The organism is Pseudacidovorax sp. NFM-22, from assembly GCF_021401245.1.
Lineage (GTDB): Bacteria > Pseudomonadota > Gammaproteobacteria > Burkholderiales > Burkholderiaceae_C > Xenophilus.
Genome location: NZ_JACBFY010000002.1, coordinates 728,732 through 784,443, shown reverse-complemented (window position 1 = coordinate 784,443; position 55,712 = coordinate 728,732). Strand labels below are relative to the sequence as shown.

The 55,712-nt window shown below is 70.5% G+C and carries 51 protein-coding genes (2 of these 51 running past the window's edge); 13 read left to right on the top strand and 38 right to left on the bottom strand.

Annotation, left to right across the window (positions count from 1 at the left end; translation table 11 throughout):
• The 11 genes from mnmA to sucC all read right to left on the bottom strand — a co-directional run.
• A protein-coding gene (gene mnmA / locus L0984_RS09190; RefSeq protein ID WP_234193387.1) for a tRNA 2-thiouridine(34) synthase MnmA crosses the window boundary here: on the bottom strand, positions 1–757 show its 5' portion. 404 nt of this gene lie to the left of the window's left edge; 757 of the gene's 1,161 nt are visible here — the first part of the coding sequence; its start codon is at positions 755–757; its stop codon lies off the left edge, out of view.
• A 154-nt stretch (positions 758–911) separates the two neighbouring features.
• Entirely contained in the window at positions 912–2,453 is a 1,542-nt protein-coding gene (locus L0984_RS09185) for a PglL family O-oligosaccharyltransferase (RefSeq protein WP_234193386.1), read from the bottom strand.
• Positions 2,454–2,717: 264 nt separating this feature from the next.
• A complete protein-coding gene (locus L0984_RS09180) occupies positions 2,718–4,703 on the bottom strand; it encodes a glycosyltransferase family 39 protein (protein ID WP_234193385.1) in 1,986 nt (661 codons plus the stop codon).
• An 88-nt stretch (positions 4,704–4,791) separates the two neighbouring features.
• Positions 4,792–5,250 (bottom strand): pilin, encoded by a 459-nt coding sequence (locus L0984_RS09175; protein WP_304306737.1) that lies wholly within the window; start codon positions 5,248–5,250, stop codon positions 4,792–4,794.
• 235 nt (positions 5,251–5,485) lie between these two features.
• Complete coding sequence (locus L0984_RS09165) at positions 5,486–6,310, bottom strand: MBL fold metallo-hydrolase (RefSeq protein ID WP_043118027.1); 825 nt, start codon at positions 6,308–6,310, stop codon at positions 5,486–5,488.
• 181 nt (positions 6,311–6,491) lie between these two features.
• Positions 6,492–8,630: a CHASE2 domain-containing protein gene (locus tag L0984_RS09160; protein ID WP_234193384.1), complete on the bottom strand. Its 2,139-nt coding sequence runs from the start codon at positions 8,628–8,630 to the stop codon at positions 6,492–6,494.
• Between the two features lie 49 nt (positions 8,631–8,679).
• Positions 8,680–9,339: an FHA domain-containing protein gene (locus tag L0984_RS09155; protein WP_017761549.1), complete on the bottom strand. Its 660-nt coding sequence runs from the start codon at positions 9,337–9,339 to the stop codon at positions 8,680–8,682.
• Positions 9,340–9,436: 97 nt separating this feature from the next.
• Positions 9,437–10,222: a Stp1/IreP family PP2C-type Ser/Thr phosphatase gene (locus L0984_RS09150; protein ID WP_234193383.1), complete on the bottom strand. Its 786-nt coding sequence runs from the start codon at positions 10,220–10,222 to the stop codon at positions 9,437–9,439.
• Between the two features lie 5 nt (positions 10,223–10,227).
• Complete coding sequence (locus L0984_RS09145) at positions 10,228–10,920, bottom strand: TerC family protein (RefSeq protein WP_234193382.1); 693 nt, start codon at positions 10,918–10,920, stop codon at positions 10,228–10,230.
• 185 nt (positions 10,921–11,105) lie between these two features.
• Positions 11,106–11,999 carry a succinate--CoA ligase subunit alpha gene (sucD, locus tag L0984_RS09140; RefSeq protein ID WP_017761552.1) on the bottom strand — a complete coding sequence of 298 codons (894 nt, stop codon included), beginning with the start codon at positions 11,997–11,999 and terminating at the stop codon, positions 11,106–11,108.
• A 13-nt stretch (positions 12,000–12,012) separates the two neighbouring features.
• The gene (sucC, locus tag L0984_RS09135; protein WP_114801612.1) at positions 12,013–13,173 is read right to left on the bottom strand and encodes an ADP-forming succinate--CoA ligase subunit beta; all 1,161 of its coding nucleotides are present in this window, start codon (positions 13,171–13,173) and stop codon (positions 12,013–12,015) included.
• 191 nt (positions 13,174–13,364) lie between these two features.
• Here sucC and argC point away from each other — a divergent pair, with 191 nt between their 5' ends.
• On the top strand, positions 13,365–14,288 hold the full coding sequence (gene argC, locus L0984_RS09130; protein ID WP_234193381.1) for an N-acetyl-gamma-glutamyl-phosphate reductase: 924 nt from the start codon (positions 13,365–13,367) through the stop codon (positions 14,286–14,288).
• 5 nt (positions 14,289–14,293) lie between these two features.
• Here argC and L0984_RS09125 read toward each other — a convergent pair whose 3' ends face one another.
• The 8 genes from L0984_RS09125 to L0984_RS09090 form a co-directional block, all read right to left on the bottom strand.
• Positions 14,294–15,127 carry a M55 family metallopeptidase gene (locus L0984_RS09125; RefSeq protein WP_234193380.1) on the bottom strand — a complete coding sequence of 278 codons (834 nt, stop codon included), beginning with the start codon at positions 15,125–15,127 and terminating at the stop codon, positions 14,294–14,296.
• A 76-nt stretch (positions 15,128–15,203) separates the two neighbouring features.
• Positions 15,204–16,280 carry a DmpA family aminopeptidase gene (locus tag L0984_RS09120; RefSeq protein ID WP_234193733.1) on the bottom strand — a complete coding sequence of 359 codons (1,077 nt, stop codon included), beginning with the start codon at positions 16,278–16,280 and terminating at the stop codon, positions 15,204–15,206.
• Positions 16,281–16,348: 68 nt separating this feature from the next.
• Positions 16,349–17,272, bottom strand: coding sequence for a glutathione ABC transporter permease GsiD (gsiD, locus tag L0984_RS09115; RefSeq protein ID WP_234193379.1), 924 nt, complete (start codon positions 17,270–17,272; stop codon positions 16,349–16,351).
• Between the two features lie 38 nt (positions 17,273–17,310).
• Positions 17,311–18,234, bottom strand: coding sequence for a glutathione ABC transporter permease GsiC (gene gsiC, locus L0984_RS09110; protein ID WP_076507042.1), 924 nt, complete (start codon positions 18,232–18,234; stop codon positions 17,311–17,313).
• Positions 18,235–18,492: 258 nt separating this feature from the next.
• On the bottom strand, positions 18,493–20,040 hold the full coding sequence (gene gsiB / locus L0984_RS09105) for a glutathione ABC transporter substrate-binding protein GsiB (protein ID WP_234193378.1): 1,548 nt from the start codon (positions 20,038–20,040) through the stop codon (positions 18,493–18,495).
• A gap of 54 nt (positions 20,041–20,094) precedes the next feature.
• Entirely contained in the window at positions 20,095–21,984 is a 1,890-nt protein-coding gene (locus tag L0984_RS09100; RefSeq protein WP_234193377.1) for a dipeptide ABC transporter ATP-binding protein, read from the bottom strand.
• Between the two features lie 7 nt (positions 21,985–21,991).
• A complete protein-coding gene (locus tag L0984_RS09095) occupies positions 21,992–22,966 on the bottom strand; it encodes an isoaspartyl peptidase/L-asparaginase family protein (RefSeq protein WP_234193376.1) in 975 nt (324 codons plus the stop codon).
• Positions 22,963–23,901: a MurR/RpiR family transcriptional regulator gene (locus L0984_RS09090; protein ID WP_234193375.1), complete on the bottom strand. Its 939-nt coding sequence runs from the start codon at positions 23,899–23,901 to the stop codon at positions 22,963–22,965. Before L0984_RS09090 ends, L0984_RS09095 begins: the two co-directional genes overlap by 4 nt.
• A gap of 356 nt (positions 23,902–24,257) precedes the next feature.
• Here L0984_RS09090 and L0984_RS09085 point away from each other — a divergent pair, with 356 nt between their 5' ends.
• Positions 24,258–26,369, top strand: coding sequence for a carboxypeptidase regulatory-like domain-containing protein (locus tag L0984_RS09085; protein ID WP_234193374.1), 2,112 nt, complete (start codon positions 24,258–24,260; stop codon positions 26,367–26,369).
• A 96-nt stretch (positions 26,370–26,465) separates the two neighbouring features.
• On the opposite strand, the gene recX is transcribed toward L0984_RS09085, so the two are convergent.
• Both recX and recA read right to left on the bottom strand, forming a co-directional pair.
• Complete coding sequence (recX, locus tag L0984_RS09080) at positions 26,466–27,074, bottom strand: recombination regulator RecX (RefSeq protein ID WP_370645917.1); 609 nt, start codon at positions 27,072–27,074, stop codon at positions 26,466–26,468.
• A gap of 6 nt (positions 27,075–27,080) precedes the next feature.
• A complete protein-coding gene (gene recA / locus L0984_RS09075; RefSeq protein WP_017760563.1) occupies positions 27,081–28,136 on the bottom strand; it encodes a recombinase RecA in 1,056 nt (351 codons plus the stop codon).
• Positions 28,137–28,261: 125 nt separating this feature from the next.
• Here recA and L0984_RS09070 point away from each other — a divergent pair, with 125 nt between their 5' ends.
• From L0984_RS09070 to L0984_RS09060, 3 genes are all read left to right on the top strand, one after another.
• A complete protein-coding gene (locus tag L0984_RS09070) occupies positions 28,262–28,741 on the top strand; it encodes a MarR family winged helix-turn-helix transcriptional regulator (RefSeq protein ID WP_234193373.1) in 480 nt (159 codons plus the stop codon).
• Positions 28,742–28,767: 26 nt separating this feature from the next.
• The gene (locus tag L0984_RS09065; protein ID WP_076507056.1) at positions 28,768–29,442 is read left to right on the top strand and encodes a response regulator transcription factor; all 675 of its coding nucleotides are present in this window, start codon (positions 28,768–28,770) and stop codon (positions 29,440–29,442) included.
• 103 nt (positions 29,443–29,545) lie between these two features.
• Positions 29,546–31,081, top strand: coding sequence for a sensor histidine kinase (locus L0984_RS09060; RefSeq protein WP_234193372.1), 1,536 nt, complete (start codon positions 29,546–29,548; stop codon positions 31,079–31,081).
• 11 nt (positions 31,082–31,092) lie between these two features.
• Here the strand turns inward: L0984_RS09060 and L0984_RS09055 are convergent, their stop codons facing one another.
• The 3 genes from L0984_RS09055 to L0984_RS09045 are packed head-to-tail and all read right to left on the bottom strand — an operon-like array spanning position 31,093 to position 32,805.
• On the bottom strand, positions 31,093–31,323 hold the full coding sequence (locus L0984_RS09055; RefSeq protein ID WP_234193371.1) for a sporulation protein: 231 nt from the start codon (positions 31,321–31,323) through the stop codon (positions 31,093–31,095).
• A 7-nt stretch (positions 31,324–31,330) separates the two neighbouring features.
• Positions 31,331–32,140, bottom strand: a complete 810-nt coding sequence (locus tag L0984_RS09050; RefSeq protein WP_234193370.1) for a biotin--[acetyl-CoA-carboxylase] ligase — start codon at positions 32,138–32,140, stop codon at positions 31,331–31,333.
• Positions 32,140–32,805, bottom strand: coding sequence for an SET domain-containing protein (locus tag L0984_RS09045; RefSeq protein ID WP_234193369.1), 666 nt, complete (start codon positions 32,803–32,805; stop codon positions 32,140–32,142). Before L0984_RS09045 ends, L0984_RS09050 begins: the two co-directional genes overlap by 1 nt.
• A 188-nt stretch (positions 32,806–32,993) precedes the next feature.
• Here L0984_RS09045 and L0984_RS09040 point away from each other — a divergent pair, with 188 nt between their 5' ends.
• Complete coding sequence (locus tag L0984_RS09040; protein ID WP_234193368.1) at positions 32,994–35,960, top strand: DNA topoisomerase III; 2,967 nt, start codon at positions 32,994–32,996, stop codon at positions 35,958–35,960.
• A 1,025-nt stretch (positions 35,961–36,985) separates the two neighbouring features.
• On the opposite strand, the gene L0984_RS09035 is transcribed toward L0984_RS09040, so the two are convergent.
• The gene (locus L0984_RS09035) at positions 36,986–37,912 is read right to left on the bottom strand and encodes a gamma-glutamyl-gamma-aminobutyrate hydrolase family protein (RefSeq protein ID WP_234193367.1); all 927 of its coding nucleotides are present in this window, start codon (positions 37,910–37,912) and stop codon (positions 36,986–36,988) included.
• Between the two features lie 286 nt (positions 37,913–38,198).
• Between L0984_RS09035 and infA the strand changes: the two genes are divergently transcribed.
• The 3 genes from infA to L0984_RS09020 all read left to right on the top strand — a co-directional run bounded on the left by infA (position 38,199) and on the right by L0984_RS09020 (position 40,440).
• Positions 38,199–38,453 (top strand): translation initiation factor IF-1, encoded by a 255-nt coding sequence (gene infA / locus L0984_RS09030; RefSeq protein WP_017757760.1) that lies wholly within the window; start codon positions 38,199–38,201, stop codon positions 38,451–38,453.
• Positions 38,454–38,643: 190 nt separating this feature from the next.
• Positions 38,644–38,973: a hypothetical protein gene (locus L0984_RS09025; protein WP_370645938.1), complete on the top strand. Its 330-nt coding sequence runs from the start codon at positions 38,644–38,646 to the stop codon at positions 38,971–38,973.
• A 201-nt stretch (positions 38,974–39,174) separates the two neighbouring features.
• Positions 39,175–40,440: an MFS transporter gene (locus L0984_RS09020; protein ID WP_370645916.1), complete on the top strand. Its 1,266-nt coding sequence runs from the start codon at positions 39,175–39,177 to the stop codon at positions 40,438–40,440.
• Positions 40,441–40,542: 102 nt separating this feature from the next.
• Here L0984_RS09020 and L0984_RS09015 read toward each other — a convergent pair whose 3' ends face one another.
• Positions 40,543–42,054, bottom strand: coding sequence for a CYTH and CHAD domain-containing protein (locus L0984_RS09015; protein WP_234193366.1), 1,512 nt, complete (start codon positions 42,052–42,054; stop codon positions 40,543–40,545).
• A 158-nt stretch (positions 42,055–42,212) separates the two neighbouring features.
• Here L0984_RS09015 and L0984_RS09010 point away from each other — a divergent pair, with 158 nt between their 5' ends.
• On the top strand, positions 42,213–42,992 hold the full coding sequence (locus tag L0984_RS09010; protein WP_234193364.1) for a transglutaminase family protein: 780 nt from the start codon (positions 42,213–42,215) through the stop codon (positions 42,990–42,992).
• A 54-nt stretch (positions 42,993–43,046) separates the two neighbouring features.
• Here L0984_RS09010 and L0984_RS09005 read toward each other — a convergent pair whose 3' ends face one another.
• The 4 genes from L0984_RS09005 to L0984_RS08990 form a co-directional block, all read right to left on the bottom strand.
• A complete protein-coding gene (locus tag L0984_RS09005; RefSeq protein ID WP_017761788.1) occupies positions 43,047–43,328 on the bottom strand; it encodes a hypothetical protein in 282 nt (93 codons plus the stop codon).
• 148 nt (positions 43,329–43,476) lie between these two features.
• Positions 43,477–44,637 (bottom strand): YihY/virulence factor BrkB family protein, encoded by a 1,161-nt coding sequence (locus L0984_RS09000; protein WP_234193362.1) that lies wholly within the window; start codon positions 44,635–44,637, stop codon positions 43,477–43,479.
• 124 nt (positions 44,638–44,761) lie between these two features.
• The gene (locus L0984_RS08995) at positions 44,762–44,980 is read right to left on the bottom strand and encodes a DUF3606 domain-containing protein (RefSeq protein ID WP_234193361.1); all 219 of its coding nucleotides are present in this window, start codon (positions 44,978–44,980) and stop codon (positions 44,762–44,764) included.
• Between the two features lie 35 nt (positions 44,981–45,015).
• On the bottom strand, positions 45,016–45,732 hold the full coding sequence (locus L0984_RS08990) for a sensor histidine kinase (protein WP_234193360.1): 717 nt from the start codon (positions 45,730–45,732) through the stop codon (positions 45,016–45,018).
• A 287-nt stretch (positions 45,733–46,019) separates the two neighbouring features.
• Between L0984_RS08990 and L0984_RS08985 the strand changes: the two genes are divergently transcribed.
• Positions 46,020–46,499 carry an FKBP-type peptidyl-prolyl cis-trans isomerase gene (locus tag L0984_RS08985; protein WP_234193359.1) on the top strand — a complete coding sequence of 160 codons (480 nt, stop codon included), beginning with the start codon at positions 46,020–46,022 and terminating at the stop codon, positions 46,497–46,499.
• Between the two features lie 78 nt (positions 46,500–46,577).
• Here the strand turns inward: L0984_RS08985 and L0984_RS08980 are convergent, their stop codons facing one another.
• The 3 genes from L0984_RS08980 to L0984_RS08970 all read right to left on the bottom strand — a co-directional run bounded on the left by L0984_RS08980 (position 46,578) and on the right by L0984_RS08970 (position 48,904).
• The gene (locus L0984_RS08980; protein WP_234193358.1) at positions 46,578–48,038 is read right to left on the bottom strand and encodes an amidase family protein; all 1,461 of its coding nucleotides are present in this window, start codon (positions 48,036–48,038) and stop codon (positions 46,578–46,580) included.
• Positions 48,039–48,130: 92 nt separating this feature from the next.
• On the bottom strand, positions 48,131–48,511 hold the full coding sequence (locus L0984_RS08975) for a response regulator transcription factor (protein WP_234193357.1): 381 nt from the start codon (positions 48,509–48,511) through the stop codon (positions 48,131–48,133).
• A 105-nt stretch (positions 48,512–48,616) separates the two neighbouring features.
• On the bottom strand, positions 48,617–48,904 hold the full coding sequence (locus L0984_RS08970) for a hypothetical protein (protein WP_234193356.1): 288 nt from the start codon (positions 48,902–48,904) through the stop codon (positions 48,617–48,619).
• A gap of 216 nt (positions 48,905–49,120) precedes the next feature.
• On the opposite strand from L0984_RS08970, the gene L0984_RS08965 reads away from it, so the two are divergent.
• A complete protein-coding gene (locus tag L0984_RS08965; protein WP_234193355.1) occupies positions 49,121–50,152 on the top strand; it encodes a pirin family protein in 1,032 nt (343 codons plus the stop codon).
• 129 nt (positions 50,153–50,281) lie between these two features.
• Here the strand turns inward: L0984_RS08965 and L0984_RS08960 are convergent, their stop codons facing one another.
• The 4 genes from L0984_RS08960 to L0984_RS08945 all read right to left on the bottom strand — a co-directional run bounded on the left by L0984_RS08960 (position 50,282) and on the right by L0984_RS08945 (position 53,966).
• The gene (locus tag L0984_RS08960) at positions 50,282–51,199 is read right to left on the bottom strand and encodes a hypothetical protein (RefSeq protein WP_234193354.1); all 918 of its coding nucleotides are present in this window, start codon (positions 51,197–51,199) and stop codon (positions 50,282–50,284) included.
• Complete coding sequence (locus tag L0984_RS08955; RefSeq protein WP_234193353.1) at positions 51,196–51,486, bottom strand: YciI family protein; 291 nt, start codon at positions 51,484–51,486, stop codon at positions 51,196–51,198. Before L0984_RS08955 ends, L0984_RS08960 begins: the two co-directional genes overlap by 4 nt.
• 143 nt (positions 51,487–51,629) lie before the next feature.
• Positions 51,630–52,952, bottom strand: coding sequence for an Nramp family divalent metal transporter (locus L0984_RS08950; RefSeq protein ID WP_234193352.1), 1,323 nt, complete (start codon positions 52,950–52,952; stop codon positions 51,630–51,632).
• 93 nt (positions 52,953–53,045) lie between these two features.
• Positions 53,046–53,966, bottom strand: coding sequence for a LysR family transcriptional regulator (locus L0984_RS08945; protein WP_234193351.1), 921 nt, complete (start codon positions 53,964–53,966; stop codon positions 53,046–53,048).
• Positions 53,967–54,094: 128 nt separating this feature from the next.
• Here L0984_RS08945 and L0984_RS08940 point away from each other — a divergent pair, with 128 nt between their 5' ends.
• Positions 54,095–55,312: an MFS transporter gene (locus tag L0984_RS08940; RefSeq protein WP_234193350.1), complete on the top strand. Its 1,218-nt coding sequence runs from the start codon at positions 54,095–54,097 to the stop codon at positions 55,310–55,312.
• A gap of 189 nt (positions 55,313–55,501) precedes the next feature.
• On the opposite strand, the gene L0984_RS08935 is transcribed toward L0984_RS08940, so the two are convergent.
• Positions 55,502–55,712, bottom strand: the final stretch of a protein-coding gene (locus L0984_RS08935) for a DNA-3-methyladenine glycosylase (protein ID WP_234193348.1). 377 nt of this gene lie beyond the right edge of the window; 211 of the gene's 588 nt are visible here — the last part of the coding sequence; its start codon lies off the right edge, out of view; its stop codon occupies positions 55,502–55,504.

Sequence of the window (55,712 nt, the reverse complement as noted above, 5' to 3'; positions counted from 1 at the left end):
GCGTGTAGAAGGACAGCCCGTGGTGCTCGCCCAGCTTGCGGCCGCGTTCGTCCTTGATCGGCCCCGGCGCCTTGCTGATGTAGCGGTTGAGGAACTCGCGGAAGGGGCGCTCGCCGATGAAGCAGATGCCGGTCGAGTCCTTCTTGGCCGCCACGGGCAGGCCGATGTCGGTGGCGATCTGGCGCACCTGCGTCTTGTGCAGCTCGCCCACGGGGAACAGCGCCTTCGACAGCTGGGCCTGGTTCAGGCGGTGCAGGAAGTAGCTCTGGTCCTTGGCCGGGTCCAGGCCCTTGAGCAGCTCGTAGCGGGCCGAGTCCGACACCGGCTCGGCGGGGGCGAAGGGTTGGCCCGTGGCGGCATCGACGGCGCGTACGCGGGCATAGTGGCCGGTCGCGATCTTCTCGGCGCCCAGGCGCATCGCGTGGTCGAGGAAGGCCTTGAACTTGATCTCGGCGTTGCACAGCACGTCGGGGTTGGGCGTGCGGCCGGCCTGGTATTCGCGCAGGAACTCGGCGAAGACGCGGTCCTTGTAGTCGGCGGCGAAGTTGACGTGCTCGATCTCGATGCCCAGCACGTCGGCCACGCTGGCGGCGTCCACGAAATCCACGTTCGACGAGCAGTATTCGCTGTCGTCGTCGTCGTCCCAGTTCTTCATGAAGATGCCGACGACCTCGTGGCCCTGCTGCTTGAGCAGGTGCGCCGTCACGGCCGAGTCCACGCCGCCCGACAGCCCGACGACGATCCGATGTTTGGTCATCCGGCGATTGTCCCTTGGCCGCGGTGGGCGCTGCCCGGGCGGGGACTCGGGTGGAGGTGGTCGCCGGAGGGGCGACGGCCGGCCGAGCTGACCGGCCGCCTGGCCCTGGCAGCACGCCGGGCTGCCGCGCCGCGCCATACCGCACCGCGCCCGGTTAGGTGGGCGGCTTTCCGGCCAGCCAACGCGCGTAGGCCTCGGGGTAGACCACGCGCAGGCGCTCCAGGTGGAACTGCGCCTCCTGCTCCAGCCCCAGCAGGCGCGCGCTGTCGATCAGCTTGACCACCACGCGCGGCTCCGGCGAGAAGGCCAGCGTGGCCCGGGCGAGTGCATGCACGCGCGCGGCCGTCTGGGGTGTCAGGGGCGTCAGCGCCAGTTCCGCAAAGCGCGCCTGCCGGGCGAAGAGCCAGTCCCGGCCGTCCGGATCCAGCGGCGCGAGTGGATCGTCACGCCAGCCGGCGAGCCGCTCTGCCGCCGGAAGGAAGGGCTGGCTGACGCGCACGTAGCTCCAGCCCGCGTAGGCGACGACGGCGAGCAGGGCCGCCGCCGTCAGGCGGGCGGCCCACCGCGCGCGGGCTGCCTGGCGCTGCAGGACGGCGATCGACGCGGTGCCGGCGTCGTGCGGCACGTCACAGGCGCGCCTGCGGCCGGGCCAGAGCATTCCCAGGCACAGCCCGAACACGAGCTGGAAGGGCCCGTACCACAGCGGATATTCGACCAGGCTGTGCAGCACGATCATGGCCAGCACGCCCCAGGCCATCAGCCGGGCGGGATCGCGCTCCTGCCAGGGCCGGGCCGCCGCCACCATCCACAGGAAGCCGCCGCAGATCAGCACCGCGGCCGGAATGCCGAGCTCCACCGCCAGATGCAGCGGCAGGTTGTGGGCGTTGTCCAGGATCTCGACGAAGCGCGGGCCCGGGTATTCGGCCAGGTAGTGCGCGAGGCTGAGCTGGCCCCAGCCCCAGCCCGTCCAGGGCCGCTGGGCGATCAGCCACAGCACGTTGTGCCACAGCAGCCAGCGGCTGTGGCCGGGCGGCGCGCCTTCGCGCAGCCGGGTGAGCATGCCCTGGACGTCGGCCCCGGCGCTCCCGCCGCCTGCCAAGAACGACGCGACCATGACGGCCGACCAGGGCAGCGCCCAGGACAGCAGGGCGTAGAGCGCCAGGGCGCCCAGGAACCACCCCGGGTGCGGCAGCAATGGCTGCCGGGCGGCTCCTTGCGCCACGGCGCCGGGTTCGACCGGCCCGCGTTCGTGCCATGCCATCCACCCGCCCACGGCGGCGATGACGCCCAACTGCAGCAATCCGGTGCGGGACGTGGAAGCGGCCAGGCCCGCGACGAGCAAGGCGCCAGCCGCCATCAGCACGTGCCGTCCGCGGGGGCCCGCCCGGCCATGCGCCCAGAGCAGGGCCACGAGCCCCATGCTCAGCAGCGTGGCGAACTGGTTGCGCTGGCGCAGGTTGCCGTAGGCCATGCCGATGGGTTCGATGGGGACGGCGACCCACGGGCGCAGCGGGGTGGCGAGGCCGTGGTACTGGAGGAGGCCTGCGGCGGCGTTCAGGCAGGCTGCGAGGATCAGTCCGAAGGCGAGCCACTTTCGCGGTTCGTGGACGCCGGTCCGCTCGACCGAACGGGTCGAATTTGCACCGAGGAGGGCGGCAGCACCGGCGAAGGCCACGGCCAGCGTGGGCGGCAACAAGACCGGCCCTTCGCGCCCGGAGACGGCAATGAGCAGCAGGCCGACGGTGGCCAGCCATGCCCAAACCCGCTTCGGAATGGCGCGGGGTTGCTGAAGAAAAAGATGAACCCCGATCAACAGCCATGTTGCCAGCTGCTGCACGGCCGAAGTGGATGGGCCGAATCCGTACCCTGAGACCAGGCACAGAGTCAATGACGACGCGAGGAAGAGTGGTCGCCCGATCCCTTTCAATCCCAACGGTGGTTGCTCCTCACAGCACGGTGATCAATTCTCTGGCTCGGCGGGTGTCAACTTGAAATCCGCTTCCCGTACATGCTTCAGGATGTCGGGGCATTCCACCTTTTTGCCTGACCATTCGCTGAGTTTTCCCAAGGGAAACGTCAGCATCGACAGGTTGGGATGGACCAGGATCTCGTCATTCTTCACCATCAATACCGTGACCGTGTTGAAATAATTCCTGAACCATCCGGTCGATGAGCGAACGGTCTGTATGCGATGAGGATCCAGCGCCCGCCCGCAGGCGTCTTCGATGCTGTCGAACACCTTGTCGATCGTCCGATATTCCTGAAGTGCTTTCTCCAACTCGGGGGCAGGCAGTCGCTCGAGGTCACATACCCACATCACGGCAGATATGTTTTCGTCCCTCTTCTGCAATGTCGGAGGGACCCAGCCGACGCCAGACAACGTCTTTTCCAGCGGGCTGCCTTTCAGCAAGATCATCTTGCATTCCAGATTCTTGAGTCGGAACCCGTATCCCGAAAGAAAGCTGTTGATTTCCTTGTCCGAATTGGAATCCAATGTCAGTGCATTGACGCCCGGTGCGTAGTTGGCCTCGAACACCAGCCGCACCGGATGTTGGGTATCGCTCAGGAATGTGCGCATCTTCTCGCTCATGCCGGCCCCGAGGGGCTGGACGTACTGCCCGGTGAAGTTTGAAAAGCGGGAGTCCGGATGAAGGTAGGGCGCAATGAACGAGTTGCTTTGCACGCCGTGGAGAAGATAGGTGGCTGGCTCGTTCTTCAGGGATTCAGGTATTTCCAGGTCGAGCCATTTCCCGCTCCAGTAATGGGCGGACCAATACAGATTGCCGTTCAAAAATAGCACAACGACCTGGATGACCACGGCCACCCCCAGGGAGACTCTCGTCAGTGCCTGGGGCCAGTGCGCCGCCATGACGCCCACGAGCAGGGGCCCGACGAGAACCCAAAGCACATAGGCATACCGACCTATTCCACTCAAGGTGCCCCACAGGAGGTACGACACGGCGAAATAGACCAGGAAGATCTTGCGCGCCACCGGAGGCGGTTCGACACGACTTCCCTGGACCGGCGCTCGTGCCCTGATCTTCCGGAACAAGAAGACCGCCATGGCGCCAGCGAAGCTCAGCACCAGGAGAAAGAGCCTGAGATCAGGTGCTGAATTCTCCGAATAGATCATCGTGCCGCTGCGCAGCATTGAAAATGGCAGCACCAGCCACGTCCAAGCGCCATAGATCAGCATGCGGCGGTCGGAGAAATTGCTGTCGATGAAATCCGGAGATTTGAAAAGACTGTTGTACAGCGGAAAAATGGGATTCCCGAAGTAGGCGTAGAGCTTTGCGGCCCACCATCCATTCGTGATCAGAAAACCCAGCGCGCAACCGGCGGCAAGAACGAGCGAAAGCTTCAGTTTGGAGCCGCGAGGTCCCGGCAAAAAAAGCAAGGCGATGAAGGCCCCGGGAATCAGCACCAGATTGGTGAGCTTCAATCCTGCACCGACACCGAACATGACGCCCGCAAGCAGGACGACGCGGTGTCTGGTCTGCGTGGTCGATCGGAGCAGAAGATAAATTCCGGCGATTGTGAAGAGGCCGGCGGTCGGATCTGCAAAGGAGTTGCTGAGGGTCGTCAGCTGGATCGGAGAAAGAAATGCCAGGACAGTGGCGGCGACGCAGGCGTGAGCCTGATTGATCTTGCTGTCTACCGTGATCAGTTCCGCAATCTTCCAGACAAACAAAAAAACCGGAAAATGAGACAGCGCCAGGACGAGCGCGATGAGGCGGTCATCCCATCCTCCCATGATCATGGCATAGATCGGGACTTCGGCGAGAGGGTTGAGATAGCCGCTCACCGCGGCGGGAAAATAATCCGTCGCCAGCCGGTCGTGCAGGAATGCATAGGCGGAATAAAGGTGGTAGTTCCTGAAGTCGAAATTCAGATCCTTGCCAGCAATCAATGTCCAGATTACCGTCAGGAAAAGCAGGAACCCCATCGTTCCAGCGTAGATTTTTCTTGATACAGGGCGCATTGTGAAAAATAAAAAAGGCCGTCGAAACGGCCTTTGTTGCTGACTGAAATCGTCAGATGCGGCACTCTGACGGAACGTACTTGTTGTTGGTGTTGGTCGAGACGGCGCACTTCCACGTGATGGGCGTGGTGGGAAGGGTGCCTGCAGACAGGGCTGCAGTTCCAGAGGAGGGGGTGAGCGTCAGCGTCACACCGCCAGCGCGCGAGGTCGTAACGATGGAAATAACACCGCTCGAGCCCGAGACCGTCAGCGTGGAGACGTTGCTGGTTGCCGAACTGATGGTCGTGACGCCCAGATCCAGCGTCGTTGCGCCGTTGGCGGCATTTTCGGAAACGCCCGTCTTCGCAGCCGAGGCCATCACCAGCGCTTCCGACACCCGTGCACGCACGGTGTAGTCCTGGTAGGCGGGCAGCGCGACGGCGGCCAGGATGCCGATGATCGCCACGACGATCATCAGTTCGATAAGGGTGAAGCCCTTCTGGGCGGTGCGGGCGATGGTGCGACGGTTCATGGTCAGACTCCAGGTTGAAAGCGGTCCGGGTACTGCCCCGGTCGTGCCTTCTCTTTGCAGACCGCGTGCCATGCGGCTGCCGGCGTCGAATGTGCCCAAAAGTTCACACTTAGGCCACACGGTCTGACACTTCTTGTTTGTAAACAACTGTTTCCGAGTGACAAAAACGTCAGAGTCACCCGCGGTGACAGCTTTGGTCGCCCCGCACGCCCCCGCCCAGGCCGTCCTGCGGGCCTCAGCCGCGCGGATGCCCCGCGCCGTGCACCTCGATCGTCTGCCCCGCCTCCAGCCAACGCAGTTCGATCCGGTCCCACAGCCGCAACTGCCCGACCAGGGCGTTGACCTCGGCCATGATCTCGGTGGCCGCGGCGGGCTTGGTGTGCGTCACGTAGACGGGGTAGCGGGCCATGGGGGACATCTGTGCCAGCTCTTCCACCAAGGTGGGGGGCGACAGGTGCAGGCTGCGTTCGGCAAGCTGGCGCTCGCGCGTGCTGAAGGCGGTCTCGATCACGAGGGCGCCCACGTCCATCTGGTTGATCCGGCGCCAGAAGGGCTTGTTGCGTTCGGTGTCGCCGCTGTAGACCCAGTGCGAATGGCCGTCCGCGCGCCGCACGGCGAAGCCGCAGGCGGGCACGGTGTGCACGGCGGGCAGCACCTCCACCACCTTGGGCGCGCGCCGGCCGAGCATCAGGCTCTGGCCGACATCGAATTCGACGAAGTGGACCAGCGGCGCGTCGCTGCTGGGCAGGGCGGTGAAGTCCGGCCAGACCAGGTTGTTGAAGACATGCGCCCGCAGCACCTGCAACGTGGCGCGCAGCCCGTGCACCCGCAGCGGCCGGCGGCGCAGGCTGGCAACCGCGTCCACCATCAGGGGAAGGGCCGCGATGTGGTCCAGGTGCGAGTGGGTCAGCACCACGTCGTCGATCTGCGCCATCTCTTCCAGGGACAGGTCGCCGACGCCGGTGCCGGCATCGACCAGGAGGTCGTCGTCGATCAGGAAGGAGGTGGTCCGTGCGCCCCGGGCGATGGCGCCGGAGCAGCCCAGAACACGCACCTGCAGGCTGTTCATGAAGAGCTCAGAATAAAGGAGGCGATGGAGCCGGGCGGGCACCGCGGCAGGCCGGCTCGCCCGCGGACAGTGCAGGCTAAGGCGTCGGTTGCTGCGGCGCAAAGGACTTCCGTCACGCCGCGCCGGGGCGCGAGTATGCCTGTTCGTCGGGGCCGCACAGGATCGGTTGTCACTAATTTGCAGTTCTGGCCGGCGCCGGTGGGCGAGGGCCCCCAGGGTGCCCCCGGTGCACCGGAGCGGCGGCAGTCGGCCTGGCCGACGCCGGCCCTTCGGGCGTGTAGATGCGCACGCCCCGCTGGCGCCCGCGCACCTGCACCTCCCCCAGCTCGCGCCAGGGCGTTTCCGGCATCAGCGCGCGGGTGTTCTCGCCGACGACGATGGGCACGCCATGGGGCGTGCACAGGCCTTCCAGCCGCGCGGCGAGGTTCACGGCATCGCCGATCACGGTGTAGCTGCGGCGCAGCGCCGAGCCCATGTTGCCGACCACCACCGGGCCGGTGTTGAGGCCGATGCCGATGGCCACCGTGGGCAGACCAGCCGCCTGGTGCTGTGCATTGAGCGCGGGCAGCGCGGCGACGATGTCCTGCGCGGCATGCACCGCCCGCGCGGCATGGTCGGCCTGCGCGACCGGTGCGCCCCAGAAGGCCATGAGGCAGTCGCCCATGTATTTGTCGACGGTGCCGCCGTGCCGGTTGACGATCTCGGTGAAGCGGGTGAAGACCTCGTGCAGCAGGGCCTGCAAGGTCGTGGGCGCCATGTGCTCGGCCAGGTGGGTGAAGCCCCGCATGTCGCAGAACATGATGGTGAGCACCCGGCTTTCGGCGCGCATGCTGTAGCGGTGCGGCTCGCGGGCCATGTCGTCCACCAGCTGCGGCGGGACATAGGCGCCGAACAGGCGCATCAGTCCCCGGCGCTTGCGGCTTTCCACGAAGTAGCCCCAGCTCATGCTCAGCAGCAGTCCCGTGGCGCCGGCCAGCAGCGCGGCGGCCTGGGGCAGCACCAGGCCGCCGTGGCGATAGAGCAGGTCATTGAGCAGCAGCAGCCCGCCGCAGGCCCCCAGCCCGATGGCGAAGCCGGCGGCGGCCGAACGCCGGGTCACACCCAGCACCAGCAGCAGGCCGATCACGACCAGGCTGGCCCAGGCATAGCCCGGTGCGTAGTCGGGCACATGCGGCAGGCGCCCGTCGAGCAGGCCGGAGAGCACATGGGCATGCACTTCCACCCCCGGCAGGGCCGCGGCGATGGGTGTGGCGCGCAGGTCCTGCAGGCCGGCCGCGCTGGCGCCGATCAGGACGATGCGGTCCCGCAAGGCCGCGGGCGGCAGGCGGCCTTCCAGCACGTCGCGGGCCGAGACATAGCGAAACCGTGGCCCGGCGTCCTCGCCGGGGCGGCGGTAGGGGACGACGAGGCCGCCGTCGGTACCCACCGGCACATCCAGGCGGCCGCTGGCCGTTTGCAGCCCCAGGGTGACGAGCCGAGGGGACGCACCCGGCGCCGTGGCGAGCCGCAGCACCGGTGGCGCGCTGCCGGTGGCGGCCCGGAAGGTGGCCAGGGCGAGCGACTCGTAATAGCCGCCGGGCGCGGTGTCCAGCCGGGCCAGCAGCGGGACGGTGCGCACCACCCCGTCCTGGCCGGGCTGGAAGACGACGTTGATGAAGCCTGGCCGGGCGCCCGTCGTCCGGCCGGGCAGGCTCGCGACCAGCGTGGGCCAGGCCGGAACCCGGGCGGCATCCGGCCCCAGTGCGTCGGCGGGCAGAAGCGGCGCTGGCGGTTGCACGTGGGACACGGCGGACGGGTTGTCCGGGGCGCCGGCCTCGCCGTCGAAATGGACGCCCAGCACCACGCGGCCGGGCGACGCGGCCAGCGCCCGCGCGAAATCGCCGTCGGGGTCGAGGGCCGACGCGCGGCGGGCGAGTTCGGCGTCGAAGCCCGGCTCGGCCGGCCAGCGGCCGCTGCCCAATGCCTGCACCAGCGCCGGTCCGCTGGTGCGATCCGCTTCCGCGAACACCATGTCGAAGGCCAGAACGCGCACCTGCTGGCGTTGCGTCAGTTCCTGCGTCAGGCGGGCCAGCCGCTCGCGGCTCCAGGGCCACTGGCCGAAGGCCTTCAGGCTGGGCTCGTCGATGTCGACGATGACGATGCGGGGGTCGATGCCACGCGGGGCGTGCCAGCGCAGCCGGGCGTCCTGCAACTGGGCATCGAGCCGATCCACGCCAGGCAGATGCAGCAACCCTGCCGTGTGGGCCAGCCCGGCAAGAAGGGGCAGCAGGGTGATCGCGATGCGCCAGCCATGGCCCCGAAGGCCGCGCAACAGCCTTCCTGGTCCCATGCCGTGGCTCGGTGCCCTGACGTCCGGGCCCTCAGCCCAGCACGAACTGCATGCGGGTGCCGCCCAGCTCCAGGATGTCGCCGTCCTGCAGGGCCGCCGCGCGCGGCTGGAGCGTCTCGCCATTGAGCGTGGCGCTGCCGTCCACCGGCGCCACCACATAGCCCTGCAGGCGACGGGTGACGGCCGCCACCGCCACGCCGGGCTTGCCGATGGTAGTCACCACCTTGCGCAGCACGATCTCGTGGCCCGCCGCCGATCCGCTGAGGATGCGGATGCAGGCCTGCGCACCGCTGCCGCCTTCCAGCGCCGCCGGCACCGTCTCGCCCTCGGTCAACGGCATGGGCCGCGAGTCGTGCAGCGGTGCGGTGGCGGTCATGCGCAGGTGCGCGCCTTCGTCGATCTCCGCCGTCTGCAGGTAGCGGATCTTGTACTTGCCGACCTCGATCAGGTCGTTGTGCTCCAGCACCTGCTTGCGGATGGCCCGCGAGTTGACGTAGGTGCCGTTGGTGCTGTCCAGGTCCTCGAGGTACACGCTGCTGCCGATCTTGTGCAGCACCGCGTGCTCGCCGCTGATGGCGAGGTTGTCGATGACGATGTCGTTGTAGGGGCGCCGGCCGAGCGTGGTGCGTTCCTTGAGCAGGGGCACTTCCTTCAGCACGACGCCATCGATGGCAACTACCAATTTCGGCATGGCCGACACTCCTCAGACCGGACGGGCGCGCAGGCGCAGGACATCAATTTGTAACCGCGAGCGGGCAGGCCCGCAACCTTTCGGATGACACGGGCGGTCAATGGCCGCCGAAGCGTGCCAGGATGACCGACACGTTGTCCTTGCCGCCGTTGTCGTTGGCCACCGTGATCAGCAGTGCGACCTTGTCGGCCAGCGGGATGTCGGGGGTCAGCAGCGAGACGAGCTGCTCGTCGGTGACCATGTCGGTCAGGCCGTCCGAGCACAGCAGGTACAGGTCGCCGCGCTGCGCGGGCTCGTGCAGCAGGTCCACCTCCACTTCGGCGCCAATGCCCAGTGCGCGCGTCACCAGGTTGCGATGCGGCGATGCGAGGGCCTCCTGGGCCGTCATGAGGCCGGCGTCGATCTGGGCCTGCAGGAAGGAATGGTCGCGCGTGAGCGCGGTCAGGCGACCGCCACGCAGCCGGTAGCAGCGCGAGTCGCCGATGTGGCCGACCACCGCGCCGCACGGCCCGAACACGGCGCTCACCAGCGTGGTGCCCATGCCGCGCAGGGCCGGGTTGACGGTGCTGGCGTTGAAGACGGCACGGTTGGCCTGGGCGATGCCCTGGTGCAGGGCCTTCATGACCGCCCGGCTGCCGGGCGCGTGGCCGGCCTGGGCCAGCCACCGGCCCATGGAGGCCTGCAGCAAGGCCACGGCCATCTCGCTGGCCACCTCGCCGCCGGCATAGCCGCCCATGCCGTCGGCCAGCACCGCCAGACCCAGGCGCGGGTCGAAGGCGATGGAATCCTCGTTGTTGCGCCGCAGCCGACCGGTGTCGGTCTGCGCGGCGAACTCCCACGGCGGCCCGGCGGGGTCCTGGATGATCACGGCCGGGCGCCCCATGGCGTTCAGTGCTGAGCCGCCTGCTGCCGGCCGCGGCTGGCCAGCAGCTTGCCGATGGCCACGACCAGCACGGCACCGATGGCGGCAGCCACATAGTGCAGCGAGGGGTTGGCGGCCATGGCGTCGTGCAGCGACACGTCGCTCGCCATCGTCTCGCCGCCGACCCAGCCGATCAGGGCGGCGCCGAGCAGGATGATGATCGGGAAGCGGTTCATGAGCTTGATCATGAGCGAACTGCCGAAGATCACCAAGGGGATGCTGATGGCCAGGCCCAGCACCAGCAGCACCATGCTGCCGTTGGCGGCCGCGGCCACGGCGATCACGTTGTCCAGGCTCATCACGAGGTCGGCGATCAGGATGGTGCGCACGGCGCTGGCCAGGGTCGAATGCTGCTTGCCGCCGCCTTCCTCGCCTTCGTCCTCGCCGCCCAGCAGCTGCACGCCGATCCACAGCAGCAGCAGGCCGCCGATGATCTGCAGGTAGGGCAGGGACAGCAGCTTGACCGCCACGATGGTCAGCACGATGCGCAGCACGACGGCCGCGGCCGAGCCGAGCATGACGGCCTTCTTCTGCTGGTCGGGCGGCAGGGCGCGCGCCGCCAGGGCGATCACCACGGCGTTGTCGCCCGAAAGAATGATGTTGATCCAGATGATCTTGAGCAGACCGATCCACAGATCAGGGTTGGAAAGAATCTCCACGGCTTGCTACCTCCACGGTGTAGTGAATTGATGAAGGGCGCCTGCGGTCTCCGACAACCACGGGCGCCCTCCGGCTTTTTTTTATGGAGTGGCTGAAAGCACGGCGTTCATTCGACGCCTTCGGCTTCGCCTGGGATGCGGGCGCCCGCCGGATCGATCGACCGGCTGGGCGCTCCGTCACCCGTTCAGATCAGCGACTTCAGGATGCGGCCCATCTCCGACGGGTTGCGCGTGACCTTGAAACCGCACTCTTCCATGATGGCGAGCTTGGCATCGGCCGTGTCGGCGCCGCCCGAGATCAGCGCGCCGGCATGGCCCATGCGCTTGCCGGGAGGGGCGGTGACGCCGGCGATGAAGCCGACCACCGGCTTCTTCATGTTGGCCTTGCACCATTGGGCCGCTTCGGCCTCGTCCGGGCCGCCGATCTCGCCGATCATGATGACGGCGTCGGTGTCCGGATCGTCGTTGAAGGCCTTCATCACGTCGATGTGCTTCAGGCCGTTGATCGGGTCGCCGCCGATGCCCACGGCCGACGACTGGCCGATGCCCAGCTCGGACAGCTGCGCCACGGCTTCATAGGTCAGCGTGCCGGAACGCGAGACCACGCCGATGCGGCCCTTCTTGTGGATGTGGCCGGGCATGATGCCGATCTTGATCTCGTCGGGCGTGATCAGGCCGGGGCAGTTGGGGCCCAGCAGCAGCGTCTTCTTGCCGCCCTTGGCTTCCTTGGCCTTCATCTTGTTGCGCACTTCGAGCATGTCGCGGACGGGGATGCCTTCCGTGATGCAGATCGCCAGGTCCAGGTCGGCCTCGACGGCTTCCCAGATGGCGGCGGCGGCGCCCGCCGGCGGCACGTAGATCACCGACACGGTCGCGCCCGTCTGCTGGGCGGCTTCCTTGACCGAGGCGTAGATCGGGATGTTGAAGATCGACTCGCCGGCCTTCTTCGGGTTCACGCCGGCCACGAAGGCATTCTTGCCGTTCGCGTATTCCTGGCACTTCTCGGTGTGGAACTGACCGGTCTTGCCCGTGATGCCCTGGGTGATGACCTTGGTGTCCTTGTTGATGTAGATCGACATGGCTGGTGATTCCTTACTTGACGGCCGCCACGACCTTCTGGGCCGCTTCTGCCATGGTGTCTGCGCTGATGATCGGCAGGCCGGATTCGGCCAGCATCTTCTTGCCCAGCTCTTCGTTCGTGCCCTTCATGCGCACGACCAGCGGCACGGACAGGTTCACGGCCTTGCAGGCGGTGATCACGCCGGTGGCGATGGTGTCGCACTTCATGATGCCGCCGAAGATGTTGACCAGGATGGCCTTCACGTTCTTGTTCTTCAGCATGATCTTGAAGGCCTCGGTGACCTTCTCGGGAGTGGCGCCGCCGCCCACGTCCAGGAAGTTGGCCGGTTCGCCGCCGAACAGCTTGATGGTGTCCATGGTGGCCATGGCCAGACCGGCACCGTTGACCAGGCAGCCGATGTTGCCGTCCAGGCTGATGTAGGCCAGGTCGAACTTGGAGGCTTCGATTTCCGCGGGATCTTCCTCGTCGAGGTCGCGCAGGGCGACGATCTCGGGATGGCGGAACAGCGCGTTGGCGTCGAAGTTGAACTTGGCGTCCAGGGCGATGATGTTGCCCTTGCTGTCACGGTTGAGCGGGTTGATCTCGACCAGCGAGGCGTCCGTCTCCATGTAGCAGGTGTAGAGCTTCTTGCAGACGTCGATGAACTGGGCTTCGGAGTCGGCGGGGAGCTGGATGCCCTTGGCCAGTTCCTTGGCGAGCTCGTCGGTCATGCCGGTGAGCGGGTCGACGAAGACCTTGACGATCTTCTCGGGCGTGCTGTGCGCCACTTCCTCGATGTCCATGCCGCCTTCGCTGGAGGCGATGAAGGCCACCTTCTGCGTGCCGCGGTCGGTCACGGCGGAGAGGTAGTACTCCTTCTGGATGTCGGCGCCGTCTTCGATGTAGAGGCGGCGGACCTTCTGGCCTTCGGGGCCGGTCTGGTGCGTGACCAGCTGCATGCCCAGGATGTCGGTGGCGCGGGCCTTCACGTCCTCGATCGACTTGGCGACCTTCACGCCGCCGCCCTTGCCGCGCCCGCCGGCGTGGATCTGGGCCTTCACCACCCACACGGGGCCGCCCAGCTTCTGTGCGGCTTCGACCGCTTCTTGCACGGTGAACGCCGGAATGCCGCGCGGCACAGGCACGCCGAACTTGGCAAGGAGTTCCTTGCCTTGGTACTCGTGAATCTTCATGGAAAGAGTCTCTCGGAACGGAGGATGGGAGGTGCTGTTGTCCGCAGGCCACGCCAGCCGGCCGGCCGGGAGCGGCGGAGCAGCCCGCGAATGTATCATGGTGCGCCGCGTCATGGCGGCCTCGCGCCGTTGTGGCGATCACGTAGTCTTCCCACTGTCCATGGGGAGAACACCCCATCGAGGATCCCGCCATGACCCAGGTTTTCATCGACGGCGAGGCCGGCACCACCGGCCTCCAGATCCGCGAACGGCTCACCGGCATGCCCGGCATCGAGCTCGTCAGCATCGCTCCCGAACTGCGCAAGGACGCCGCCGCCAAGCGTGACCTGATGGCCGGTGTCGACCTCGTCATCCTCTGCCTGCACGACGACGCGGCGCGCGAATCCGTGGCGCTGATCGACGGCCTGGGCGGCCGCAAGCCCCGCATCATCGACGCCTCCACCGCGCACCGCGTGGCGCCGGGCTGGGTCTACGGTTTCCCCGAACTGGCCGAAGGCCACGCCGCCGCCGTGAAGGCCGCCGAGCGCGTGGCCAACCCCGGCTGCTATGCCACCGGCGCCATCGCCATCGTGCGCCCGCTGGTCGATGCCGGCCTGCTGCCCAAGGACCATCCCATCGCGCTGCCCTCGGTCAGCGGCTATTCGGGCGGCGGCCGCACCATGATCGAGGCCTACGAGGCGGGCACCGCGCCGGCCTTCGAGACCTACGCGCTGGGCCTCAAGCACAAGCACATCCCCGAGATCATGGCCTGCACCGGCCTCACGGCACGGCCGGTGTTCATTCCCTCGGTGGGCAACTTCCGCCAGGGCATGCTGGTCAACCTGCCGCTGCACCTGGACGCGCTGCCCGGCAAGCCCACGGCGGCCGACCTGCACGACGCGCTGGCCGCCCACTACGCGAAGAGCAACACGCCCGAGCAGTACGTGAAGGTGCTGCCGCCGACGGAAGACGGCAAGCTGGAGCCGCAGGCCCTGAACGACACCAACGACCTCGAGATCCGCGTCTTTCCCAACGAAGACCACCGGCATGCCGTCGTCATCGCCCGCCTGGACAACCTGGGCAAGGGCGCGAGCGGCGCGGCGGTGCAGAACATGCGGCTGATGCTGGGGGTCTGAGCCCCTCAGCGCAGCATCATCGCCATCGCCGAACAGCAGTTGAGCATGCGCACCGCCGCCTCCATGGTCGGGGCGTCGAAGCGCAGCACGGTGCCGTCCACGCGCTCGAAGCTGGGCCACTGGCAGAACAGGTCGGCATGGGCTGGCGTCTGGGTGTGCAGCTCCACGTTCAGCGGCCCGGGCACGCGCAGCGGCGCGGGCCGGGCATTGGCGGCCTGTGCCACGGCGCGCGCCACGCCTTCGCGGATGGCCGCGCAGGCGGCCTCAGGCGAGAGCGAAACGCCGCTGTTCATGCCCGTCGCCTCCTTGGTCTGCACGAAGACCGTGCCCGGCAGCCGCGGCGCGGTCTCGGCGATGAAGGCGTCGTCGCCGCTGGCCATCAGCACCGGCACGCCGTAGTCGCCCGCCAGCGCGCCGTAGAGCGTGGCCTCGCTCTGCCATTCGCCGTTGACGCGGATGCCGGCGAAGGCGCCGCTGTTGATGGTGTGGGCCAGGATGCCGGGCGCATGCGCGCGGGCGTGGTAGCCCACCATGCACACGCCCGTGGTGCCGGGTCGCTCCACGCCGGCGACCATGCTCAGGTAGCGCGGCTTGCCCTGCACGATGCGGGCGCGCGGGTCCAGCCTGGCCGCCGGCATGTTGCGGAAGCTGCCGTGAGAGTCGTTCACCACCACGGCCCCGGCCCCCCCGTCGAAGGCGCCGGCGATGGCGGCATTGGCCTCGTCGGTCATCCAGAGCCGGGCGCGCTCGTACTCGCCGTTGCCAGGGCGCGTCTGCTCGGGATGGAAGACGCCCGCGACGCCTTCGATGTCGACGGAGATGAGGATGGTGTGGGTCATGGGTTCGGGCGCTTCGCGCAAGGAGTCGGCCATCGTCCGATGCGGTGTCGGCACGAGGAAAGGGCGGATGCGTGCCTCATGCCGAGACCGGCAGCAGCGAGCGGGTGAACGCATCGGCCGGCCAGCCGGCCAGCAGCTCGCCCAGGCCGCGCCGCACATGGCCCGCGCGGCCGTGCAGCGTCGACGCATGCCACAGCGAGGACAGGATGGCCTGCTCCACGCTGTCCGCCGCCGCCTGGAAGAAAGGGTCGAGCCGCGCATCGTGCAGCAGCGCGACGGCCGGCATGGGTTCGGCCGCAAGTTGCGGCAGCGTGTAGGCGGTCGAGAAGGCCAGCGCGATGTCGCCGCTGCCATGGCCGAAGACCGAGCCGGTGCGCGCCAGGCCGGCGCCGGCGCGCAGGGCCAGGCGCCGCAGTTGCCGCGCGTCCAGTGGCGCGTCGGTGGCCAACAGCATCAGGATGGAGCCGCGCTCCGGGCCTGTCGCCGGCGCCAGCGCGCCGGACTGCTGCAGCCACGCGCCGACCGGCCGGCCGGCCACCTGCAACTGCTCCGGCCGTCCCTGGTTGCTCAGCACCAGCGCGCCGACCGTCCAGCGCAGCGCGCCCGTCTCGTCGGCGATGCGCCGCGATGCGCTGCCGATGCCGCCCTTGAGCCCGTAACACGACATGCCGCGCCCCGCGCCCACCGCGCCCTGCGCGAAGTCGGCATCGGCGGCCTGCCAGGCGGCGAGGTAATCAGCCTCGGCCACCGCGAAGCGCTGCATGTCGCTCAGGAAGCCGTCGTTGCACTCCAGCACCAGCGGATTCAGCGAGGGCCAGCCCCGGCCGCATTCGGGATGGGCCGCGACGCACTGGCGCATCTGCGCCTCGGCCACCGCCGGCACGGCGTAGGTGTTGGTCAGGGCGATGGGCGATTCCAGTACGCCCAGTTCCTCCACCTGCATCAGCCCCAGGCTCTTGCCGAAGCCATTGAGCACCGCCACCCCGGCCGGCACCCGCTGCAGGTAGGGGTTGCCGGCGTGCGGGCGCACGACCGTGACGCCGGTGTGCACCTCCTGCGCTGGATCGTCCAGCGTGGCATGGCCGACGGTGACGCCGGCCACGTCGGTGATGGCATTGCGCGCACCAGTTGGCAGGGCGCCGATGTGCGGCAGGGCCGGGCCGCGCGCCGGCTGGCCGGTGGCGCCGACGCAAGCGCCTTCGTTCGCGACCGGACGGGGGCTCACAGCCGGTCGATCTTCGGGTCCAGCGCGTCGCGCAGGCCGTCGCCCAGCATGTTGAAGGCCAGCACCGTGAAGAAGATGGCCAGCGAAGGGAACAACGCCACGTGCGGTGCGTTGACCATGTCGGCCCGCGCCTCGTTGAGCATTGCGCCCCACTCGGGCGTGGGCGGCTGAGCGCCCATGCCCAGGAAGGAGAGGCTGGCCGCCGTGATGATCGAGGTGCCCATGCGCATGGTGAAGTACACGACGATGGCCGACAGCGTGCCGGGCAGGATGTGGCGCAGCAGGATGGTGAGGTCCCCTGCGCCGATGCTGCGCGTGGCCTCGATGTAGGTCAGGTTCTTCAGCGCCAGCGTGTTGCCGCGCACCAGCCGCGCGAAGGCCGGCACGCTGAACACCGACACCGCCACCACCACGTTGGTCATGCTGCTGCCCAGGATGGCCACCACCGCGATGGCCAGCAGGATGCCCGGAAAGGCGAACAGCACGTCGCACATGCGCATGATGAGCCGGTCCCACCAGCCGCCATAGAAGCCGGCGATGAGGCCGAGCGCCGTGCCGACCACCGCGCCCAGGACGACCGAAACGAAGCCCGTGGCCAGCGAGATGCGCGCACCCATCAGGATGCGGCTGAAGATGTCGCGGCCCAGCGGATCGACGCCGAACCAGTGGGCGGCCGACGGCGGGGTGTTGAGCCGGTCGTAGTCGAAGAAGTTCTCGGCGTCGTAGGGCGAGATCCACGGCGCGAGCACCGCCACCACCACCAGCAGCACGATGAAGGCCAGGGCCGCCAGTGCCATGGGCTGGCGCTTGAACTTGCGCCAGAACTCGGACCAGGGCGAGCGCACCGCCAGCGGCGCGCCGCCGGCCGCCGCCGCGGCGGCCGCGGTGTCGGAAGCGGGAAGGGAGGAAGGGGAAGACATGGTGGGAGGGGATACCTGCGTGCGGTCGGCCGGGTGCGTCATTTGCCGAAGCGGATGGCCGGGTTGATGAGGCCGTAGAGCACGTCCACCACCAGGTTGATGAGGATGAACTCCAGCGAGAACAGCAGCACCAGCGCCTGGATCACCGGGTAGTCGCGCATGTCCACCGCGTCCACCAGCAGCCGGCCCAGGCCGGGCCAGTTGAAGACGGCCTCCACCACGATGGAGCCGCCCAGCAGGAAGCCGAACTGCAGGCCCATCATGGTGACGACCGGGATCAGCGCATTGCGCAGGCAGTGCTTGAAGAGGATCCACGACTCCGGCACGCCCTTGGCACGCGCGGTGCGCACGAAGTCCTCGCCGATCACCTCGATGAAGGAAGCGCGCGTGAAGCGGGCCATGACGGCGGCCACGGCGGCGCCCAGCGTCAGCGAGGGCAGGATGTAATGACGCCACGAGTCGGCGCCGACCGTGGGCAGCCAGCCCAACTGCACCGAGAAGAGCTGCATCAGCAACATGCCCAGCGCGAAGGCCGGAAAGGAGATGCCCGACACCGCCAGCGCCATGCCCAGCCGGTCGGGCCACTGGTTGCGCCACACGGCCGAGGCGATGCCGATGGCCATGCCGAAGAGCGTGGCCCAGACCATGCTCGTGACCGTCAGCCAGAAGGTGGGCATGAAGCGGTCGCCGATCTCTTGCGACACCGGCCGCTTGGTGCGCAGCGAGGTGCCCAGGTCGCCATGCAGCAGGCGGTTGAAGAAGGCCACGAACTGCTGGGGCATGGGCTTGTCCAGGCCCAGGTCCTGGCGCACCAGCTCCACCGTTTCGGGGCTGGCATCCACGCCCGCGGCCAGCCGCGCCGGATCGCCGGGCAGCAGGTGCACGAACAGGAAGACCAGCACGGCCACGATCAGCAGCGTGGGAGCAAGGCCGAAGAGGCGGCGGACGACGTAGTGGAGCATGGGGAAACAGGTGGCTCGGGCGGGAAGCGCAACGCAAACTCAGGCGGGTGCTCGATGGCGACGGCCGCGAAGCAGGCCGCGGCGCCATCCTTCGGCAGCGCTTGGGGCTGGTCGCCCCGAGCGAATACGCACAAAGATCAAAGGGCCGCGGAGCAGGCCACGCCAGTGCACCCGCGGAACCGGCTTTGCCGGGCCGCCGGGTGCGCCCCCTTGAGGGGGGAGGTGGCTACACGAAGTGAGCAAGCAACGGGGGTGGGCTTACTTGAGTTCTACCTCGTCGAAGTTGAAGCTGCCGTCCGGAATCACATAGAAGCCGGCCAGGTTGCGCGCACGCACCGACAGCAGCTGCTCGGTCACCAGGAAGGCCCAGGGCGCGTCCTTCCAGATGCGCTGCTGCGCATCGGCGTAGATCTTGGCCTTCTCGGCGTTGTCGGTGGTCACCAGCGCCTTCTGGATGTCCGCATCGACCTGCTCGTTCTTGTAGTAGGCCGTGTTGAACAGCTTGGGCGGGAAGGACTCCGACGCCAGCAGCGGGCGCAGCGCCCAGTCGGCCTCACCCGTCGACGAGGACCAGCCCACGTAATACATGCGCACTGGCGCCGTGGCCGGGTCCTGTGCGCTCTCCACGCGCTCCACGCGCTGGCCGGCTTCCAGCGCCTGCACCTGCACCTTGATGCCGACCTGCGCCAGCTGCTGCTGCACGAACTGGATCACCTTCTGCGCCGTGCTGTAGTTGTAGGCGCTCCACAGCGTGCTCTCGAAGCCGTTGGGATAGCCCGCCTCCTTCAGCAGCTCGCGCGCCTTCTTCGGGTCATAGGGCCAGGGGCCGAGCTTGGTGTTGTACTGCACGCCCTTGGGCAACACGCCCTCGGCCGGGATCGCGTAGCCCGAGAAGGCCACCTTGGCCAGGGCTTCCTTGTTGATCGCGTAGTTGATCGCCTCGCGCACCTTCGGGTTGTCGAAGGGCTTCTGCTGTGTGTTCATCGAGATGTAGCGCTGGATGATCGAGGGCGCGCTCGTCACCTCCAGGCTGGGCTTGGCCTGCAGCGTCGCGGCCGCCTCGGGCGGCATCGGGAAGGCGAAGTGCGCCTCGTTGGTCTGCATCATCGCGGCGCGGGTGTTGTTGTCCACCACCGGGCGCCAGGTGATCGAGTCGATCTTGGGATAGCCCTTGCGCCAGTAGCCGTCGAACTTGGTCACCTTGAGGTAGTCGGTGGACTTCCACTCGACGAACTTGAACGGGCCGGTGCCCACGGGGTTCTGCGCGATGCCCTTGCTGCCGTACTTGGCCAGCGCGGCCGGCGAGATGATCACCGCCGACGGATGGGCCAGCGAGTTGATGAAGGGCGAAAAGGCCTCCTTCAAGGTGAAGCGCACCGTGGTCGGGTCCACCGCCTCGGTCTTGGCGATGTTCTTGTACAGGTTGTAGCGCTTGAGCCGGTTGTCCGGGTTGGTCACGCGGTCGAAGTTGGCCTTCACGGCCTCGGCATTGAAGTCGGTGCCGTCGTGGAACTTGATGCCGGTCTTGAGCTTGACGGTGTAGACCAGCCCGTCCTTGCTCACCGTGTAGCCCTCGGCCAGCACCGGCTGCATCTTCATGTCCTTGTCGAAGCCGAACAGGCCCTGGTAGAAGGACTTGGCCACGGCCTGCGACAGCGTGTCGTTGGCGTCGTAGGGGTCGGTGGTGGTGAAGTTGGACTGCACGGCCACGACGATGTCCTTGGCGGCGTGGGCCGAGGCGGCGAAGCCCGCCAGGCCGGCCAGGGCCAGGGCGGCGGCGATGCGGTGGGGACGCTGTTGTTGCATGCGAAGCTCCTTCAGAAGACGAGGGGGACGGAAAAGGGAAAGGCGCACCGGGCGTCAGCCCTGCGGCGGCGCCACGAAATGATCGGGGCCGACCTGCACCAGCGGCGGCACCTCCGGCTCATGGCCGGCCGGGAAGATGGGGCTCGGAATCTCGCCCTGCAGCAGCGCGCGCGGCTGGTGCCGGCGCGACGGGTCGGCCACCGGCACCGCGCTCATCAGCTTGCGGGTGTAGGGATGCTGCGGGTTCTCGAAGACCGCGCGGCGCGGGCCGATCTCCACGATGCGGCCCAGGTACATCACGGCCACGCGGTGGGCGATGCGCTCCACCACCGCCATGTCATGGGAGATGAAGAGATAGGCCATGCCCATCTCGCGCTGCAGTTCCAGCATCAGGTTGACGATCTGCGCCTGGATCGACACGTCCAGCGCCGACACTGCCTCGTCCGCCACCACCACCTTGGGCTGCAGTGCCAGGGCGCGCGCAATGGCGATGCGCTGGCGCTGGCCGCCGGAGAACTCGTGCGGATAGCGCTGGGCATGCTCGGGCGCCAGGCCCACGCGGGTGAGCAGCGCCTCCACCCGCGACTGGGCCTCGGCCTTGGTGGCCAGGCCGTGCACCAGCAGCGGCTCCATGATCGAGAAGCCCACCGTCAGCCGCGGGTCGAGCGAGGCGTACGGGTCCTGGAAGATGAACTGGATGTCGCGCCTCAGGGCCTGCACCTCGGCCGTGCCGAGTGCCAGCACGTCGCGGCCGTCGAAGCGGATGCTGCCGCGCTGGCTCTCGACCAGGCGCAGCAGCGAGCGGCCGGTGGTGCTCTTGCCGCAGCCCGATTCGCCCACCAGCGCCAGCGTCTCGCCGGCGCGCAGGTCGAAGCTCACTTTCTCCACCGCATGCACCTCGCGCGTCACGCGCTGCAGCCAGCCGCCGCGCAGCGGAAAGCGCGTGACCAGGTCGCGCACCTGCAGGATGGGCTCGGCATCGTGGCGCACCGTGTCGTGCTCGGGCCGGGGCGAGACGGCCTCGTCCGCCGCGTCCACGCGCAGCAGTTCGAAGGGCGCGGGTCGGTCGGTGCCGCGCATGGCGCCCAGCCGCGGCACGGCCGAGAGCAGGGCGCGGGTGTAGGGATGGGCGGGCGCGGCGAAGAGCTGTGCCGCCGGGCCTTCCTCGACCTTGTCGCCGCGGTACATCACCAGCACGCGGTCGGCCACCTCGGCCACCACGCCCATGTCGTGCGTGATGAAGACCACGCCCATCTGCATCTCGCGCTGCAGCTCGGCGATGAGCGCCAGGATCTGCGCCTGGATGGTCACGTCCAGCGCGGTGGTCGGTTCGTCCGCGATCAGCAGCTGCGGCTTGCACGACAGCGCCATGGCGATCATCACGCGCTGGCGCATGCCGCCCGACAGCTGGTGCGGATAGCGGCGCAGCACCTCGCGCGCCTCGGGAATGCGCACCAGCTCCAGCATGCGCAGCGCCTCGGCGCGTGCGGCCGTCTGGCTCTTGCCCTGGTGGATGGCGATGGCCTCGGCGATCTGGTCCCCGGCGGTGAAGACGGGGTTGAGCGAGGTCATCGGCTCCTGGAAGATCATGGCCACGTCCGCGCCGCGGATGCCGCGCATCGTGGCCTGCGAGGCCTGGGCCAGGTCCAGCACCTCGCCGCTGCGCCGGCGCAGGGCCATGCGGCCGTTCAGGATGCGGCCGCCGCCGTAGTCGACCAGGCGCATCAGCGCCAGCGAGGTGACAGACTTGCCCGAGCCCGACTCGCCCACGATGGCCAGCGTCTCGCCCCGGTCCACATGGAAGCCCAGGTGCTTGACCGCGTCGACGGTGCGCTCGCGCGTGGCGAAGCGCACGCTCAGGTCGTCGACCTGCAGCACGCGGCCTTCGGGAAGGGCGACGCCCGCGCGGGTGGCGGCGGGCGCCTCGGCAATGGCAGTGCTCATGGGGGATTCAGCGATGGATGGCGGTGACGGGCGCGTCGGCGCCGCGCACATGGGCACGGTACATGCCCTCGGTGTTGAAGGGCAGGGCGAGGTTTCCATGACGGTCCACCGCGATCAGCCCGCCGGTGCCGCCCAGCGCGGGCAGGCTCTGGTGGACCACCGCGTCGGCCGCCTCGGCCAGCGACTGACCGGCATAGCGCATGCGCGCGCAGACGTCGTAGGCGGCGGCGGCGCGGATGAACATCTCGCCACTGCCGGTGCAGGAGATCGCTGCGTAGCGGTCGTCGGCATAGGTGCCGGCGCCGATCAGCGGCGAATCGCCGATGCGGCCGACGCGCTTGTTGGTCATGCCGCCGGTGGAGGTGGCGGCGGCCAGGTGGCCGTGCCGGTCGACGGCGACGGCGCCGACGGTGCCCATCTTGCGGTCCTCGTCCAGCGGCGTGCGCGGCTTTTCGGAGGCCTCGGCCACGGCAGAGGCGCCGTCGTGGTCCAGCACCACCCGGCCGGCGGCGCGCACGCGCTCCAGCTGCGCGCGCCGCATGGGGGTGGAGAAGTAGCCGGGGTCGACGAAGGCCAGCCCGCGCTCCTGCGCGAAGGCCTCGGCCCCGGCGCCGGCCAGCAGGACGTGGGTGCCGTCCTCCATCACGGCGCGCGCCGTGTGCACCGGGTTGCGCAGCCGGCTCACGCCGGCGATGGCGCCGGCGCGCAGGTCGCGGCCGTCCATCACGGCGGCGTCCAGCTCGTGCGTGGCGGCATGGGTGAACACGGCGCCGTGGCCGGCGTTGAACAGCGGGCAGTCCTCCAGCATCTGCACGGCCAGGCAGACGGCGTCGAGCGCGCTGCCGCCGTCAAGCAGCAGTGCCTGGGCGGCGGCGGCGATGTCGTGCAGCGCCTGGTGGTAGCCGAGGGCGTCCTGGGCACTCAGGCTGGCGGCCGTGATGGTGCCGGCGCCGCCGTGCAGCGCGAGGGCGGGAAGGGTCATGCGGAAAGGTCCTTGGGGTCGACGCCGCGGCGGCCGGTGCGCGTGTTCCAGATCCACGGCGCGATGGCCTCGGCGGTGCCGCGTGCGGCCTGCAGCGCCTCGCGGCTTTGCAGCGACAGGGCAATGATCAGGGCCTCGATCAGCGCCAGCACGCTGCTCTCGCAGTTGGCGCGGAAGCGGCTGCGGGCCTGGGCGAAAAGGGCCACATCGGCCAGCGGTGCCAGCGGCGACGCGGCATGGTCGGTGATGGCGAGCACCGGCGTGCCGCGGGCGCGGGCCTGTTCGGCCAGGGCCACGGTGTCGGCCAGGTAACGGGGGAAGCTGATGGCCACCACCAGGTCCTGCGGCGTGCTGCGGGCCAGTGCGCGGGCGGCGTGGGTGGCGCCCGCGGCGCTGGCCAGCAGGCGCACGTCGCCGCAATGGGTTTCCAGCCCGTGCTGGAGCAGCCCACCCAGCCACGCGCTGGCGCCATAGCCGGCGATGTAGATGGTGCGTGCCTCGCGCAGCAGCGCCACGGCGGCCTCGCAGGCCTGGGGCGTCAGTGCCTGGCGGGTGCCCTCGATGTTCTGGCGGCATTCCTCCAGCGCGCGGGCGAAGGCGTCCGCCGCGCTGGCCGGGCCGGATTCGACCTGGCTGCGCAACTGTTCGACCGGCGCCAGCAGCGCCTCGAAGCCGCGCACCAGCTCGGCCCGGAAGGCCGGGTAGCCGTCGAAACCCAGCGCCCGCGCGAAGCGGTTGGCGGTGGCCACCGACACGCCCGCGCGCGCCGCCAGCTCGTCGATGGAGAGCGTGGCCACCTGCAGCGGCTGCGCCAGCACCACATCCGCCACCTGCCGATGCAGACGCGACAGCTGCGGCCGCGCCTGCGCGATGCGCTGGGCGACGGAATGGGTGCCATGGGGCGCTGACGAGGCGGGGGCAGAACGGGTGAGCACGGAAATGGGGCGGATTTGAAAGCGAATTTACACGCTTGGTGCATCCGAAGAAAACTTTTGATCGTTTTCGTATTCCTGCAGCAAGCTTCGGACCAGCGGCTGCGGCGCTGGAGCACGCCGCCCAGGCTGCCAGCGTGCGGGTGCACTTCTGCGGTCGTTGCGCTTTCCCCTCGTTGTGTGTCGTTGTTTGCCGATGTGTGGACGCCGGCTCCCTCGTTCATGGGAGGGCCCGCCCGCGTCACCAATTCTGGCGATGCCCTCGGCGGATCGAATCCCTACAAAGGCCGAGCCCGCCGGCGCGCCGTGTCCGCGGCCGCGCGGCATCACCAATCGTTCATTCAATGAGGAGCCGATCCATGGGTGTGACCCCGTCCGAATTCCCTTCCTTTGTCCGCCGGCCCGTGTGGCTGGCCTCGACCGTCCTGGTCTGCGCGCTGTCCGCCTGCGGGGGCGGCGGCGGAGGTGGCGGTGGCTTCGCGCTGCTGCCCACCAGTTCGGGCGATGGCGCTGCGCCGGCCCCGGCCCCTGCGCCCGCCCCGGCCGCCACCGTCCTCACGGGCGTCGCGGCCACCGGCGCTCCCTTCGCGGGTGCCGTCGTCCGGGTGACCGATGCGGGCGGCCAGGTGGTCTGCTCGACCGAGACCCAGGCCCAGGGCGGCTACAGCTGCGTGCTGCCGGCGGGCACGCAGGCGCCGCTGCTGGTGCGCGTCTCGCGCGACGACGAGGTGCTCTACAGCGCGGCGGTGAAAGTCGAAGGCACGGCCAACGTCACGCCGCTGACCACGGTCGTGGTCTCGCGCCTGGCACCCGACGGCAACCCGGACAGCCTGACGGCCAGTCCCGCGCCGATCACGGCCGAGGCCCTGGCCCGCCAGGTCGCCCAGCTCAATGCGGCGCTGCAGCCCGTGCTGGCCGCGCTGGGCGTGAGCGCCGCCAATCCGCTGACCGACACGCTGGTGGCCGATGGCACCGGTCAGGACAAGCTGCTGGACGCGCTCAGCGTCAGCAGCCGTGCCGACGGCACGGCGGCGAACATCGAGATCACGGTCAAGACGGCCGATGGCGTGCCGGTGGCGATCAGCTTCCGCAGCAGCGACACAGAGATTCCTGCGCTGCCCGCCAACGTGCAGGTGGCGCAGCTGCCGCCGCCCGACGTGGTGGCCGCGCTGATGCAGCGCATCACGGCCTGCTATGCCCTGCCGCTGACCCAGCGCGTGGGCACCGCCTCCAGCGACAGCGGGACGGCCGTGGGCGGGGCGGCCGACGTGGTGGCGCCGGCCTGTCGGCAGCTCTTCCTGAGCGACGACCCGGCCACCTATTACCAGAGCGGCCAGCGCGTGGGCCGCAACGCGAACAACAACGGCGCCTGGGCCAGCCTGTTCCGCAGCGGCGCCACCGGCATGACCTTCGGCCGGGGCAACGTGGCGTTCGTGCGGGGCAATGGCGATCTGGTGCTGAGCTACCGCTGGGAAGACCGCCAGGGCAACAGCGATTTCGACACGCTGGCGGTCCGACAGGTGGATGGCGCGCTCAAGCTGGTGGGCAACGGCTACGACTACGCGGCCAGCGTCACGCCCTACGCGCAGCACCGCGACCTGCTCAATTCGCCGGCCTACAGCTCCTACGGCACGGGCTACGACATCAACATCAACAACCGCACCGACGGCAGCGGCAATCCGGTCTTCAGCCGGGTCGAGGTGCTCACGCCCAGCGGCAAGACGCTCACCTATGTGCCGCAGGCGGGGCTGTCCTTCCTGGTCATCCAGCGGGGCGACGGCACGCCGACCGGCACCTCGGTGCTGCGCGTGCGCGGCGAGTACGCCTCCAGCACGACGACCGGCAATCCTGCCGACCGCGAATCCAGCCTGTACTTTGTCAATCCGCAGGCCAGCGAGGATGACATCCGCGCCTATGGCAACCAGGGCCGCTGGACGATGACCTTCTTCCATGCCGACACCAGCAAGCCGTCGGTGGAGCAGAGCTACCGCACCCTGTCGCGCGCCCTGACCATCGGCGAGTTGCGCCAGCTGCCGATGCCCTCGCTGCCTGACAGCAGCCGCGCGGAGCTGATCGCCGAAACGGCCGCGACCGGCTACGTCCTGTTCGGCGCGCCCTCGCAGAACGAGCGCAACGTGGTGGACCTCAGTGCCACCGGCGGCACCGATGGCTGGATCGTGCCTGCCGGCGCGCTGGCGCCGACCTCGATCACCGTCTACGGCTTCGCGCCCTTCGGCAGCACCGTCGCCGGCCAGCAGGGCAACCGCTTCAACGACAGCGCCACGGTGCGCAGCACCCAGCGCACGGTGGTGATCGGCTGCTCGTCCCAGTCGGTCGGCGACAAGCACTGCGATGCGGGCGACTCCACGCAATATGCGCAGGGCACCACCATCAACAGCCTGCAGTTCTATGCGCGCAACGCGCGGCAGGTGGGTGTGAGCAAGCTGATCGGGCTCTACAAGCTGCAGTGAGGCGGGTTGCCCGCCGAGCGGGCGGCGGGGCGCGCCGGTCTGGCGGCGCGTCCGCGTCCTGATGCGCGGCGCCGAGGTGGCCGGCGGGCCGGGGCTTCAGCGCCCGTCGGCCTCGTCTTCGTCGGGCGGTGCGCGCATGGCGCGTGCCGCCACCTCTGCCGAGAAGCCCCGCGCCATCAGGAAGCGCATCTGCCGGCCCCGCTCGCGGGCGTCGGCCGGGGGTTCGCCGAAGCGCCGCAGCCACAGGGCGCGGGCGCGTTCGGGCTCCGATTCCTTCAGCCCGGCCAGCGCGTGGGCGGCGGCCTCGGCGTCCACCCCCTTGGCGGCGAGTTCCTGGCGCAGGCGACTGCTGCCCAGCCGCCCGCCGCGCTGGTGCAGCAGCGAATCGATCACCCGCTGCTCGTCGATGAAGCCGCGCGCCTGCAGTTCGTCGAGCACCCGGGCCAGCTCGCCCGGCTCGGCCTCGTGCGCGGCCAGCTTGCGCTCCAGCTCCAGCCGTGAATGCTCACGGCGGCTGAGCAGCTGCAGGGCGCGGCCCTTGAGCGACAGCGTTGGCCGCCGGCGCGCGGGCGCAGCCTCCGCGCCGTCCGTGGCCGGTGCACGCGGGCCGCGGGCCTGGCGCAGGCCCGTGGTGCGGTCGGGCGGCGTGTCGTCCTGCGGGGCGCGCCCGTCCGGGGCGCGGGGGCGCCCGGACGCCCTCCACATGCCGGATTACTCCGCGTCGGGCGCGTCCACCACGCCGTCGGTGGGCAGCAGGCTGATGCCCAGGCTGTCGCGCACCTTGTTCTCGATCTCCACGGCCAGGGCCGGGTTCTCGCGCAGGAACTCGCGGGCGTTGTCGCGTCCCTGGCCGATCTTCTCGCCGTTGTAGGCATACCAGGCGCCCGACTTCTCGACGATGCGCGCCGTGACGCCCATGTCGATGATCTCGCCTTCGCGGCTGATGCCCTCGCCGAAGAGGATGTCGAACTCGGCCGTCTTGAAGGGCGGGCTCACCTTGTTCTTGACCACCTTGACCTTGGTCTCGTTGCCGATGGCCTCGTCGCCCTTCTTGATGGTGCCGGTGCGGCGGATGTCCAGGCGCACCGAGGCGTAGAACTTCAGCGCGTTGCCGCCGGTGGTGGTCTCGGGGCTGCCGAACATCACGCCGATCTTCATGCGGATCTGGTTGATGAAGATGACCATGCAGTTGGTCTTCTTGATCGTGGCGGTCAGCTTGCGCAGCGCCTGGCTCATCAGGCGGGCCTGCAGGCCGGGGAGGCTGTCGCCCATCTCGCCCTCGATTTCGGCCTTGGGCGTGAGTGCGGCCACCGAGTCGACCACGATCAGGTCCACGGCGCCCGAGCGCACCAGGCTGTCGACGATTTCGAGCGCCTGCTCGCCGGTGTCGGGCTGGCTGATCAGCAGGTCCGACACGGTCACGCCCAGCTTCTGGGCATATTGGATGTCCAGCGCATGCTCCGCATCCACGAAGGCGCACTGGCCGCCCTGCTTCTGCATCTCGGCGATGACCTGCAGCGTGAGCGTGGTCTTGCCGGACGATTCCGGGCCGTAGATCTCGATCACGCGGCCGCGGGGCAGGCCGCCGACGCCCAGCGCGATGTCCAGGCCCAACGAGCCGGTGGAGACGACCTGGATGTCCTCGATCTTCTCGCCCTCGCCCAGGCGCATGATGGTGCCCTTGCCGAACTGCTTTTCGATCTGGGCCAGTGCGGCCTGCAGGGCCTTGGCCTTTTCGCTGTTGGCGGCCTTGACGGGTGCGTCCATGAGTGACTCCTTGAGGTGTGGATGGGTGCCTGTCTTGATCTACAGGCTGGATGCTTGAACAGTAGTGTAGGGGCGAGTATCTTCCTGCCAAGCCATTTTTTCGTCAGTTTGGCTTACTATCGGCCATGGACCTTCCAGAGCCCAAGGACGACGACTGGCGCCAGACCCACCTGGGCCGCCTGCTGGGCCATGCCATGCGGCGCTTCGACGCCCGCGTCTACGAGTTGATGGCGCATGACGTGGACGTGCCGCTGGCGCTGTCCAACCTGGCGGCGCGCCAGCAGGTGACGGCGGCGCACATCCACATCACCCGCCACCTGGCACGCGGCGGCTCGCGGCTGGGTGAGCTGGCCGAGTCGGCCGGCATGACCAAGCAGGCCATGGGCGCGCTGGTGGACCAGTGCGAGGCCTGGGGCCTGGTGCGGCGCGAGGCCGATCCGCTGGACGCGCGGGCCCGGCGAATCGTCTTCACCGCCGACGGCCTGGCCTGGCTGGAGGCCTTCCGCCGCTGCGTCGCGCGGGCCGAGGCCGAGTTCCGCGCCAGCGTGGGCGAGGAGGTCGCGACCGTGGTTGCCCTGGGGCTCGAAGCCTATTGCGGCTCCTAGAATCCGCCACCCTCCAGAGAGCCCCCATGCGCATCCTCATCGCCGAAGACGACCAGGTGCTTGCCGATGCCCTGCTGCGCAGCCTGCGCACCTCGGGCGCGGCCGTCGACCATGTGGCCACCGGCCCGCAGGCCGATGCGGCGCTCATGACCAACAACGAGTTCGACCTGCTCATCCTCGACCTGGGCCTGCCCAAGCTGCACGGGCTGGAGGTGCTCAAGCGCCTGCGGGCGCGTGGCTCGCAGGTGCCGGTGCTGGTGCTCACCGCCGCCGACTCGGTGGAGGAGCGCGTCAAGGGCCTGGACCACGGCGCCGACGACTACATGGCCAAGCCCTTCTCGCTGCAGGAGCTGGAGGCGCGGGTGCGCGCCCTCACGCGCCGCGGCATGGGCGCCACCAGCAACGCCATCAGGCACGGGCCGCTGGTCTACGACCAGGCCGGCCGCGTGGCCACCATCGACGGCAAGATGGTCGAGCTGTCCGCGCGCGAACTCGGCCTGCTGGAGGTGCTGCTGCAGCGCGCCGGCCGCCTGGTCAGCAAGGACCAGCTGGTGGAGCACCTGTGCGAATGGGGCGAAGAGGTGAGCTTCAATGCCATCGAGGTCTACGTGCACCGCCTGCGCAAGAAGATCGAGAAGGGCCCGATCCGCATCGCCACCGTGCGGGGCCTGGGCTACTGCCTGGAAAAGATCGACGGCTGATGCGGGCTGCACCGACAGGCGCCCGCCGCCTGCGTCGCACGCCGTCGGCCGCCGTGTCGCCTTTGGCCCGACCGGCGGGAACGCCATCCTTCGACACCCCGGCATGAAGCTCTTCCAGCGCGCCCAGAACTCCCTCTTCGGCGAGATCCTCGATTCGCTGCTGGCGCCGGCCATCGTGCTCATCCTGCTGAGCATCGGCCTGACCTGGCTGGTGGCGCAGGGCATCGCCAACGCGCCCTACGACCGGGCGCTTGCCCACGGCGTGCGGCTGATCGCTGCCGAAGCCGCACGCGCCGCCGCCCAGGGCCGCGCACCCGACGTGCCGCCGCTGGTCACCGAGGTGCTGCGCGGCAGCGAGGACGACCGTGTCTGGTTCCAGGTGCTGGATGCCCAGGGCCGGCGGCTGGCCGGCACCGGGGGCCTGCCCGGGCCGCATCTGGCCCAGACCCCCGTCCCCGGCGTGGTCTACATCGACGACGGCCAGATGCAGGGCCGCGAGGTGCGCATCGCCCACCTGTGGGTGCGTCCGGGCACGGCCGGCCTGGCACTCACCGGCCGCGTCGCGCTGGCCACCGAAGGTTCGTCGGACCTGCCCGAGACCATCACCGAGCCCGAGGGGGCGGACGGTGCCGGCCTGTTGCTGGTGCAACTGGCCGAGACCCGCGCCCGCCAGGCCGCGCATGCGCGCGAGATCATCACCGGCGTGCTGTTGCCCCAGTTCGCGCTGGTGCCGCTGGGCGTCATGCTGCTGTGGATCGCGCTGGCCCGCGGCATCAAGCCGCTGTCGGTGGTGGAAGACCGCATCCGCGAGCGCGAGCCCGACGACCTGCGGCCCATCGACGCCACCTCGATCCCGCTGGAGGTGGCGCCGCTGGTGTCCTCGCTCAACGAGCTGCTGACCAAGCTGCACGACTCCATCGGCACACAGAAGCGCTTCCTGGCCGACGCGGCCCATCAGCTCAAGACGCCGCTGGCTGGCCTGCGCATGCAGGCCGACCTGGCCCAGCGCGAGGGCGCCAATGCCGACGAACTCAAGCAGTCGCTCAAGCAGATCGGCCGCGCCAGCATGCGCGCCACCCACACGGTGAATCAGTTGCTGGCCCTGGCACGGGCTGAGGGCGGCGCGGGCGTGCTGGCGCGCCAGCCCTGCGACCTGGCGCGCCTGACCATCGACGCCGTGCGCGAGCTGCTGCCGCGCGCCATGGACAAGTCATTGGACCTGGGCTACGACGGCGCGCAGCCGGGCGCGGCCGGCGTGATGCTGTCGGGCAACCCCACCCTGCTGCGCGAGCTGATCCGCAACCTGCTGGACAACGCCATCAACTACACGAGCTCCACGCCGGCTCGCCCTGGCGTGATCACGGCGCGCGTGCTGGCCGACCCGTTCGGCCATGTGCTGCTGCTGCAGGTGGAGGACAACGGCCCCGGCATCCCCGAGGCCGAGCGCGAACTGGTGTTCGAGCCCTTCTACCGCGTGCTGGGCAACGAGGCCGACGGCTCGGGCCTGGGCCTGCCCATCGTGCGCGAGATCGCCGGCCAGCACCGGGCGCAGGTGCTGCTGCAGGAGGCGCATCCGGGCCAGCACCCGCCGGGGACGCGCTTCACCGTGCGCTTCGACACGGAGCCTCCGGAAGGCTGAGACGCGGCCGCTCAGCGGGCCGGCGAAGAGCTGGCGGGTTCGGGTGCGGGGGCCGCCGGCGCGTCGGCCGGTGCGGGGCGCACCTGCAGCAGCTCGGGCCGGATCTGGGTGTTGAGGCGCTGGGGTTCGCGCTCGCGCAGGCTGGCGGGGACCCAGCCGAAGCCGGCCAGGTCGCCGCGGGCCCACAGGAAGTAGCCAGCGTTGGCCAGCACCAGGACGAGGACGAACAGGCGCAGCACCATGGGCCGCTCAGAAGGCCTGGCCCACGGGCCGCACGCTGACCTCGGCGCTGTCCACCAGCCGCAGGCCGGCGGCGGTGGCGATGCGCAGCTCGCCGCCCGGCGCCACGCCTTCGCAATGGCCGGCGGTGCCGTCACTCAGGTGCACGTCGCGGCCCAGCAGGGCGTCGCGCGCCGCAAAGCGCGGCGCCACGGGCGCAAACCCCTCGTCGGCGAAGCGCAGCACCTCGGCGAGCAGTGCCGGTGCCACGGCCAGCAGCACGCTGGCCGGCTCGGCCTGCGACGCCCACTGGCGCACCCAGGCGGGCGGCGTGCGCATGGCATCGGCGGGCCGGGGGCCGATGTTGATGCCGATGCCGATCACCACCTGCCGCGGACCCGCCGCAGCGTGGCCGGTGGAGGCCGTCTCGATCAGGATGCCGGCCAGCTTGCGGTCCTGCACCCACAGGTCATTGGGCCACTTGATCTGCACGCCGGCGTTGCCCAGCGGATCGAGCGACTCGGCAGCGCTCACGCCCACGGCCAGCGACAGGCCCGACCAGCTGCGCGGCGACAGCGGCAGGGACAGCGAGAAGGTGAGCGAGGCAGCCGGGGCCTGCGGCTCACCGCTTTCCCACTGCCGGCCCAGGCGCCCGCGGCCGGCCGTCTGGCGCTCGGCCACCAGCAGCACGGGGCGTGTGTCGCCGGCGCGGGCGCGGCGCATGAGCTCGGTGTTGGTGGAGTCGATCTCGTCCACCGCCTCGACCCGCAGGCCGGGCAGCTGCGCGGCCAGGGCCTGCTGCAGCGCGTCGACGGGCCAGATCGATGCCGTGGCGGCCATCAGGCCTTGTCCTTCGCCTTCTTCTTGCGGGCCTTGCCGCCGGCATCCGCCTTCTTGGCGGCCTTCTTGCCCGACTTCGCCGTCTTTGCGGACTTCTCGGCCTTGACGGCCTTCTTGCCGGACTTGGCCTTCTTCGCCTTCCTGTCCTTCTTCTTGGCGCCCTTGCCGGGCACGGCCTCGGCGTCCTCCGGCGGCGCCAGCAGCGTGCCGCGGCAGTCGGGCGAGCCGCACCAGCAGGGGAAGTCGGCCAGCAGCTCGGGCGTGTACGGCGAGTCGATCACCAGGCCGTAGTCGTAATTGAGTTCCTCGCCCGCGGCGATGTCGCGCAGGGCGCGGATGAACACGCGGCCGTCCTCGACCTCGGTCTCGCAGTTGGGCCCGCAGGAGTGGTTGATCCACTTGGCCGAGTTGCCGTGCACCTTCCCGTCGATCACATGCTTGTCATCGATGTGGAAGTAGAAGGTGTGGTTGGGCTGGGCCGGGTCGTGCGGATGGCGCCGCAGCGCCTCCTTCCAGCTGATGACCTCGCCGGTGTACTCGATCACCAGCTCGCCGGCCGCGATGTCCTGCGTCGCGAACACCCCCTTGCCATGCACGCCGGAGCGCCGGGTCTGGATGCGGCGGCCGGAAGAGGGTGCGGGCGAAGAAGGGGATTTGGAGGGCATCGCCGAGTTCTGATAGCTTGAGATGTGCACATGTGCGCGCATGCGCACGTGCGCGAGAGGCGCAGAGTATAGAGAGCCGTCCGGCGCGTCGCCGGCCGCCGCCGCCCGTCGTGGGCGCCGGTGTTTTGTCCCCGAAGGTGCCGGTCCGTCCGGGCCCCTGGCGGCTCTTGCCCATGAGAGATTTCCAGATGACGAAGACCTTGGTGATTGCGGAAAAGCCGTCGGTGGCGCAGGACATCGTGCGCGCACTCACGCCCGTGTCCGGCAAGTTCGACAAGCACGACGAGCATTTCGAGAACGACAACTACGTGGTGACCAGCGCCGTGGGCCACCTGGTGGAGATCCAGGCCCCCGAGCAGTACGACGTCAAGCGCGGCAAGTGGAGCTTCGCCCACCTGCCGGTGATCCCGCCGCACTTCGACCTCAAGCCCGTGGACAAGACCAAGGGCCGCCTGAACGCCGTGGTGCGGCTGGCGCGCCGCAAGGACGTGACGCAGCTGGTCAATGCCTGCGACGCGGGCCGCGAGGGCGAGCTGATCTTCCGCCTGATCGAGCAGTACGCCGGCGGCGCCAAGCCGCTGGGCAAGCCGATCCGCCGTCTCTGGCTGCAGTCGATGACGCCGCAGGCCATCCGCGACGGCTTCGACCGCCTGCGCTCCGAGCGCGAGATGCAGGGCCTGGCCGACGCCGCCCGCTCGCGCTCCGAGGCCGACTGGCTGGTGGGCATCAACGGCACGCGGGCCATGACGGCCTTCAACTCGCGCGACGGCGGCTTCTTTTTGACCACCGTCGGCCGGGTGCAGACGCCCACGCTGTCCATCGTGGTCGAGCGCGAGGAGCAGATCCGCAAGTTCGTCAGCCGCGACTACTGGGAGATCCATGCCGTCTTCCAGGCGCAGGCCGGCCAGTACCCGGGCAAGTATTTCGATCCGGCCTGGAAGAAGGCCAACGCCCCGCTGCTGCCCAATGGCGAGCCCGACCCCGAGCAGCGCGCCGACCGCCTGTGGACGGCCGCCGAGGCCCGCGCCATTGCCGAGGCGGTGCGCGGCCGTCCCGCCACCGTCACCGAAGAGAGCAAGCCCACCACCCAGGCCAGCCCGCTGCTGTTCGACCTCACTTCGCTGCAGCGCGAGGCCAACAGCCGCTTCGGCTTTTCGGCCAAGACGACGCTGGCGCTGGCCCAGTCGCTGTACGAGCGCCACAAGGCCCTGACCTATCCGCGGACGGACTCGCGCGCCCTGCCCGAGGACTACCTGCCGGTGGTCAAGGACACGATGGGCATGCTGGCCCACAGCGGCATGCGCCACTTGGCGCCTTTCGCGCAGCAGGCCATCGACCAGAACTACGTCAAGCCCACCAAGCGCGTGTTCGACAACGCCAAGGTGTCGGACCACTTCGCCATCATCCCCACGCTGCAGGCGCCCAGCGGGCTGTCGGAGGCCGAGCAGAAGCTGTATGACTTCGTGGTGCGACGCTTTCTGTCGGTGTTCTTCCCCAGCGCCGAATTCCAGGTCACGACCCGCGTCAGCACGGTGGAGGCCGGGGGCAAAAAGCACAGCTTCCGCTCCGACGGCAAGGTGCTGGTCAAGCCGGGCTGGCTCGCCATCTACGGCAAGGAAGCCGCCACCGACGAGGACGAGAAGGACGGCAAGACGCTGGTGCCCGTCAAGCCCGGCGAACAGGTGAACACCGAGAGCGCCGAGGTCAAGGCCCTCAAGACCCGCCCGCCTGCGCGCTACAGCGAAGCCACACTGCTGGGCGCCATGGAAGGCGCCGGCAAGCTCGTGGACGACGACGAGCTGCGCGAGGCCATGCAGGAGAAGGGCCTGGGCACGCCGGCCACCCGCGCCGCCATCATCGAAGGCCTGCTGAACGAGAAGTACATGCTGCGCGAGGGCCGCGAGCTGATCCCCACCGCCAAGGCCTTCCAGCTGACGACGCTGCTGCGCGGCCTGGGCGTGGAGGAACTCTCCAAGCCCGAGCTCACGGGCGAATGGGAATACAAGCTCGCGCAGATGGAGCAGGGCCACCTGAGCCGTGACGAGTTCATGCGCGAGATCGCCCGCATGACCGAGCACATCGTGCGCAAGGCCAAGGAATACGACCGCGACACCGTGCCCGGCGACTACGCCACGCTGTCGGCGCCGTGCCCCAACTGCGGCGGCATCGTGCGCGAGAACTACCGGCGCTTCGCCTGCACCGGCAAGTCGGGCAGCGGGCAGGACGCCTGCGGCTTCTCCTTCACCAAGTCGCCGGCTGGCCGCACCTTCGAGCTGGCCGAGGCCGAGCAGCTGGTGCGCGACAAGCACATCGGCCCGCTGGAGGGCTTCCGCTCCAAGGCGGGCTGGCCTTTCGTGGCCGAGATCGTGCTCAAGCACAGCGACGAGGACAACAACTGGAAGCTGGAGTTCGACTTCGGCGACGACGGCAAGGACCCGGCCGAGACCGGCGAGATCATCGACTTCGGCGCCGCGCCCTCGCTGGGCCCCTGCCCCAAGTGCGGCGCGGGCGTGCACGAACTGGGTGCCAACTATGTGTGCGAACGCTCGGTGCCCACGGCCGACCATCCCACGCCCAGCTGCGACTTCAAGACCGGCAAGGTGATCCTGCAGCAGCCGGTGGAAGAGGAGCAGATGCGCAAGCTGCTGGCCACCGGCAAGACCGACCTGCTGGACAAGTTCGTCAGCATGCGAACGCGCCGCTCCTTCAAGGCCTTCCTGGCCTGGAATGCGGAAGAGGGCAAGGTGACCTTCGAATTCGAGCCGCGCACTTCCAAGTTCCCGCCGCGCAAGACGGCCTCGGCCGCGCCGGCCCGCGCGCCCGCTGCCAAGAAGGCGGCTGCAAAGAGTGCGACGAAGACCGCCGCCAAGGCCCCGGCGGCCAAGAAAGCGGCGGCCCCCAAGGCGCCGCGCAAGACCAGCGCCGCCGCGGGCCGCCAGCCCAGCGCGGCGCTCGCGGCGGTGATCGGCCCGGAGCCGGTGGCCCGGCCCGAGGTCATCAAGAAGCTGTGGGACTACATCAAGGCCAACGGCCTGCAGGACGCCAAGGACAAGCGCGCCATCAACGCCGACGACAAGCTGCGTCCGCTGTTCGGTCGCGACCAGGTGTCGATGTTCGACCTGGCCGGGATCGTGGGGAAGAACCTGGAAGGCTGAGGCTGGGGCTGGGGCTGGGGCTGGGGCTGGGGCTGGGGCTGATCTGAGCTGAGGCTTGGCTTGGCTTGGCTTGGCTGAGCTGAGCCTGGAGCTGGAGCTGGAGCTGGAGCTGGAGCTGGAGCCGAGGCCGGGGAGTTTCTATCCCTGGCGCCGTGGTGCGCTGGTGCCTCGGTACGGCAGGGTTGCTGGGTAGCCGGGGGCACTGTAGTGCGGTTCGCGAGGTTCTGGAGGGCGCGAGATGGTGGGTACTAACCCGGCAGACGACGCCGGCATGCGCGCTCCCGGTGCACGCTCGCGCTGACCGACTTGCCTCACCACACGGGTGCTCGCTTTCCACCGACGCGCCTTCTGCACTGCACGGCGCCGCGAATGGCACCTCCGCACGCACACCGGCATCCTCCGCCTGGACGCTGTGCCTGAACGGCCGAGAGTGCCCGCCGGCCACCAATCCGTTCGCCCTGAGCCTGTCGAAGGGCAGAGCGGCGCGCGGCGCAATGGCCCAATCGTCCTGGCCCGCATCATCACAACCCGGACGCGCGAGGCTTCGACAGGCTCAGCCCGAACGGTCTGGGTCGACTGGCCTCGAATTACCACCCCCCAGGACTCCACGGCCCTGCGGCCCACGGCCCCCAAGGCCCCAAGGCCCCAAGGTCCCAAGGTCCCAAGGTCCCGAGGCCCGAAAAGGGGAGGGTTCGCCAGCATCGTCTAGGCGGAGGATGACGGTGTGCGCGCGGAGGTGCCATTCGCGGCGCCGTGCAGTGCAGAATGCGCGTCGGTGGAAAGCGGGCACCCGTGTGGTGAGGCAAGTCGGTCAGCGCGAGCGTGCACCGGGAGCGCGCATGCCGGCGTCCTCTGCCGGGTTAGTGCCCGCGCCCTTCGCGCCACCGACCCCGAACCGAACCCCGAACCCCGAACCCCGAACCCCGAACCCGGGAAAACCGTCAGCACCGCCATCCCGAGCTATCGAGCCACCACCGAGCCATGACCGTGGGAAGCGCGGCCTCCCGCCACCTGAATCCCGCCCCTCAGTCCCGCCGCAACAACGCCTGCCGCAGCAGCCGCGAAGCGCGGTCGCGGATGCGGCCCGGCATCTGGCGCAGCGGCCGGTGCGGCTGCACCCGCGCGGTGGCGCAGGCCCACAGGAAGTCGTGAAGGATCGGCGTGTCGTTGATCGTCTCGGTGCTGCCGTACTTGTGGAACTCCGGGTGCCACTGCGTCGCGGCGATGTAGCTGTGACTGCCCTGGTCCGGCCGGCGCCGGATCGCCTCGGGCACATGGTCCGGCAGGCTCCAGGCCTCCACCTCGAAGCCCGGTGCCAGGTTCCGGATGCCCTGGTGGTGGATGCTGTTGACCCGCGCCTGTCCCACTCCCGGGTACATCTGCGCCAGCCGCGTGCCGGGCACGATCTCGATGCCGTGGAAGTTCTGGTCGTAGGCCACCGGGTCGCGGTGGCGCAGCGTCTGCGGATGGCCGTGCTGTTCCTCGATGTCCTGGTAGAGCGAGCCGCCGAAGGCCACGTTGATCAGCTGCAGCCCGCGGCAGACCCCGAAGATCGGCTTGCCCGCCTGCTCGAAGGCCTCCACCAGCGCCAGGTCGTACAGGTCGCGGATGCGGTCGCCGATCCAGGCTTCCTTCAAGGGCTCCTCGCCGTAGCTGCCGGGCCACACGTCGGCGCCGCCATGCATCACCACCCCGTCCAGCCACTCGGCATAGTGGGCCAGGCTGGTGTCGCCGCGCGCCGTGTCGCCGGTGGGGCAGGGCACCATCACCACCATCGCGCCGGCCGACATCAGCCAATGGCAGATGGACTGCTCCACATACTGCAGCGTCTTGTTGGTGAACAGCGACCGCTTGGGATCGGCATGCGAGAAGCAGGCCGACAGGCCGATCTTGAGGCGGGCGGAGACGGGCGGGGCGCCGCTGGACAGCGGCAACCGGGAGGCGCGGGACATGCCTGCATGGTGCGCGCAGGCCACGCCCGGGCGTGTCGGCCAAGGGCGCGTCTGGCCTGGGAAGGGCGCCAGGCCACCGACTGCGCCGCTACAATCCCGCGGTTTTGCACCGCGCGGGCTGTCCGCGCGTGGCGACATTCAAGCGTTGAGATCGTGGCGATCCGTTTGTGGGTCGCCACGCACCCCTGACAGTTTCGCGCCCGCCTTCTCCACGTACACAGGCTCGGGCGCCGGCAACGGCAGCCGGTTCGGGTACCGGCGTCCTGCCTCCGAGAGGACACACGACATGGCGAAGGAAGAGCTGATTGAAATGCAAGGGGCGGTCACCGAAGTGCTGCCCGACTCGCGCTACCGCGTGACGCTGGAAAACGGCCACGAGGTCATCGCGTACAGCGGCGGCAAGGTGCGCAAGAACCACATCCGTATCATCCTGGGCGACAAGGTGTCGCTGGAGATGTCGCCCTACGACCTGAGCAAGGGCCGCATCACCTTCCGCCACCTCGAGCGCCGCGGCCCGCCGCCCGAAGGCTCCCGCCGCTGACCGAGGCGGCGCCTGCGCAGTGCCGCAGGGCTGGCCGGCCCGGCGACCACGGCGACGGGCCTTCGATGAAGCCGTCCTTCGGACGGCGCAAGGTCTTCGGGGCGCTCGCGCTTCATGGTCCAGGGTCCCGCACAGGGGCCCTGTCCTTCTTTTCACCACCCAGGGTCTCGCAGGAGGCCCTTTCTTGTTTGTGCCCATGGACGGCGAAGACCAGCAGACCGAGATCCCTCCTTCCTTCCTCGCGCTGTACGCCGACGCCCGCCAGCGCCTGCGCGAGCCGCTGGCCGTGGTGCGCCAGCGCTACGAGCTGTGCGAGGACCTGGCCCAACTGCTGACCGGGCAGGCCCTGGGCCTGTCGCAGAGCGGCACGGTGAGCGACCAGGAGGTGCTGCAGCGCTGCCTGGACGGCCTGCGCAGTGCCGATTCCGGCCTGGCGGCCGACGAGGCCGGCTGGACGGTGCAGCGGCTGGCCGAACTGCTGGGCTGGGGCTGGACGAGCAGCCCCGACCGTCCGGACTGAGCCGCCCACGCACCGTCCTGGCTCAGCGCGCCGAAGCCGGGACATGCACGGGCCGGCCCCTCGACACAGCCACGGCGAACGGATCGGCGCCCCGACCCCTGCCTCGCAGGCGCCACACGCCCCGGCGGCTTTCACGGTAGGCTCCGACGCTGGAGACACCACCCAGAACGCGTCCACACCCGATGGGCGCACGCGCCGCCCATGACCCCGCCGCCTTCCGCCAGCGCCGCCGACCCGGCGCCCCGTCCCACGCCCGCCACCCGCGCCTCGACCCCCAGCCCCTGGACCATGCTGCTGGTGCTGAGCACCGGCTTCGCGCTCAGCCAGGCCTTCCGCACCGTGGCCGCCATCATGGCCGCGCCGCTGGCGGCCGACTTCCACCTCAGCCCGCAGGCCCTGGGCCTGTTCGCCGGTGCCTTCCATTTCGCCTTCGGCGCGCTGCAGCTCCTGATGGGCATCGGCATCGACCTGCAGGGCGTGCGGCGCACCGTGCTGGTGGCCTTTCCGCTGGCCATCGGCGGGGCGGTGCTGTCGGCGCTGGCGCCCAGCTTCGGCGTGCTGGTGGTGGGGCAGGTGCTGATCGGCATCGGCTGCGCACCGGCCTTCCTCGTGTGCACCGTCTTCATCGCGCGGCACTTCGCGCCGGAGCGCTTCGCGGCGGTGTCGGGCGCCATCCTCGGCCTGGGCAGCTGCGGCATGCTGGTCACGGGCACCCCGCTGGCCTGGCTGATCGAGGCCAGCTCCTGGCGCATGGGCTTCTGGGTGCTGGCAGCAGCCTCGCTGCTGGCCTGGGCCGCCATCGCGGCGGTCGTGCATGAGCCGGCCCCGGCCGCGGACGCGCCGCGCGAAGCGTTGGGCAGCGCCGTGCGCACCTTCGCCGGCCTGCTGCTGCTGCCGCACACCTGGGGCATCCTGGCACTCGCGCTGGTCACCTATGCCTCCTTCGTGGCGCTGCGCGGCCTGTGGCTGGGGCCGATGCTGATGCAACGCCATGGCTTCTCGCTGATGGCCAGCGGGAACGTGGCGCTGTTGATGACGGTGATCGCCATCGGCGGGCCGCCGCTCTTCGGCCGCATCGATCCGGGGGCGGCACGGCGCCGGCGCTGGTTGGTCGGCTTCACCGTGGTCTGCGCCGGGCTCTTCGCGGTGCTGGCCTTCGACACGCATGCCGGTGCGGACATCGCGCTGGCCCTGGCCATCGGCCTGCTCTCGGGCTACATGGTGCTGCAGTACCCGGACGTGAAGGGCGCCTACCCGATGGCCGTCACGGGCCGGGCCATGGCGCTGTTCACCATGGCGATGTTCCTGGGCGTGGCGCTGATGCAGTGGGTGACCGGGGCCATCGCCACGGCGGCGCAGTCGCGGGGCATCGAGCCCTTCCAGGCCGTCTTCGGCGCGATCTCGCTGATGCTGGCGGCCGGGGCACTGGCCTACCGCGTGCTGCCGCAGCCGCCGCGGGAGGGGTGAGGGCGGGGCCTGCCGGGGCAGCACCCTGGGGCGGCTCCCCTCTCTCCCCAACCCCTCTCCCGCGAGGGGAGAGGGGCCGAGACACCCGGGCGCCGTGGCCTCTCAGTCCTTGCGGCGGCCCTTCCAGAACTTCGGCGCATCCGCGAGCCGGCGCAAGGCCTTGCCGGCCTTCTTCGCCGTGCGGGGCTGCTGCGCCGCCAGCCAGCCGATGGCGAACCAGGCATGCGCGTCCTGCTCGGCCGCCTCTTCGTAGAGGCGGCGGGCCGTCACCTGGTCGTTGAACAGGCCCAGCGCGTCCTGCGCGGGGCGCAACTGGTCGAGGTAGCGGGTCGTGCGGCCGGCGTCCAGCAAGGGCGCGACGAACTCGGCCAGGTAGCGCAGCCGCTTGAGCCGCTTGCGGGTGCGATGGCGCTGGTCATCGTCCAGCTGGTCGAAGCGCTCCGCGTCGCGCAGCGACTGCCGGTGCAGCCGGCGCAGGCGGTGGCGCAGGTGGGCGAGCGTGGCGTCGGCGTCGAGCGTCCCGACGCCCTCGGCCGGGTCTTCGGCCGCGCGGCCTGCCAGGGCCACCAGCACGCCCTGGAAGGCCGGCTCGCGCACCGCGTCCGCGGGCGTGGGCGCATCGCCCGCTTCGGGCACAAGCACCGCCGGTGCATCGCTGCCTTCCATCCATCGGCGCGATTCGGCCACCACCTGCGTCCGGTCGCGCTGCGCGCCCAGGGCGTGGAACGCGCGCTGCAGTGGCGCCTCCCAGGCCGGGTCCAGCCCGCCGGCCAGCGGCGCCAGCTCGCGCAGCGCGGTGCGCAGGCGGCGCAGGCCGATGCGCAACTGGTGGATCTGCTCTTCGTCTTCGCTGCCCTCAGCGATCTCGCTGGCATTGGGCAGGACCTGGGCGAGGCAGGCGGCGATCACGAGGCGCTGCAGCGCCGCGCCATCGGGTGGGCTGGCTTCCTCGAAGCGGGGCGTCTCGGCCTTGACCGCGGGCACATGGGCGATGCCCTTCATCAGCCGCTCGCCTCGCTCGGCCTTGGAGACGGTGCCCAGCCACAGGCCATGGCGCTGCGCCCAATCCCGGGACAGGGCGACCAGGCCCGCGAGCGGGCCCTGCACCAGTTCCAGTTCCAGCTCGCACACGGGGGCCACGCGCATCGGGCCCCCGGCGGGCGCCTGCGCGACGATCTTGCCCACGTCCAGCGCCAGCTCGACCCGGGCACCCTCGTGGCGGATGTCGCGCGCCAGGCGCCAGATGTCGGTGGCGTAGGTCTCGACCAGGTCCTCGCCTGCGGCCTGCAGCACCTGCACCAGGCGCTCGCCCACGGGCGTGCCCTGATGGCGCAGAAGGTCGGGCCGCAGCAGGTCGGTGGCGCGGGCGGCGCCCAGGTCGGCGTTGTGCTCCAGCCGCTGCAGCAGGCCGTGCCCCGCGGCCTTGACCGTCTGCACCCAGCGGCGGCCTTCCTTGCGCAGGCGCAGCGCCATGCCCGCGGCGGCCAGGGCGCCACCGGGCGTGTCGAAGTAGCGGGCCTGCATGCGGGTGCGTTGCACGGCGCCCTGGCGCAGGTCGGCCTCGACCGCGGCCAGCCGCTCGGCGGGGATGTGGAACTTGAATTCGGTTTCCATGGGTGCTTGGTAGGAGTGCGCGTGCCGCGGCGTTGGCGTCCAGCGGCTCGGGCCTCCAGCCGACAGGCCGCGCGGGCGTCGGTGCCCAGAATGCCGCCGCCTGCCGATGGTGGCAGGCCTGTGTGTCATTGTCCCCGTCGACCGAGCCGAGCCCTTTCATGCGCCTCAAAGCCACCAATTTCCTCAAGCTGGACTGCCAGCAGCCCTGCCCCGTCGTCGCCATGCTGCGCCCGCGCAGTGGCTTGGCCCAATGGGTGGTCAGCGAGCACTACCACCTGCGGCCCTGGGTGCCCACGGTGGAGTACGTGGACCCGTACGGCAACCTCGGCCAGCGCTTCGTGGTGCCGGCCGGGGGCATGGAGATCGAGGTGCAGGTGGAGATGGAGACCGAGGACGCCCTCGCCGTCGAGCCCGCCGCGCCGGTCACGCCCGTGGACCAGTTGCCCGACGCGGCGCTGATGTACCTGCTGCCCAGTCGCTACTGCCCGTCGGACCGGCTGGCCGGCCGCGCGCGCGAGATCGTCGGCGACCTCCCGGCCGGCTATGCGCAGGTGGAGGCCATCCGGCGTTGGATCCACGAGCACATCACCTACGAATACGGCGTGAGCGACGCCAGCACCGACGCGCTGGGCACGCTGAACCTCGGCAAGGGCGTGTGCCGGGACTTCTCGCACGTGGGCATCGCGCTCACGCGGGCGCTGCAGATCCCCGCGCGGCAGGTGGTCGGCTATCTGCACAAGCTCGACCCGATGGACATGCACGCCTGGTTCGAGGCCTTCATCGGCGGCCGCTGGTACACCTTCGACGCCACCCAGGCCGAGCCGCGCGGCGGCCGCCTGGTGGTGGGCTACGGCCGCGACGCAGCGGACGTGGCCTTCATCTCCAACTACGGCGAGATCGCGATCGAGGAGATGCGCGTGACGGTCGAGCAGGTGTAGCCCGCCGCAGGCGCGGCGGCAACGCCCGGCCCTGCGCATCAGGCGCCGCGCCGCTCAGTGCCAGCCGCGGTGCCAGCCGTAGACGGGGTGGTACCAGCCCCAGCCGTGGCGCGGGTGGTAGTGCCACACATAGCCCGGAGCCGGCATCGCATAGGTGGGCGCCACATAGACCACGGTGGGCGGCGGTGCATACACGGGCGGCGTGACCACCACAGGCCGCGGCACCACGTGCACCGGCTCGGGGGCCACCACGCACCCGGCCAGCAGCGCGGCCGGCAGCACGGCCAGCGCACACAGCCGGAAGGGGGAGGAAGAGGGGCGGGAGCTTGTCTTCATGGGCGGATGTTCGAAGTGCCCGGTCGGGCGATGTCCCCGATCAACGCCTGCGCGCATCCGCCCGGCGGACCGCCGGCGTGTAAAGAAGGGTTTTACTCGTTTACTCAGCCGGTCGTCAGTCGTTTTCAGCGCACTGCCCGTAGCTTCTTCAGGCGGTGGTGCCGCGCGGGCCACTGCGCCGGCCGAATGCCTTGCGCCGCAGCTTGTCCTTCTTGCGCAGGCGCTTCTGCCACTGCGAGGCGGCCACGCTCAGCACGGTGGCGCCACCGAGCAGCAGCAGCTGTCGCGCCAGGTCGCGCGTGGCGCCCTGCAGCCGCCGGTCCACCTCGGCCTGCACCTCGCCGGTCTGCGTCAGCGCCACGGCCGCGGGCGGCAGCGGCGCGTCGCCCGCGTCGGGCTGGCCGGTCGTGGTCTGGGTGGGCACGGCGGGCGGCTGGGCCGCGCTGGCGGCCAGCCGCGCATCGGCCACCGAGCCGTGCTCCAGCGCATAGACCTTGGTGAACTCCGCACCCAGCAGGAAGATCTGCGCCGCGTAGTACACCCACACCAGCAGCACCACCAGCGAGCCGGCGGCCGCGAAGGACTCGGTCATGCTGCTGCGGCCCAGGTACAGCGCGATGGCCGTCTTGCCCACCTGGAAGAGCATCGACGTGACGGCGGCACCCACCCACACGTCGCGCCAGGCGATGCGCGTGGTGGGCATGAACTTGTAGATCATGGCGAACAGCAGCGTCATGATCGCGAAGGAGATGGCGATGTTGAGCAGCTGCAGCATCAGCTCCCAGCCCGGCAGCAGCGCGCCCACCCAGCTGCCCATGGCGGCCAGGAAGGCCGACACCAGCAGCGACACCATCAACAGGAAGGCCAGCCCCAGGATCAGCCCGAAGGAGAGCACCCGCGCCCGCAGCACCGACCACACGCCCTTGGGCTTGGCCGAGGGCGGCACATGCCAGATGCGGTCCAGCGCGCTCTGCAGTTCAGCGAACACGGTGGTGGCACCGACGATGAGCACGCCCACGCCGATCAGCCCCGCCACCAGCCCTTTGCCGGGCTCGCTGGCGCTGCGGATCAGGCCCTGCACCGCGATGGCCGCCTCGCGGCCGATGAGGCCGGAGAGCTGGCCCACGATCTCGCCCTGCACCGCCTCGCGGCCGAACAGCGCGCCGGCAATGGCGATCACGATCACCAGCAGCGGCGCGAGCGAGAAGAGGGTGTAGTAGCTGATCGCGGCCCCCATGCTGGGGGCGAAGTCGTCGCTCCAGGCGACGACGGCTTTCTTGCACAGCGAGAAGAGTTGCTTGAAGGTCATGGCGGCGGCTTTCTGGAGACGCGTACGACGGCGCACGGATGCCGCCAGTGTGCGGTCCCCGCGCTGCTGCGGCCATGCGTCAAGGCGCGCTTTGCGGGTAGGCCAAGTGCGATGCGCGGCGGGGTCAGGCCGGTGGCCGCTCCTGCTGGGCCGTGCCGTCGCCGTCCGCAAGGTGGCGGGCGACGTCGGTGGCGCGGTCGCCGACGGCGGCCACCGCGGCGCGCAGCCGCGCCTCGTCGATGTCCATGCGGCGTGCCCATTCGGCCACCGCGCCCTCGGACTGCAGGTCGATACGGTCAGGGTCGTTGCCGGCGGGGGCGATGAGGGTGTGGTCGTCGGGCATGAGGGGCTCCTGCAAAGGGGGAAGAAAGAAAAGGGTCAAAGGGCCGCCGCGGCGCGCGCGAAGCTCGCGACCAGGGTGCGCCCGGGCGGTGCCGCCTGGCGCATCACCTCCAGCCGGCCGCTCTGGCTGCGCACGGCGTCGCGCAGGCGGTCCTCGCCGCCTCCGTCGGGTGCCTCGCCTTCCGCCGGCGTGGGCGCATGCACCGCGATGCGGAAGCGCTCGGGCTCCACGATGGAGGCGACGATGAGCCCGCTGCCCGGGGTCGCGACGGCGGCGGCTTCGGCCACCATGCGGCCCACCAGCTGGGCCAGGCGGTCCGGGTCGGCCTGGCAATGGCCTTCGCCCAGCCGGTCGTGCTCCAGCGCATGGCCGGGGAAGGCCTGCGCCAGCGTCTCCACGCACTGGGCCACCAGCGCATGCAGGGCCACGGGGCGGTGCGGCTCGTCGGCGCTGGCGGCGGTCTGGGCCTCGGCGATGCGCTGGTCGATCAGCTGCTGGGCGCGCTCGCCGGCGCTGTCGATGTGGTCCAGCACCTGCCGCTGCTGCGGATCGAGCGCCCCGCGGCGCAGTAGCTCGGTGCCCAGCCGGATGGCGCCCAGCGGGTTGCGCAGGTCGTGGCTCAGCCGGGCGAGCTGGCGCTCCAGCTGGTGCACCTGGGCCTGGAGCGCGTCGCGCATGGCCTCCAGCGGCTGCAGGTCGGGCCGGCCGTGGGACGCGGGCGGCTCGGCGGGGGCGGAATCCGGGTCGTGCATGGGCGCTCCTGGATGCGGGAACGGAAAGGCGATGGGTGGGGACGGGAGGACGATGGTCGGGCGCGCGCCGGGGTGCGCCGATGCGCCGTCGGCGCCACCGCGGGTAGGCCAATGACGACGCCACGGGCCCTGGGCACGGCGGCGGTGCGCGCGCCGGCCTTCACGCACAATCGGCAGCCCTGTGGCGGGCCCCGGCGCCCCCAGGCCGGCGGCGCGCCTGCTTGCAGCGCAAGGCCGGCCCACCTCTTACGAACAGGCCGTCCGCGGCCCTCCAGCCTTTTTCCTTCATGCAGATCACCCAAGACACCGTCGTCACCCTGCGCCTGCGCATCGCGGACGCCCAGAGCGGCCAGCTGCTCGACAGCCCCAAGGAGCCGGTCGTGTACCTGCACGGCGGCTACGACAACATCCTGCCCGCCATCGAGACGGCCCTGGACGGCCAGACGGCCGGCCACCAGGCCACGCTGAACCTGTCGCCCGAGCAGGCCTTCGGCGCGCGCGACGAGAGCCTGCTGCGCACCATCCCCAAGAGCGAATTCCCGCCGGGCGTGAAGGTCGGCGGCCAGCTGCGCGGCCAGCTCGACAACGGCGAGCCGCATGTGTTCAACGTGGTCAAGATCAAGGGGCCGCAGGTGCTGCTGGACGGCAACCATCCCCTGGCCGGCCGCAGCCTGCGCATCCAGCTGAACGTGGTGGCCGTGCGTGCCGCCACCGGCGAGGAGATCGCCCATCGCCATGTGCATGGCGATGGTGGCCATCACCACTGAAGGCCCTGGTGCCTTGCCCCGGCGCGGCCCGGGGCTGCCGTAGACGCGACGGGACGTGCCCGGCGCCCCAAGGCGGTCTCAGCCGCGCGGCGTCACGGGAGAGGGCGGCGTGCCGCGGGTCTCGATGGCCTCGGCGGCTTCCAGGCACAGGTCCTCGCGGAAGCGGGCCGCCACCAGTTGCACGCCCACGGGCGCCGGACCGTGCTCACCCTCGGCCATGCCGGTGCTCACCGTCAGGCCCGGCAGGCCCATGAAGGGCAGCGCGATCTGCGTCATCTGCGCTGCCCACACGCGGGCATAGCCTTCGGGGCCCTGCAGGTCCAGGTCGACCGGGAAGGGCAGCTCGGCCGACACCGGCAGCAGCACCAGCGGATAGTGCTCGTGCAAAAAGCGCTGCCACTGCCGCGTGAGCGTCGCGCGCCGCACCAGGATGGCCGACAGCGCCGCGCTGTCCATGCGCGCCGCCACCTCGGCCTGCCCGCGCAGCACGACCAGCGCCGCCGGGTCGCCCTCGCGCTCGGCCGTGCGCAACTGGGCCTCGTAGCCATCGCCCACCCACAGCAGCGTCTGGTCGTCGGCAGCGGCCTTCAGCGGCGGCAGCGCCCCCACCTCGTCCACCAGCCAGCCGGCGTCGCGCAGGCGGGCGGCCGCGTCGCGCAGCGCTGCCTCGACGGGGGCGGTGGTGGCCAGGCCGTCCGGGCGCACGCACAGCGCGGCCCGGCGCGGCACGGCGGGCCCGACCAGCGGCGCCGCCACCGACCAGGGATCGCGCGCATCCGGCCGGGCCATGGCGGCCAGCGCGAGGCGCAGGTCGTGCACATGCCGCGCGATGGGGCCGGAGACGGCCGTCAGCTGGCCGCCGATGGTGCGCTCGGGACTGGAGGCATTCCACGCCGCCACCCGGCCGAAGCTGGGCCGCAGGCCATGCACGCCGCAGGCATAGGCCGGGTAGCGGATCGAGCCGGCGATGTCCGTGCCATGGCCGATGGCACCGATGCCCGCGGCCACCGCTGCGGCCGCACCGCCGGAAGAGCCGCCGGGCGTCAGCGCCGGGTTGCGCGGATTGCGCGTCACGCCGTGCAACTGGTTGCTGGTGAACCAGCGGTAGCTGAAGGCGGGCGTGTTGGTACGGCCGATGAGCACCGCGCCGGCGGCCAGCAGGCTGTCCACCAGCGGGCTGTTGTGTTCGGCGACGAGGTCCTTCTGCAGGCGCACGCCGTTGGTGGTGGCGAAGCCGGCCTGGTCGACGTTGACCTTGAGGGTGACCGGCACGCCGGCCAGCGGCCCCACCGCCTCGCCGCGGGCCAGCGCGGCGTCGATGTCGGCGGCGCGGCGCAGCGCCTCGTCGGGCCGGTGGTCGACCACGGCGTTCAGGGCGGGGTTGACCGCCTCCAGCCGCGCCAGGGCCGCCTGCGTGGCCTCGGTGGCGGAGATGCGACGACTGGCGACCAGGGCGGCCGTCTGGGCGGCGCCCAGTTGCCAGAGCTCGGTCGGCAGTGTGGAGAGGGAAGAAGAGGAAGGGGCCGGCGAGGAAGACATCCCCGAGGTGTAGCGGGATGCGTGCCCGCTTGTCCAGCACCGGCCGCGCCGCCCGTGTGCCTCAGTGCCCGGCCTGCGTGGCCGGCCGGCGCTCAGCGCACCGGCCCCTGCGCGTTGCAATAGTCGAAGAAGGCGTCCAGGTCGTTGGACTTGTCGAAGACGCGGTCGGCCCCGGCGTCGCTGCAGCGGCGGCGCATGTCGGCCGTGGCGTAGTTGGTCAGCACCACCATGCGCTGCCGTGCCCCGCCGTTGCGCACGCGGCGCAGCACACCCAGCCCCGACCCCTGGCGCAGGAAGAGGTCGACGATGGCAAGGTCCCAGCCGTCGGAATGCGACTGCATCCACCGCACCGCCTCGTCCTCCCCCTCGGCCAGCCCGACGATCTCGGCGTCGGTCAGGTCTTCGAGCGTGGGGATGAGGCTGTCCCGGATGGTGGGGTTGTCTTCGACGATAAAGATGCGGGGGGCGGCCATGGTGTGGCGCGGACTGGAACAGGGGAGCTTAAGGGCCGGGGCGGCGCGGGCGTGGGCGCCCTGGGCCTCCCTTCCTGTGGGACGCGGCCTACGGAACGGGGAGGGTCAGCGCGGGCGCGCCTTCTTTTCGACTTCGGATTGCGCGGCTTCGAGGGCGTCCAGCACCTCGGCGGAGCGGCTGATCTGCTCCTCGACCTGGCCCGACTGGTCCAGCGCCTGGGCCACGTCGCCGACCTGCACATGGTCGGGCAGCGCCTCTTCGAGCACGGTGTTCACGACAGCCAGGTTGTCGGCCGCCTGGCGGATCTCGGCGGCCACCGCCTTGGCCTGGTCGATGGTGCGCTCCAGCGCTTCGACCGCCTGCGCCGTCGGGTCCTGCTTGTCTTGACTCATTCAACGCTCCTGCGGGGGCCGGGGGGAAGGCCATGCCGCGTGTGTGACGACGGCGGATGGTAGCGCCGCCCGCCCGGGGCTGCCGGTGAATCCACTGTTGCACCCATGGTCCGGGCTGTCGCGCGGGCGGGGGCTTCCACAATGGCGATATGCGCCGCATCTTCGGCGTTCGGGCTGACCGCCAGCCTTCTTGCGAACGAACGAAAGACTCTCTCCATGAGCACCCACCCCTCCTCTGCCGTCCTGGGCGTGCACCCGCTGGGCTTTCCCTGGCCGACGGTGGACCCCTTCCTCTTCTGTGCGTACCACGACGACGGCTATCCGCGCGGCGACGGCCGCATGGCGCCGGCCGCCTCGCTGGCCGGCCGCGAGATCGGTGCCGACTTCAGCCGCAAGGACGGCTGGAGCATGTACCACGGCGAATCCGTGCCCGGCTTCCCGGCCCATCCGCACCGCGGCTTCGAGACCGTGACGCTGGTGCGCCGCGGGCTGATCGACCATTCGGACTCGCTGGGCGCCGCGGCCCGCTTCGGCGGCGGCGACGTGCAGTGGGTGACGGCCGGCCGCGGCATCGTGCATTCGGAGATGTTCCCGCTGCTGCGCGAGGACGCGGACAACCCGCTGGAGCTGTTCCAGATCTGGCTGAACCTGCCGGCGGCGCGCAAGATGGTCGATCCGCACTTCACCATGTTCTGGTCGGGCCAGGTGCCGCACTGGCGCGCCGAGGGCGTGGACGTGACCGTGGTGGCCGGCCGCCTGGACGGGGCCGACGCGCCCCTGGCGCCGCCGCCGGATTCCTGGGCGGCACAGGCCGATGCCGACGTGGCCATCTGGACCGTGCGCCTGGAGGCCGGCGCGCCCTGGACGCTGCCGGCCGCGCGGGGCCAGGGCACCCACCGGGTGCTGTACTTCTTCAAGGGCGCGTCGGCCACCGTGGGCGGGCAGGCGGTGCGGGGGCCGGCGGCCATCGAGTTGCGGGCCGATGCCGAGGTGGCGCTGCTGGCCGGTGACGAGGTCTGCGAATTCCTGCTGCTGCAGGGCCGGCCCATCGCCGAGCCCGTGGCGCAGCACGGCCCCTTCGTCATGAACTCGCAGGCCGAGATCATGCAGGCCATGCAGGACTACCGCCGCACGCAGTTCGGTGGCTGGCCCTGGCCGGACGCGGCGCCGGTGCATGGCGCGGCGCCGGAGCGCTTCGCGCGCTATCCGGACGGGCGGCGGGAAGCGGCAGTAGACGCGGAGGGCTGAGGGGGGCGTCCTGCCGCATGCAGGGCGCTGCGCGAGTCGGTCTGCCGCGGTCGAGATGCGGGCTGTGCCTCCGCGGCGGCCCCCTCTCCCCAGCCCTCTCCCGCGAGGGGAGAGGGAGAGACTGCCGGCTCAGCGGCGGGCGGCGGTGCCGGCAATGGCGCGCGACAGCCGCCACATCAGCCACAGGAAGCCCAGCGGCAGCAGCACGGTCTGCACGACGAACAGGGCGATCAGCCGGACCATGGTGCGGGTCCATTCGCCGGCGGCCTGCAGGATGGCCTCGTAGCCGGCGCGCAGGTCGGTGGCGCGTTCGGACCAGCGCTTGAGGCGCTCCAGCAGCCCTTCTTCGGCCGGTGCGGCCGGTTGCGTGCGACCCACCACCTGCTCGGGCGAGGCCTCGATCACGGCCAGGGCCGACTGGTATTCGCCCGCCATCACGGCGCGGTAGACGCCCTCGTTGGCCAGGCCCACGGCCGGCACCGCGAAGCGCACCAGCAGCAGGCCGGCGAAGACCGGCGACAGCCAGCGCAGGGCGCGTGCCGCCGCGGCGTCCTTTCTCGCGCGCGGGGCATCGGCGCCGACGGCCGCCCTTTCCGCGCTGGCGGCGGCCGAGTCCGCCCGCCAGCGCAGCACCAGCCAGGCCAGCAGCACCGCCGTCAGCGCGGCCGACACTGCCACATGCCCGCCGATGCCCAGCATCAGCAGCTGGATGCCGAAGGCCACGCTGGCGGCCAGCATCACCGCAGCGAAGCGGTCCGCCAGCTCGTTGAGCGGCTTGAGCGCCTGGCCCGGGGCCAGGCTCAGGCCGACGCCGGCGGGCTTGACGTCCAGCTGCGTGCCCTGCGCCACCGACAGGACGGCGCCCAGCGCCCGCGCCGCCGCGAAGGCGGTGAGCGAGCGCTGCAGGCCGGCGCGCAGCTGCTCGCGGGCCAGGGGCTCCAGCGGCACCAGCCAGCAGCCGGCCAGCACCGCGGCGGCCACGAGCAGCAGCAGGGCGCGCTTGAACGGCGCCACGGTGGCCGGCGGCGCGGCCGGGCGCTCGCTCATATCGACTTGAGCGCCTCGGCGCCGGGCGCGGTCATGCTGGGCGTGAACTCGACGATGTCGATGCGGGCCAGCTTGTGCTGCGCGAAGGGGTCTTCGGCCAGGGCCGCCTCCAGGGCGGCGCGGTCGCCCGAGCGGGCCAGGATCACGCCGCCCACACGCGGCACCTGCCGGCCGGAGGCGACGAACAGGCTGCTGTCGTAATGGCGGCGCAGCCAGGCGACGTGGGCCTCCATGTGGGCGTCGATCTCTTCGACGGGGCGGATGTAGGTGAGGGTGACGATGAACATGCGCCCGAGGGTAGCCCGATGGTCCTGCCGCTGTCCCGGAAGGCCTCGGCTGGCGCGGAGGATTGCGGGGCCGCCTCGCCTCGCCTCGGCGCCGGCCCCGAGCCGCGTCGCACCGCGGGGCGACGGCGGCCATTGCCGTCGGCTCAGCCCTGCCCCGTCGCCACCGTCCAGACCAGCCACACATTGGCCGCGCCGATCACCGCGAACAGCCCCCAGGCCGCGCCCTTCATCCACGGCCCGCTGGCGAACTCGCCCATCAGCCGTTTGTCGCTGGTGAAGCGCACCAGCGGCCAGATGGCGAAGGGCAGCTGGAAGCTCAGCACCACCTGGCTCAGCACCAGCATCTTGCCCACGCCGCCATCGCCGAACCACCACACGCCCACGAAGGCCGGCACGATGGCCAGCGCCCGGGTGATCAGCCGCCGCTGCCAGCAGGGGATCTTCAGGTCCAGGAAGCCTTCCATGATGATCTGGCCGGCGATGGTTCCGGTGAAGGTCGAGCTCTGGCCCGAGGCCAGCAGCGCGATGCCGAAGAGCGTGGCCGCCAGGCCGCCCACCACCGGCTCGATGAGCCGGTAGGCGTCCTCGATCTCGGTGACCGGCGCGCGCCCGCCGCCGTGGAAGGCGCTGGCTGCCAGGATCAGGATGGCAGCGTTGACGAACAGCGCCAGCGTGAGCGAAAGCACGGCGTCCATCGTGCCCAGGCGCACCGCCTCGCGCGTGGCCGCGGGCGTGCGCGCCACCAGCCGGGTCTGCACGATGGAGGAATGCAGGTACAGGTTGTGCGGCATCACCGTCGCGCCCACGATGCCGATGGCCAGGTACAGCGCGCCCGGCTGCTGCAGCCGCTCCAGGCTGGGCACGAAGCCCATCGCCACGCCGAACCAGTTGGGCTGGGCCATCGCCAGTTCGACCGCGAAACAGCCGGCGATGGTCAGCACCAGGCCGAGCACGATGGCCTCGACGCGGCGGAAGCCCGCGCCCTGCAGGCCCAGCACCAGCAGCGTGTCGAAGGCCGTGATGGCGATGCCCACGGGAATGGAAACGCCCAGCAGCAGGTGCAGCGCCAGCGCGCTGCCCAGCACCTCGGCCAGGTCGCAGGCCACGATGGCCAGCTCGGCGCCCAGCCACAGGAAGCGGTTGGTGCGCGGGCCGTAGCGCTGGCGGCAGGCGCGGGCCAGGTCCAGCCCGCCTGCCAGGCCCAGGCGCACGCACAGGGTCTGCAGCAGCATCGCCGCCAGGCTGGCCAGCAGCACCACGAAGAGCAGGCCGTAGCCGAAGCGCGAGCCGGCCTCGATGTCGGTGGCCCAGTTGCCCGGGTCCATGTAGCCCACCGACACCAGCAGGCCGGGGCCGGCGAACTTCAGCAGCTTCCTGTGGAAGGGCTGGCTGGGGTCGACGGTGACGCTGCCCTTGACTTCGGAAGGGCAGAAGGGCGCGGTGGCGGTGCGGGGCAGGCGGAACATGGCGGGGCCGATGGTAAGGAGCCGCCTCGCGGACCGTGCGACGCGGCGGCGCTGGGCGGCGCTGGGCGGCGCCGGGCGGCGGGGTGCGTGCGGTCAGAAGTGGTCGGGCGACGGCATGTGCTCGCGCATCCACGCGGTGAAGGCGCGCAACCGCGGCGGGTACTGGCGCGCGTAGGGATGCATCAGGTAGATGGGCAGCGGATCGCCCACCCACTGCGGCGCCAGGCGCACCAGCCGGCCCTCGGCCAGGTCCGGCGCCACGGCCCAGGCCGACACCAGCGCGATACCGGCCCCGCCGAGCACGGCGCGGCGGGTGGCGTAGAGGCTGTCGGTGGCGAGGCGGGGGCGGATGGCGAAGGTTTCGCGCCTGCCGTCGGCCTCGTGCGTGAGCGTGACCTCGTCGCGGTAGAAGGTCTGCAGCGCCAGCCAGGGCAGGGCGGCCAGCTGCTGCGGCGCCTCGGGCGGCGGGCCGTGGCCCCAGAGGCCGGGCGGTGCCACCACGATGCGCTGGATCTCGGTCAGGCGCTGGGCGACCACCGACGGATCGCTCACGGCGCCCACGCGGATCGCGCAGTCGATGCTCTCGGCGATGAAGTCCGGCTGCCGGTCGTGCAGCAGCCATTCGACGCTGACCTCGGGATGGGCCTGCAGGAAGCCCAGCAGCGGCGCCATCAGCTGGTCCTGGCCGAAGGCATGCGGCACCAGCACGCGCAGGTGGCCGCGCGGCGTGTTGCGGGCGCCGCGCACGTCGGCCTCGAAGCTGTCCCAGCGCTCCAGCAGTTCGCGCGCCTGGGCCAGGCAGCGCTCCCCGTCCTCGGTCAGCGCCATCGCATGGGTGGAGCGGTGCAGCAGCCGCAGGCCCAGGCTGCGCTCCAGCGCCTGCAGGCGGCGGCTGACGGTGGGCTGGGTGCTGCCCATCTGCTGGGCGGCGGCAGAGAGGCTGCCGGCGTCCACGATGCGCACGAAGGTCTGCAGCAGGTCCAGGCGGTCGATGGCGAGCGGCGCTTCTTTCATGCGTCGGACGTATAGCTGATCTGCAATCCAGCCGTCTACAGCTTTTTGTCATTCGTTGAAAGAATGCTCCCCATTCGGCGGCGCCTCGGAAACAAAGGGCGCCGCCGCAGACTGCCAAGGAGTTCCCCATGTCATCCCTTCCTCTTGCCGCCGGTTCCGCCGCCGAGCCTGCCCAGCCCGACCTGTCGCGGCCGCTGGTGCTGATGCTGGCCGCGGGCGCCGGCCTGGGCGCCGCCGCCCTCTACTACGCGCAACCGCTGCTCGGCATCCTGGGTGCGGACCTGGGCGCCAGCCCGGCCCAGACCGGCCTCGTGCCCACCCTCACCCAGCTCGGCTATGCCGCCGGCATCCTGCTGCTGATCCCGCTGGGCGACCGCTACGACCGTCGCCGCATCATCCTGGTCAAGGTGGTGCTGCTGATGCTGGCGCTGCTGGCCAGCGCGCTGGCGCCCGGCCTGGGCGCGCTGCTGGTGGCCAGCCTGGCCATCGGCCTCACGGCCACGCTGGCGCAGGACATCGTGCCTGCCGCCGCCGCGCTGGCACCCGAGGCGCACCGCGGTCGCACCGTCGGCACCGTGATGACCGGGCTGCTGCTGGGCATCCTGCTGTCGCGCGTGGCCAGCGGGCTGGTGGGTCAGCAATGGGGCTGGCGCGCCGTCTTCCTGGCCGCGGCCGGCTCCATCGCGCTGATCGGCCTCGCCCTGTGGCGCGGGCTGCCGCGCTTCGTGCCGACGACCCAGCTGAGCTATGGCCAGCTCATGGCTTCGCTGGTCCAGCTGTGGAAGCGCTACGGGCCGCTGCGCCGCGCGACGCTGGCGCAGGGCCTGCTGTCGATCGGCTTCAGCGCCTTCTGGTCCACGCTGGCAGTGATGCTGCACGAGCGCTTCCAGATGGGCAGCGCCGCGGCCGGCGCCTTCGGCCTGGCCGGCGCCGCCGGTGCGCTGGCCGCGCCGCTGGCGGGTCGCCTGGCCGACCGCCGCGGTCCCAACCGGGTGACGCAACTGGGGGCCGGGCTGGCGCTGCTCTCCTTCGCGCTGCTGCTGGTGCAGGACCTGCTGCCGCCCGCCGCGCAGATCGGCCTGCTGGTGGTGGCCGCCATCGGCTTCGACTTCGGCGTGCAGGCCACGCTGGTGGCGCACCAGACGCTGGTCTACAGCCTGGACCCCGGCGCCCGCAGCCGGCTCAATGCGCTGCTGTTCACCGGCATGTTCATCGGCATGGCCGCCGGCGCCGCGCTGGGCAGCCAGGTGCTGGCCCATGCGGGCTGGTTCGGCGTGGTGCTGCTGGCGATGGCCAGCGCCGGGGCCACGCTGGCCGTGGGGCTCTGGCCGGCGCGCCGGGGCTGAGCGCCGGCCAGAGCCGCACGGCCGCGCAAAAAGCCGCCCGCCGGCTGGGAGCCGGTCAGTCGACCCAAGGCCGTCCAGGCTGAGCTTGCCGAAGCCCGGGCCAGCGACTCGAAAGCCCCCGGCGACACACGGCGCACGGGTTGACCGTCGGACATCACCCGGCGGGTTGGGGCCTTTCCGCGAAGGACGTCACCGCCTGGGAAAGGGCCGGCTCAGGAAAGGCGAGGCCGCCTCGCCAAAGCGCCAGGGCACGTCCGCCGCGCGGGTGATGCCGATGCGCGGCCCGGTCTGCACCTGGATGTTCTCGCCAGCGGGCCGCGGACGGAGTTCGAAGGGCGGGGCATCCAGCCGCAGATGGTTGAAGCTGGCGTCCACCCCCAGCGCCTGGGCCACGCGGCCG

What these genes read in the sequence shown, in the direction of transcription:
- L0984_RS09180 (WP_234193385.1), bottom strand. Translation starts at nt 4,703, where the DNA reads ATGGGGTTCCTGCTTTTCCTGACGGTAATCTGGACATTGATTGCTGGC.
- L0984_RS09175 (WP_304306737.1), bottom strand. Translation starts at nt 5,250, where the DNA reads ATGAACCGTCGCACCATCGCCCGCACCGCCCAGAAGGGCTTCACCCTT.
- L0984_RS09155 (WP_017761549.1), bottom strand. Translation starts at nt 9,339, where the DNA reads ATGCCGAAATTGGTAGTTGCCATCGATGGCGTCGTGCTGAAGGAAGTG.
- L0984_RS09150 (WP_234193383.1), bottom strand. Translation starts at nt 10,222, where the DNA reads ATGGGGCGCCCGGCCGTGATCATCCAGGACCCCGCCGGGCCGCCGTGG.
- sucD (WP_017761552.1), bottom strand. Translation starts at nt 11,999, where the DNA reads ATGTCGATCTACATCAACAAGGACACCAAGGTCATCACCCAGGGCATC.
- sucC (WP_114801612.1), bottom strand. Translation starts at nt 13,173, where the DNA reads ATGAAGATTCACGAGTACCAAGGCAAGGAACTCCTTGCCAAGTTCGGC.
- argC (WP_234193381.1), top strand. Translation starts at nt 13,365, where the DNA reads ATGACCCAGGTTTTCATCGACGGCGAGGCCGGCACCACCGGCCTCCAG.
- L0984_RS09125 (WP_234193380.1), bottom strand. Translation starts at nt 15,127, where the DNA reads ATGACCCACACCATCCTCATCTCCGTCGACATCGAAGGCGTCGCGGGC.
- gsiD (WP_234193379.1), bottom strand. Translation starts at nt 17,272, where the DNA reads ATGTCTTCCCCTTCCTCCCTTCCCGCTTCCGACACCGCGGCCGCCGCG.
- gsiC (WP_076507042.1), bottom strand. Translation starts at nt 18,234, where the DNA reads ATGCTCCACTACGTCGTCCGCCGCCTCTTCGGCCTTGCTCCCACGCTG.
- gsiB (WP_234193378.1), bottom strand. Translation starts at nt 20,040, where the DNA reads ATGCAACAACAGCGTCCCCACCGCATCGCCGCCGCCCTGGCCCTGGCC.
- L0984_RS09100 (WP_234193377.1), bottom strand. Translation starts at nt 21,984, where the DNA reads ATGAGCACTGCCATTGCCGAGGCGCCCGCCGCCACCCGCGCGGGCGTC.
- L0984_RS09095 (WP_234193376.1), bottom strand. Translation starts at nt 22,966, where the DNA reads ATGACCCTTCCCGCCCTCGCGCTGCACGGCGGCGCCGGCACCATCACG.
- L0984_RS09085 (WP_234193374.1), top strand. Translation starts at nt 24,258, where the DNA reads ATGGGTGTGACCCCGTCCGAATTCCCTTCCTTTGTCCGCCGGCCCGTG.
- recX (WP_370645917.1), bottom strand. Translation starts at nt 27,074, where the DNA reads ATGTGGAGGGCGTCCGGGCGCCCCCGCGCCCCGGACGGGCGCGCCCCG.
- recA (WP_017760563.1), bottom strand. Translation starts at nt 28,136, where the DNA reads ATGGACGCACCCGTCAAGGCCGCCAACAGCGAAAAGGCCAAGGCCCTG.
- L0984_RS09070 (WP_234193373.1), top strand. Translation starts at nt 28,262, where the DNA reads ATGGACCTTCCAGAGCCCAAGGACGACGACTGGCGCCAGACCCACCTG.
- L0984_RS09065 (WP_076507056.1), top strand. Translation starts at nt 28,768, where the DNA reads ATGCGCATCCTCATCGCCGAAGACGACCAGGTGCTTGCCGATGCCCTG.
- L0984_RS09060 (WP_234193372.1), top strand. Translation starts at nt 29,546, where the DNA reads ATGAAGCTCTTCCAGCGCGCCCAGAACTCCCTCTTCGGCGAGATCCTC.
- L0984_RS09055 (WP_234193371.1), bottom strand. Translation starts at nt 31,323, where the DNA reads ATGGTGCTGCGCCTGTTCGTCCTCGTCCTGGTGCTGGCCAACGCTGGC.
- L0984_RS09050 (WP_234193370.1), bottom strand. Translation starts at nt 32,140, where the DNA reads ATGGCCGCCACGGCATCGATCTGGCCCGTCGACGCGCTGCAGCAGGCC.
- L0984_RS09045 (WP_234193369.1), bottom strand. Translation starts at nt 32,805, where the DNA reads ATGCCCTCCAAATCCCCTTCTTCGCCCGCACCCTCTTCCGGCCGCCGC.
- L0984_RS09040 (WP_234193368.1), top strand. Translation starts at nt 32,994, where the DNA reads ATGACGAAGACCTTGGTGATTGCGGAAAAGCCGTCGGTGGCGCAGGAC.
- L0984_RS09035 (WP_234193367.1), bottom strand. Translation starts at nt 37,912, where the DNA reads ATGTCCCGCGCCTCCCGGTTGCCGCTGTCCAGCGGCGCCCCGCCCGTC.
- infA (WP_017757760.1), top strand. Translation starts at nt 38,199, where the DNA reads ATGGCGAAGGAAGAGCTGATTGAAATGCAAGGGGCGGTCACCGAAGTG.
- L0984_RS09020 (WP_370645916.1), top strand. Translation starts at nt 39,175, where the DNA reads ATGACCCCGCCGCCTTCCGCCAGCGCCGCCGACCCGGCGCCCCGTCCC.
- L0984_RS09015 (WP_234193366.1), bottom strand. Translation starts at nt 42,054, where the DNA reads ATGGAAACCGAATTCAAGTTCCACATCCCCGCCGAGCGGCTGGCCGCG.
- L0984_RS09010 (WP_234193364.1), top strand. Translation starts at nt 42,213, where the DNA reads ATGCGCCTCAAAGCCACCAATTTCCTCAAGCTGGACTGCCAGCAGCCC.
- L0984_RS09005 (WP_017761788.1), bottom strand. Translation starts at nt 43,328, where the DNA reads ATGAAGACAAGCTCCCGCCCCTCTTCCTCCCCCTTCCGGCTGTGTGCG.
- L0984_RS09000 (WP_234193362.1), bottom strand. Translation starts at nt 44,637, where the DNA reads ATGACCTTCAAGCAACTCTTCTCGCTGTGCAAGAAAGCCGTCGTCGCC.
- L0984_RS08995 (WP_234193361.1), bottom strand. Translation starts at nt 44,980, where the DNA reads ATGCCCGACGACCACACCCTCATCGCCCCCGCCGGCAACGACCCTGAC.
- L0984_RS08990 (WP_234193360.1), bottom strand. Translation starts at nt 45,732, where the DNA reads ATGCACGACCCGGATTCCGCCCCCGCCGAGCCGCCCGCGTCCCACGGC.
- L0984_RS08985 (WP_234193359.1), top strand. Translation starts at nt 46,020, where the DNA reads ATGCAGATCACCCAAGACACCGTCGTCACCCTGCGCCTGCGCATCGCG.
- L0984_RS08980 (WP_234193358.1), bottom strand. Translation starts at nt 48,038, where the DNA reads ATGTCTTCCTCGCCGGCCCCTTCCTCTTCTTCCCTCTCCACACTGCCG.
- L0984_RS08975 (WP_234193357.1), bottom strand. Translation starts at nt 48,511, where the DNA reads ATGGCCGCCCCCCGCATCTTTATCGTCGAAGACAACCCCACCATCCGG.
- L0984_RS08970 (WP_234193356.1), bottom strand. Translation starts at nt 48,904, where the DNA reads ATGAGTCAAGACAAGCAGGACCCGACGGCGCAGGCGGTCGAAGCGCTG.
- L0984_RS08965 (WP_234193355.1), top strand. Translation starts at nt 49,121, where the DNA reads ATGAGCACCCACCCCTCCTCTGCCGTCCTGGGCGTGCACCCGCTGGGC.
- L0984_RS08960 (WP_234193354.1), bottom strand. Translation starts at nt 51,199, where the DNA reads ATGAGCGAGCGCCCGGCCGCGCCGCCGGCCACCGTGGCGCCGTTCAAG.
- L0984_RS08955 (WP_234193353.1), bottom strand. Translation starts at nt 51,486, where the DNA reads ATGTTCATCGTCACCCTCACCTACATCCGCCCCGTCGAAGAGATCGAC.
- L0984_RS08950 (WP_234193352.1), bottom strand. Translation starts at nt 52,952, where the DNA reads ATGTTCCGCCTGCCCCGCACCGCCACCGCGCCCTTCTGCCCTTCCGAA.
- L0984_RS08945 (WP_234193351.1), bottom strand. Translation starts at nt 53,966, where the DNA reads ATGAAAGAAGCGCCGCTCGCCATCGACCGCCTGGACCTGCTGCAGACC.
- L0984_RS08940 (WP_234193350.1), top strand. Translation starts at nt 54,095, where the DNA reads ATGTCATCCCTTCCTCTTGCCGCCGGTTCCGCCGCCGAGCCTGCCCAG.